Annotated in this window: 57 protein-coding genes (1 of these 57 running past the window's edge); 37 read left to right on the top strand and 20 right to left on the bottom strand. The window is 72.1% G+C overall.

What is annotated here, in order from left to right:
* The 3 genes from ACWDYJ_RS16240 to ACWDYJ_RS16230 form a co-directional block, all read left to right on the top strand.
* On the top strand, window positions 1–494 hold the 3' portion of the coding sequence (locus tag ACWDYJ_RS16240) for a cell division protein SepF (protein WP_451566186.1). The gene continues 118 nt to the left of window position 1, outside the view; 494 of the gene's 612 nt are visible here — the last part of the coding sequence; its start codon lies beyond the left edge, outside the window; it ends in the stop codon at window positions 492–494.
* A gap of 60 nt (window positions 495–554) precedes the next feature.
* On the top strand, window positions 555–851 hold the full coding sequence (locus tag ACWDYJ_RS16235; protein WP_030155988.1) for a YggT family protein: 297 nt from the start codon (window positions 555–557) through the stop codon (window positions 849–851).
* 82 nt (window positions 852–933) lie between these two features.
* Window positions 934–2,139 (top strand): DivIVA domain-containing protein, encoded by a 1,206-nt coding sequence (locus tag ACWDYJ_RS16230; protein WP_451566185.1) that lies wholly within the window; start codon window positions 934–936, stop codon window positions 2,137–2,139.
* 210 nt (window positions 2,140–2,349) lie between these two features.
* On the opposite strand, the gene ileS is transcribed toward ACWDYJ_RS16230, so the two are convergent.
* Together ileS and ACWDYJ_RS16220 are read right to left on the bottom strand one after the other, a co-directional pair.
* On the bottom strand, window positions 2,350–5,496 hold the full coding sequence (ileS, locus tag ACWDYJ_RS16225) for an isoleucine--tRNA ligase (RefSeq protein ID WP_451566184.1): 3,147 nt from the start codon (window positions 5,494–5,496) through the stop codon (window positions 2,350–2,352).
* A gap of 526 nt (window positions 5,497–6,022) precedes the next feature.
* A complete protein-coding gene (locus ACWDYJ_RS16220; protein ID WP_451566183.1) occupies window positions 6,023–6,496 on the bottom strand; it encodes a hypothetical protein in 474 nt (157 codons plus the stop codon).
* Between ACWDYJ_RS16220 and ACWDYJ_RS16215 the strand changes: the two genes are divergently transcribed.
* The 5 genes from ACWDYJ_RS16215 to ACWDYJ_RS16195 all read left to right on the top strand — a co-directional run bounded on the left by ACWDYJ_RS16215 (window position 6,495) and on the right by ACWDYJ_RS16195 (window position 10,796).
* On the top strand, window positions 6,495–6,908 hold the full coding sequence (locus tag ACWDYJ_RS16215) for a TraR/DksA family transcriptional regulator (RefSeq protein ID WP_451566182.1): 414 nt from the start codon (window positions 6,495–6,497) through the stop codon (window positions 6,906–6,908). The genes ACWDYJ_RS16220 and ACWDYJ_RS16215 overlap by 2 nt on opposite strands.
* An 81-nt stretch (window positions 6,909–6,989) precedes the next feature.
* Complete coding sequence (gene lspA, locus ACWDYJ_RS16210) at window positions 6,990–7,568, top strand: signal peptidase II (RefSeq protein WP_451566181.1); 579 nt, start codon at window positions 6,990–6,992, stop codon at window positions 7,566–7,568.
* Between the two features lie 41 nt (window positions 7,569–7,609).
* Window positions 7,610–8,551, top strand: a complete 942-nt coding sequence (locus ACWDYJ_RS16205; protein ID WP_451566180.1) for an RluA family pseudouridine synthase — start codon at window positions 7,610–7,612, stop codon at window positions 8,549–8,551.
* Entirely contained in the window at window positions 8,548–9,018 is a 471-nt protein-coding gene (locus tag ACWDYJ_RS16200) for a GNAT family N-acetyltransferase (RefSeq protein WP_451566179.1), read from the top strand. Before ACWDYJ_RS16205 ends, ACWDYJ_RS16200 begins: the two co-directional genes overlap by 4 nt.
* A 185-nt stretch (window positions 9,019–9,203) precedes the next feature.
* On the top strand, window positions 9,204–10,796 hold the full coding sequence (locus tag ACWDYJ_RS16195) for a Na+/H+ antiporter (protein ID WP_451566178.1): 1,593 nt from the start codon (window positions 9,204–9,206) through the stop codon (window positions 10,794–10,796).
* Between the two features lie 44 nt (window positions 10,797–10,840).
* On the opposite strand, the gene ACWDYJ_RS16190 is transcribed toward ACWDYJ_RS16195, so the two are convergent.
* Window positions 10,841–11,359, bottom strand: a complete 519-nt coding sequence (locus ACWDYJ_RS16190) for an SRPBCC family protein (protein ID WP_451566177.1) — start codon at window positions 11,357–11,359, stop codon at window positions 10,841–10,843.
* 74 nt (window positions 11,360–11,433) lie between these two features.
* Between ACWDYJ_RS16190 and ACWDYJ_RS16185 the strand changes: the two genes are divergently transcribed.
* Window positions 11,434–12,021, top strand: a complete 588-nt coding sequence (locus ACWDYJ_RS16185; protein ID WP_451566176.1) for a TetR family transcriptional regulator — start codon at window positions 11,434–11,436, stop codon at window positions 12,019–12,021.
* Here ACWDYJ_RS16185 and ACWDYJ_RS16180 read toward each other — a convergent pair.
* Window positions 12,018–13,055 carry a mechanosensitive ion channel family protein gene (locus tag ACWDYJ_RS16180; RefSeq protein WP_451566204.1) on the bottom strand — a complete coding sequence of 346 codons (1,038 nt, stop codon included), beginning with the start codon at window positions 13,053–13,055 and terminating at the stop codon, window positions 12,018–12,020. The genes ACWDYJ_RS16185 and ACWDYJ_RS16180 overlap by 4 nt on opposite strands.
* A gap of 54 nt (window positions 13,056–13,109) precedes the next feature.
* Between ACWDYJ_RS16180 and ACWDYJ_RS16175 the strand changes: the two genes are divergently transcribed.
* Window positions 13,110–13,688, top strand: a complete 579-nt coding sequence (locus ACWDYJ_RS16175; RefSeq protein WP_451566175.1) for a dienelactone hydrolase family protein — start codon at window positions 13,110–13,112, stop codon at window positions 13,686–13,688.
* 69 nt (window positions 13,689–13,757) lie between these two features.
* Here ACWDYJ_RS16175 and ACWDYJ_RS16170 read toward each other — a convergent pair whose 3' ends face one another.
* The 5 genes from ACWDYJ_RS16170 to ACWDYJ_RS16150 form a co-directional block, all read right to left on the bottom strand.
* Window positions 13,758–14,702, bottom strand: coding sequence for a zinc metalloprotease (locus ACWDYJ_RS16170; protein WP_451566203.1), 945 nt, complete (start codon window positions 14,700–14,702; stop codon window positions 13,758–13,760).
* A gap of 238 nt (window positions 14,703–14,940) precedes the next feature.
* Complete coding sequence (locus ACWDYJ_RS16165; RefSeq protein WP_451566174.1) at window positions 14,941–16,605, bottom strand: alkaline phosphatase D family protein; 1,665 nt, start codon at window positions 16,603–16,605, stop codon at window positions 14,941–14,943.
* A gap of 131 nt (window positions 16,606–16,736) precedes the next feature.
* Window positions 16,737–17,531 carry a DsbA family protein gene (locus ACWDYJ_RS16160; protein WP_451566173.1) on the bottom strand — a complete coding sequence of 265 codons (795 nt, stop codon included), beginning with the start codon at window positions 17,529–17,531 and terminating at the stop codon, window positions 16,737–16,739.
* Between the two features lie 46 nt (window positions 17,532–17,577).
* The gene (locus ACWDYJ_RS16155; protein ID WP_451566172.1) at window positions 17,578–18,267 is read right to left on the bottom strand and encodes a hypothetical protein; all 690 of its coding nucleotides are present in this window, start codon (window positions 18,265–18,267) and stop codon (window positions 17,578–17,580) included.
* 61 nt (window positions 18,268–18,328) lie between these two features.
* Window positions 18,329–19,654 carry a DUF2252 domain-containing protein gene (locus tag ACWDYJ_RS16150; RefSeq protein ID WP_451566171.1) on the bottom strand — a complete coding sequence of 442 codons (1,326 nt, stop codon included), beginning with the start codon at window positions 19,652–19,654 and terminating at the stop codon, window positions 18,329–18,331.
* Window positions 19,655–19,821: 167 nt separating this feature from the next.
* On the opposite strand from ACWDYJ_RS16150, the gene dnaE reads away from it, so the two are divergent.
* Window positions 19,822–23,364, top strand: a complete 3,543-nt coding sequence (gene dnaE, locus ACWDYJ_RS16145; protein WP_451566170.1) for a DNA polymerase III subunit alpha — start codon at window positions 19,822–19,824, stop codon at window positions 23,362–23,364.
* Between the two features lie 87 nt (window positions 23,365–23,451).
* Here the strand turns inward: dnaE and ACWDYJ_RS16140 are convergent, their stop codons facing one another.
* Window positions 23,452–23,619 carry a hypothetical protein gene (locus ACWDYJ_RS16140; protein WP_451566169.1) on the bottom strand — a complete coding sequence of 56 codons (168 nt, stop codon included), beginning with the start codon at window positions 23,617–23,619 and terminating at the stop codon, window positions 23,452–23,454.
* Window positions 23,620–23,832: 213 nt separating this feature from the next.
* On the opposite strand from ACWDYJ_RS16140, the gene ACWDYJ_RS16135 reads away from it, so the two are divergent.
* The 4 genes from ACWDYJ_RS16135 to ACWDYJ_RS16120 are packed head-to-tail and all read left to right on the top strand — an operon-like array spanning window position 23,833 to window position 27,748.
* Window positions 23,833–25,158 carry an NYN domain-containing protein gene (locus tag ACWDYJ_RS16135; protein ID WP_451566168.1) on the top strand — a complete coding sequence of 442 codons (1,326 nt, stop codon included), beginning with the start codon at window positions 23,833–23,835 and terminating at the stop codon, window positions 25,156–25,158.
* Between the two features lie 28 nt (window positions 25,159–25,186).
* Window positions 25,187–26,236 (top strand): ABC transporter ATP-binding protein, encoded by a 1,050-nt coding sequence (locus tag ACWDYJ_RS16130; protein WP_451566167.1) that lies wholly within the window; start codon window positions 25,187–25,189, stop codon window positions 26,234–26,236.
* Window positions 26,233–27,018 carry an ABC transporter permease gene (locus tag ACWDYJ_RS16125; RefSeq protein ID WP_451566166.1) on the top strand — a complete coding sequence of 262 codons (786 nt, stop codon included), beginning with the start codon at window positions 26,233–26,235 and terminating at the stop codon, window positions 27,016–27,018. The genes ACWDYJ_RS16130 and ACWDYJ_RS16125 overlap by 4 nt, the downstream gene beginning before the upstream one ends.
* Before the next feature lie 34 nt (window positions 27,019–27,052).
* Window positions 27,053–27,748: a hypothetical protein gene (locus ACWDYJ_RS16120; RefSeq protein WP_451566165.1), complete on the top strand. Its 696-nt coding sequence runs from the start codon at window positions 27,053–27,055 to the stop codon at window positions 27,746–27,748.
* 171 nt (window positions 27,749–27,919) lie between these two features.
* Here ACWDYJ_RS16120 and ybaK read toward each other — a convergent pair whose 3' ends face one another.
* The 3 genes from ybaK to ACWDYJ_RS16105 are packed head-to-tail and all read right to left on the bottom strand — an operon-like array spanning window position 27,920 to window position 30,793.
* Complete coding sequence (gene ybaK / locus ACWDYJ_RS16115; protein WP_451566164.1) at window positions 27,920–28,417, bottom strand: Cys-tRNA(Pro) deacylase; 498 nt, start codon at window positions 28,415–28,417, stop codon at window positions 27,920–27,922.
* 2 nt (window positions 28,418–28,419) lie between these two features.
* Entirely contained in the window at window positions 28,420–29,160 is a 741-nt protein-coding gene (locus tag ACWDYJ_RS16110; protein ID WP_451566163.1) for an LON peptidase substrate-binding domain-containing protein, read from the bottom strand.
* A 34-nt stretch (window positions 29,161–29,194) separates the two neighbouring features.
* A complete protein-coding gene (locus tag ACWDYJ_RS16105; protein ID WP_451566162.1) occupies window positions 29,195–30,793 on the bottom strand; it encodes an oxidoreductase in 1,599 nt (532 codons plus the stop codon).
* Window positions 30,794–30,917: 124 nt separating this feature from the next.
* Between ACWDYJ_RS16105 and hisD the strand changes: the two genes are divergently transcribed.
* The 11 genes from hisD to ACWDYJ_RS16050 all read left to right on the top strand — a co-directional run bounded on the left by hisD (window position 30,918) and on the right by ACWDYJ_RS16050 (window position 37,469).
* Complete coding sequence (gene hisD, locus ACWDYJ_RS16100) at window positions 30,918–32,240, top strand: histidinol dehydrogenase (RefSeq protein ID WP_451566161.1); 1,323 nt, start codon at window positions 30,918–30,920, stop codon at window positions 32,238–32,240.
* On the top strand, window positions 32,237–33,352 hold the full coding sequence (locus ACWDYJ_RS16095; RefSeq protein ID WP_451566160.1) for a histidinol-phosphate transaminase: 1,116 nt from the start codon (window positions 32,237–32,239) through the stop codon (window positions 33,350–33,352). The genes hisD and ACWDYJ_RS16095 overlap by 4 nt, the downstream gene beginning before the upstream one ends.
* A complete protein-coding gene (gene hisB / locus ACWDYJ_RS16090; RefSeq protein WP_243631847.1) occupies window positions 33,349–33,942 on the top strand; it encodes an imidazoleglycerol-phosphate dehydratase HisB in 594 nt (197 codons plus the stop codon). Before ACWDYJ_RS16095 ends, hisB begins: the two co-directional genes overlap by 4 nt.
* A 2-nt stretch (window positions 33,943–33,944) precedes the next feature.
* On the top strand, window positions 33,945–34,109 hold the full coding sequence (locus ACWDYJ_RS16085) for a hypothetical protein (RefSeq protein ID WP_451566159.1): 165 nt from the start codon (window positions 33,945–33,947) through the stop codon (window positions 34,107–34,109).
* Entirely contained in the window at window positions 34,109–34,750 is a 642-nt protein-coding gene (hisH, locus tag ACWDYJ_RS16080) for an imidazole glycerol phosphate synthase subunit HisH (RefSeq protein ID WP_451566158.1), read from the top strand. Before ACWDYJ_RS16085 ends, hisH begins: the two co-directional genes overlap by 1 nt.
* Window positions 34,750–35,481, top strand: coding sequence for a bifunctional 1-(5-phosphoribosyl)-5-((5-phosphoribosylamino)methylideneamino)imidazole-4-carboxamide isomerase/phosphoribosylanthranilate isomerase PriA (priA, locus tag ACWDYJ_RS16075; protein ID WP_451566157.1), 732 nt, complete (start codon window positions 34,750–34,752; stop codon window positions 35,479–35,481). The genes hisH and priA overlap by 1 nt, the downstream gene beginning before the upstream one ends.
* The gene (locus ACWDYJ_RS16070) at window positions 35,478–35,876 is read left to right on the top strand and encodes a RidA family protein (RefSeq protein WP_451566156.1); all 399 of its coding nucleotides are present in this window, start codon (window positions 35,478–35,480) and stop codon (window positions 35,874–35,876) included. Before priA ends, ACWDYJ_RS16070 begins: the two co-directional genes overlap by 4 nt.
* On the top strand, window positions 35,873–36,628 hold the full coding sequence (gene hisF / locus ACWDYJ_RS16065; RefSeq protein WP_451566155.1) for an imidazole glycerol phosphate synthase subunit HisF: 756 nt from the start codon (window positions 35,873–35,875) through the stop codon (window positions 36,626–36,628). The genes ACWDYJ_RS16070 and hisF overlap by 4 nt, the downstream gene beginning before the upstream one ends.
* A gap of 67 nt (window positions 36,629–36,695) precedes the next feature.
* A complete protein-coding gene (locus ACWDYJ_RS16060; protein WP_451566154.1) occupies window positions 36,696–36,914 on the top strand; it encodes a hypothetical protein in 219 nt (72 codons plus the stop codon).
* Window positions 36,911–37,285 carry a hypothetical protein gene (locus tag ACWDYJ_RS16055; protein ID WP_451566153.1) on the top strand — a complete coding sequence of 125 codons (375 nt, stop codon included), beginning with the start codon at window positions 36,911–36,913 and terminating at the stop codon, window positions 37,283–37,285. Before ACWDYJ_RS16060 ends, ACWDYJ_RS16055 begins: the two co-directional genes overlap by 4 nt.
* A 1-nt stretch (window position 37,286) precedes the next feature.
* On the top strand, window positions 37,287–37,469 hold the full coding sequence (locus tag ACWDYJ_RS16050; RefSeq protein WP_451566152.1) for a type II toxin-antitoxin system VapB family antitoxin: 183 nt from the start codon (window positions 37,287–37,289) through the stop codon (window positions 37,467–37,469).
* Between the two features lie 4 nt (window positions 37,470–37,473).
* On the opposite strand, the gene ACWDYJ_RS16045 is transcribed toward ACWDYJ_RS16050, so the two are convergent.
* Window positions 37,474–38,106: a TIGR03085 family metal-binding protein gene (locus tag ACWDYJ_RS16045; protein ID WP_451566151.1), complete on the bottom strand. Its 633-nt coding sequence runs from the start codon at window positions 38,104–38,106 to the stop codon at window positions 37,474–37,476.
* Window positions 38,107–38,198: 92 nt separating this feature from the next.
* Between ACWDYJ_RS16045 and hisI the strand changes: the two genes are divergently transcribed.
* From hisI to lgt, 11 genes are all read left to right on the top strand, one after another.
* Entirely contained in the window at window positions 38,199–38,597 is a 399-nt protein-coding gene (gene hisI / locus ACWDYJ_RS16040) for a phosphoribosyl-AMP cyclohydrolase (protein WP_451566150.1), read from the top strand.
* Window positions 38,598–38,612: 15 nt separating this feature from the next.
* Complete coding sequence (locus ACWDYJ_RS16035; RefSeq protein WP_451566149.1) at window positions 38,613–40,103, top strand: anthranilate synthase component I; 1,491 nt, start codon at window positions 38,613–38,615, stop codon at window positions 40,101–40,103.
* A 14-nt stretch (window positions 40,104–40,117) separates the two neighbouring features.
* Complete coding sequence (locus ACWDYJ_RS16030; protein WP_451566148.1) at window positions 40,118–40,771, top strand: TIGR02234 family membrane protein; 654 nt, start codon at window positions 40,118–40,120, stop codon at window positions 40,769–40,771.
* 96 nt (window positions 40,772–40,867) lie between these two features.
* Window positions 40,868–41,119 carry an HGxxPAAW family protein gene (locus tag ACWDYJ_RS16025; protein WP_451566147.1) on the top strand — a complete coding sequence of 84 codons (252 nt, stop codon included), beginning with the start codon at window positions 40,868–40,870 and terminating at the stop codon, window positions 41,117–41,119.
* A gap of 53 nt (window positions 41,120–41,172) precedes the next feature.
* Window positions 41,173–41,688: a DUF2752 domain-containing protein gene (locus tag ACWDYJ_RS16020; protein WP_451566146.1), complete on the top strand. Its 516-nt coding sequence runs from the start codon at window positions 41,173–41,175 to the stop codon at window positions 41,686–41,688.
* Window positions 41,689–41,858: 170 nt separating this feature from the next.
* Window positions 41,859–42,668 (top strand): indole-3-glycerol phosphate synthase TrpC, encoded by an 810-nt coding sequence (gene trpC, locus ACWDYJ_RS16015; protein ID WP_451566145.1) that lies wholly within the window; start codon window positions 41,859–41,861, stop codon window positions 42,666–42,668.
* 7 nt (window positions 42,669–42,675) lie between these two features.
* Window positions 42,676–42,885, top strand: coding sequence for a tryptophan biosynthesis modulator TrpM (gene trpM / locus ACWDYJ_RS16010; RefSeq protein WP_451566144.1), 210 nt, complete (start codon window positions 42,676–42,678; stop codon window positions 42,883–42,885).
* Window positions 42,886–43,099: 214 nt separating this feature from the next.
* Window positions 43,100–44,359: a tryptophan synthase subunit beta gene (gene trpB / locus ACWDYJ_RS16005; RefSeq protein WP_451566143.1), complete on the top strand. Its 1,260-nt coding sequence runs from the start codon at window positions 43,100–43,102 to the stop codon at window positions 44,357–44,359.
* The gene (trpA, locus tag ACWDYJ_RS16000) at window positions 44,356–45,186 is read left to right on the top strand and encodes a tryptophan synthase subunit alpha (RefSeq protein WP_451566142.1); all 831 of its coding nucleotides are present in this window, start codon (window positions 44,356–44,358) and stop codon (window positions 45,184–45,186) included. The genes trpB and trpA overlap by 4 nt, the downstream gene beginning before the upstream one ends.
* A 95-nt stretch (window positions 45,187–45,281) precedes the next feature.
* On the top strand, window positions 45,282–46,271 hold the full coding sequence (locus ACWDYJ_RS15995; protein ID WP_451566141.1) for a DsbA family protein: 990 nt from the start codon (window positions 45,282–45,284) through the stop codon (window positions 46,269–46,271).
* A 100-nt stretch (window positions 46,272–46,371) separates the two neighbouring features.
* Entirely contained in the window at window positions 46,372–47,388 is a 1,017-nt protein-coding gene (lgt, locus tag ACWDYJ_RS15990; protein WP_451566140.1) for a prolipoprotein diacylglyceryl transferase, read from the top strand.
* Between the two features lie 511 nt (window positions 47,389–47,899).
* Here lgt and ACWDYJ_RS15985 read toward each other — a convergent pair.
* The 6 genes from ACWDYJ_RS15985 to ACWDYJ_RS15960 all read right to left on the bottom strand — a co-directional run bounded on the left by ACWDYJ_RS15985 (window position 47,900) and on the right by ACWDYJ_RS15960 (window position 55,060).
* On the bottom strand, window positions 47,900–48,715 hold the full coding sequence (locus ACWDYJ_RS15985; RefSeq protein WP_451566139.1) for an HpcH/HpaI aldolase/citrate lyase family protein: 816 nt from the start codon (window positions 48,713–48,715) through the stop codon (window positions 47,900–47,902).
* The gene (locus tag ACWDYJ_RS15980) at window positions 48,712–49,938 is read right to left on the bottom strand and encodes a CaiB/BaiF CoA transferase family protein (protein WP_451566138.1); all 1,227 of its coding nucleotides are present in this window, start codon (window positions 49,936–49,938) and stop codon (window positions 48,712–48,714) included. Before ACWDYJ_RS15980 ends, ACWDYJ_RS15985 begins: the two co-directional genes overlap by 4 nt.
* Window positions 49,935–51,011 carry a ribokinase gene (gene rbsK / locus ACWDYJ_RS15975; protein WP_451566137.1) on the bottom strand — a complete coding sequence of 359 codons (1,077 nt, stop codon included), beginning with the start codon at window positions 51,009–51,011 and terminating at the stop codon, window positions 49,935–49,937. The genes ACWDYJ_RS15980 and rbsK overlap by 4 nt, the downstream gene beginning before the upstream one ends.
* Complete coding sequence (locus ACWDYJ_RS15970) at window positions 51,008–52,546, bottom strand: ADP-ribosylglycohydrolase family protein (RefSeq protein ID WP_451566136.1); 1,539 nt, start codon at window positions 52,544–52,546, stop codon at window positions 51,008–51,010. Before ACWDYJ_RS15970 ends, rbsK begins: the two co-directional genes overlap by 4 nt.
* A gap of 182 nt (window positions 52,547–52,728) precedes the next feature.
* Window positions 52,729–53,874, bottom strand: coding sequence for an ADP-ribosylglycohydrolase family protein (locus ACWDYJ_RS15965; RefSeq protein ID WP_451566135.1), 1,146 nt, complete (start codon window positions 53,872–53,874; stop codon window positions 52,729–52,731).
* Window positions 53,875–53,881: 7 nt separating this feature from the next.
* On the bottom strand, window positions 53,882–55,060 hold the full coding sequence (locus ACWDYJ_RS15960) for an ADP-ribosylglycohydrolase family protein (RefSeq protein WP_451566134.1): 1,179 nt from the start codon (window positions 55,058–55,060) through the stop codon (window positions 53,882–53,884).
* Between the last annotated feature and the right edge of the window lie 115 nt (window positions 55,061–55,175).

Below are 55,175 nucleotides of genomic sequence, written 5' to 3'. Positions count from 1 at the left end.
CCCGGGACCGCCGGCAACAGCCCGTGCACCAACCGCCCGTAACGGACGAACCGGTACGAGCCGTACAGCCCCCGGCGCAGCGGGAGCCCCTCCCAATTCCGGTTGAAAACGGACGTCCAGCGCGAATCGCCCCCGTGGCGTCCATCACACCTGACCGCACCAACCTGGAGAAGAACGCCCCCGTGATCATGCCCAAGGTCGTCTCCGAGCGGGAGCCGTACCGCATCACGACGCTGCACCCCCGGACCTACAACGAGGCCCGTACCATCGGGGAACACTTCCGTGAGGGCACTCCGGTGATCATGAATCTCACGGAGATGGACGACACGGACGCGAAGCGTCTGGTCGACTTCGCCGCCGGCCTCGTGTTCGGCCTGCACGGCAGCATTGAACGCGTGACACAGAAGGTGTTCCTGCTGTCGCCTGCTAACGTCGATGTCACGGCGGAGGACAAGGCCCGCATCGCGGAGGGCGGGTTCTTCAACCAAAGCTAGACCGATCCGTCAGATACGGGACCGGGAACAGAGCGGAAGCAGGGGAGAGGGAAGCGCGGGATGGGCGTCGCACTGCAAGTGGTCTACATCGCGCTGATGTGCTTCCTCATCGTGCTGATCTTCCGACTGGTCATGGACTACGTGTTCCAGTTCGCACGTTCATGGACGCCCGGCAAGGCGATGGTGGTCGTTCTGGAGGCCACCTACACTGTCACCGATCCACCGCTCAAGCTTCTCCGGCGATTCATTCCGCCGTTGCGTCTCGGGGGCGTGGCACTCGACCTGTCCTTCTTCGTTCTGATGATCATCGTTTACATCCTCATCAGTTTCGTGAGCACCGCTGCGAGAAGCGTGTGAACGATGTGCTTCCCCGCAGGCGCGGGGACAGTCCCGATACGGTCTTGCCGACTGCCGACGACTACGTAGAGGTGAAGAAGACATGCCGCTGACCCCTGAGGACGTGCGGAACAAGCAGTTCACGACCGTCCGCCTCCGAGAAGGCTATGACGAGGACGAGGTCGATGCCTTCCTCGACGAGGTCGAGTCGGAGCTGACGCGCCTGCTGCGCGAGAACGAGGACCTGCGCGCCAAGCTGGCTGCCGCCACGCGCGCCGCCGCGCAGAACCAGCAGCAGCAGGGCATGCGCAAGCCGGAACCCCAGGACCAGCGCGGCCCCGGCGCCCCCGTGCCCGCGGCCATATCCGGCCCGCCGCAGCAGCAGCAGCAGATGGGGCCCCCGCAGCTGCCGGGCGGCCAGCCCCAGCTGCCGCCGGGTCCCGGTGGACACGGACAGCAGGGTCCGGGCCAGATGGGCAACCACCCCATGCAGCAGCAGCAGTCCATGGGCGGCCAGCACCCGATGCAGCAGCAGATGGGCCAGCAGCCCATGCAGCAGCAGTCGATGGGCGGCCAGAACCAGCTCGGCCAGCCGATGGGCCAGCCGATGGGCCAGCAGATGCAGCCGATGGGGCAGCAGATGCAGCCCATGGGCCAGCAGATGCACCAGCAGCAGCAGCCTCCGCAGCTCCCGCAGCAGGGCCCCGGTGGCGACAGCGCCGCCCGTGTCCTCTCGCTCGCGCAGCAGACCGCCGACCAGGCGATCGCGGAGGCCCGCTCCGAGGCCAACAAGATCGTCGGCGAGGCCCGTTCGCGCGCCGAAGGCCTGGAGCGGGACGCCCGTGCCAAGGCCGACGCGCTGGAGCGGGACGCGCAGGAGAAGCACCGCGTCGCGATGGGCTCCCTGGAGTCCGCCCGCGCCACGCTGGAGCGCAAGGTCGAGGACCTGCGGGGCTTCGAGCGTGAGTACCGCACGCGCCTGAAGTCCTACCTGGAGTCGCAGCTGCGTCAGCTGGAGACCCAGGCCGACGACTCCCTGGCCCCGCCGCGCGGCCCGGCCGGTCCCGCGCTGCCGCCCTCGCCGTCGCCGTCCATGGCTCCGGCCGGAGCGATGGGCCACTCCATGGGCGGCCCGTCCCCCATGGGCGGTCCCTCCCCGATGAACGCCGGCCCGTCCTACGGCGGCCAGCAGCAGATGTCCCCGGCGATGACGCAGCCGATGGCTCCGGTGCGGCCGGTTGCTCCGCAGCCGATGCAGCAGGCGCCGTCTCCCATGCGGGGCTTTCTGATCGACGAGGACGACAACTAGGCGCCGCCGCCGCGCCGTCGGCAGTCGCTTCACGGGCCGGGCCCGGGTTCCTTTCGGAACCCGGGCCCGGCCCGTTCGCGTCTGCCGCTCCGGGCAGAGCCCGGCTGGGGGTCCCCCCGGACGGAGTCTGGGGGATGGGGAAAGGGCGGGGCGGGGAGAGACAGCTGTGGCCCGGACCCCTTTCGCGGGGGGCCGGGCCACAGGCCGGGGCTACGCCTTGCGGAGGCGGAAGGTCAGGGACAGGGACTCGTCCGTGAACTCGGGGCCGTACGAGGGGTCGGCCTCGCCGGACGCGAAGTCCGTGGCCAGGACCTCGTCCGCGATCAGGGCCGCGTGGTCCGTCAGGGCCGTGACCACCTCCGGGGACCCGGAGGTCCAGCGGAGGGCGATCCGGTCCGCCACGTCGAGGCCGGAGTTCTTCCGGGCCTCCTGGATCAGGCGGATCGCGTCACGGGCCAGGCCCGCGAGCCGCAGCTCCGGGGTGATCTCCAGGTCGAGGGCGACCGTGGCGCCGGAGTCGGAGGCCACCGACCAGCCCTCGCGGGGGGTCTCCGTGATGATGACCTCTTCCGGGGTGAGGGTGACCGGCTCGCCGTTCACCTCCACCGAGGCCTCACCCGAGCGCAGGGCCAGGGACAGGGCCGCCGCATCGGCCGCGGCCACGGCCTTCGCCACGTCCTGGACACCCTTGCCGAAGCGCTTGCCCAGCGCACGGAAGTTCGCCTTCGCCGTGGTGTCCACCAGGGACCCGCCGACCTCCGAGAGGGAGGCCAGGGAGGAGACGTTCAGCTCCTCCGTGATCTGGGACCGCAGCTCGGGGGAGAGGGAGTCGAAGCCGGTGACCCCGACCAGCGCGCGCGACAGCGGCTGGCGCGTCTTGACGCCCGACTCCGCGCGGGTCGCGCGGCCCAGCTCCACGAGGCGGCGTACGAGCTGCATCTGCTGGGAGAGGGTGCGGTCGATGGCGGGGGTGTCCGCGACCGGCCACGTCGAGAGGTGCACCGACTCCGGGGCCTCGGGGGTCACCGGGACGATCATGTCCTGCCAGACCCGCTCCGTGATGAAGGGGGTCAGCGGGGCCATCAGCCGGGTGACCGTTTCGACGACCTCGTGCAGGGTGCGCAGCGCCGCCTTGTCGCCCTGCCAGAAGCGGCGGCGCGAACGGCGCACGTACCAGTTGGAGAGGTCGTCCACGAAGGAGGAGAGGAGCTTGCCGGCGCGCTGGGTGTCGTACGCCTCCATCGCTTCCGTGACCTCGGAGGTCAGGGCGTGGAGTTCGGAGAGCAGCCAGCGGTCGAGGACCGTGCGGTCCGCCGGGGCCGGATCGGCCGCGGACGGCGCCCAGTTCGACGTACGGGCGTACAGCGCCTGGAAGGCGACCGTGTTCCAGTACGTGAGGAGGGTCTTGCGGACGACCTCCTGGATCGTGCCGTGGCCCACGCGGCGCGCCGCCCACGGGGAGCCGCCGGCCGCCATGAACCAGCGCACCGCGTCCGCGCCGTGCTGGTCCATCAGCGGGATCGGCTGGAGGGTGTTGCCCAGGTGCTTGGACATCTTGCGGCCGTCCTCGGCGAGGATGTGGCCCAGGCAGACCACGTTCTCGTAGGACGACTTGTCGAAGACGAGCGTGCCGACCGCCATCAGCGTGTAGAACCAGCCGCGCGTCTGGTCGATGGCCTCCGAGATGAACTGCGCCGGATAGCGCTTCTCGAAGATCTCCTTGTTCTTGTGCGGGTAGCCCCACTGCGCGAACGGCATCGAACCCGAGTCGTACCAGGCGTCGATGACCTCCGGCACGCGGACCGAGGTCAGCGAGCAGCCCTCGTGCGTGCAGGTGAAGGTGACGTCGTCGATGTACGGGCGGTGCGGGTCCAGGGCGGACTGGTCCGTGCCGGACAGCTCGCTCAGCTCGGCGCGCGAGCCGACGCACGTGAGGTGGTTCTCCTCGCAGCGCCAGATGGGCAGCGGGGTGCCCCAGTAGCGGTTGCGCGACAGCGCCCAGTCGATGTTGTTGTTCAGCCAGTCGCCGAAGCGGCCCTGCTTGACCGACTCCGGGAACCAGTTGGTCTTCTCGTTCTCCCGCAGCATCGCGTCCTTGACGGCGGTGGTGCGGATGTACCAGGACGGCTGCGCGTAGTAGAGCAGCGCGGTGTGGCAGCGCCAGCAGTGCGGGTAGCTGTGCTCGTAGGCGATGTGCTTGAAGAGCAGGCCGCGCGCGTCGAGGTCGGCGGTCAGCTTCTCGTCGGCCTTCTTGAAGAAGACGCCGCCGACCAGCGGGACCTCCTCCTCGAAGGTGCCGTCGGGGCGGACCGGGTTCACGACCGGCAGGCCGTACGCGCGGCAGACCGCGAGGTCGTCGGCACCGAAGGCGGGGGACTGGTGGACCAGACCGGTGCCGTCCTCGGTCGTGACGTACTCGGCGTTGACGACGTAGTGGGCCTCGGCCGGGAATTCCACCAGGGAGAACGGGCGCTCGTACGTCCAGCGCTCCATGTCCTTGCCCGTGAAGGACTCGCCGGTGGCCTCCCAGCCCTCGCCCAGGGCCTTCGCCAGGAGGGGTTCGGCGACGACCAGCTGCTCGCTGCCGTTCGTCGCGACGACGTACGTGACGTCCGGGTGCGCGGCGACGGCGGTGTTGGAGACCAGGGTCCAGGGGGTGGTCGTCCAGACCAGCAGCGCGGCCTGGCCGGCGAGGGGGCCGGAGGTCAGCGGGAAGCGGACGAAGACCGAGGGGTCGACGACCGTCTCGTAGCCCTGCGCCAGCTCGTGGTCCGACAGGCCGGTGCCGCAGCGCGGGCACCAGGGGGCGACGCGGTGGTCCTGGGTGAGCAGACCCTTGTTGAAGATCTCCTTCAGCGACCACCACACGGACTCGACGTACTCGGGGTCCATGGTCCGGTAGGCGTCGTCCAGGTCGACCCAGTAGCCCATCCGGGTCGTGAGGTCGGCGAACGCGTCGGTGTGGCGGGTCACGGACTCGCGGCACTTGGCGTTGAACTCGGCGATGCCGTACGCCTCGATGTCCTGCTTGCCGTTGAAGCCGAGTTCCTTCTCGACGGCGAGCTCGACGGGCAGGCCGTGGCAGTCCCAGCCGGCCTTGCGGGCCACGTGGTAGCCGCGCATGGTGCGGAACCGCGGGAAGACGTCCTTGAAGACGCGGGCCTCGATGTGGTGCGCGCCGGGCATGCCGTTCGCGGTGGGCGGGCCCTCGTAGAAGACCCACTCGGGGCGGCCCTCGGACTGCTCCAGGGTCTTGGCGAAGGTCTTGCTCTCGCGCCAGAAGTCGAGGACCGCGTGCTCGAGGGCAGGCAGGTCGACCTGGGCGGGTACCGGGCGGTACTGCGGCGGTGTGGTCATGAGGCTGAACTCTTCCTCCGGCGGGGTGTCACTTCCGTCCGGAGGGACGAGAACCTGCGGCTCCCGCGGTACCACCCTCCTTGGCCTCCGGACAGGTCCGGTGGCCCCCTCATTGGGGTGCGAAGCCGGTTCTACTCGCCGTACGGGGACCCGTACGCGCTTTCTTCCGGCGGCTCCGGGGTGATCCTTCGCATCGCGCTCGCCCCCGGGCTCTCACCGTCCCCGGGTCGCTCCTGGCTGCGTCCGACGCTACTCGTCCCCATCCATGCCTCTCGCTGGGCCCCAGTGTACGGGCCGGGGTCGCGGTCGGCAGACCGGTTTACGCCGCCCGGCGGCGGGGCGCGGAGCGGGTGGCGGTATGACCCGAATGGGCCGACGGGCGGCTCCGGGGTCCACTGGGGCGCGAGTGGCGGATTACCGGGCTTCCCGCTGGGCACAACGGATGCAGGTTGACCTCGCTGGACGCGTGCCCCGTTGCCGCGGGGACGGCGCCGATTTATCGTTCCGGCACGGTTCACGAACAAGATCACAGTATGTGAAAAGGGGCCGCGGCCATGGTGGCGAAGAAGACGGCGACGCGGGAGGTGGACGCTGTGAAAGGCTCCCCGCCCGCCGCCGAGCGGGCTGCTCCGGCCAAGAAGGCGGCTGCGAAGAAGACCCCTGCGAAGAAGACCCCTGCGGAGACGGCCCGGACTCCGGCGAAAAAGGCGACACCGGCGAAGACGACCACCGCGAAGAAGGCCACGGCCACCGACGCACCGGCCAAGAAGACCGCGCCCGCCGCGAAACGGGCCGCGCCGGCGAAGAAGACGGCCGGGACGGCGAAGGCGGCGGGGAAGAGCACCACGAGCAAGGTCACGGCCAAGGCGGCCGCGGTCGAGGGGGCGGCCCCGGCCGCACAGAAGACGGGAGCTCGGAAAGTGGTTGCGAAGAAGACTGCGGGTACGGCCAGGAAGACGGCCGCGGCCGCCACCAGCGGGCTGCCCAAGGCCAGGGTCATGGCCGCCACCGCGCCCGGAGAACTCGCCGTACGCCCCGGGGAGGACCCGTGGACCCCCGAGGAGGCCGAGGAGGCCCGTAAGGAGCTGACGTCGGAGATCCAGAGGCTGCGCAGCGAGCTGGACGCCTCCGAGGTGGCCATCTCCGACCTGATGCGGGACTCGGGCGACGGCGCGGGCGACGACCAGGCCGACACCGGCACCAAGAACATCACCCGGGAGTCCGAACTGGCGCTCGCCGCGAACGCCAGCTCGATGCTGGAGCAGACCGAGCGGGCCCTCGAACGGCTGGAGGCGGGCACGTACGGCCTCTGCGAGAACTGCGGGCAGCCGATCGGCAAGGCACGGATGCAGGCCTTCCCGAGGGCCACGCTGTGCGTGGACTGCAAGCAGAAGCAGGAGCGACGGCACTAGCCAGACGGCACTAGTCAGGACGGGCGTACCCTGACGTACCCTCGTGTCACGTCAGGGTTGGAGCTAGTTCGAGGGACTCACGTGGCAGAGGCGGAGCGCATCATCGGTACGCCGGAGGTCGGGGACGACGCGGAGTCACAGCCGGTGTCGGAGCCGGATCCGGCCGCGACCAAGGGGCACCGGCGGATCACCGCGCTGATCGTCGTGGCGGTGCTGGCGTACCTGCTCGACCTCGGCAGCAAGATGCTGGTCGTGGCGAAGCTGGAGCACCAGCCGCCGATCGAGATCATCGGTGAAGTGCTGCGGTTCGAGGCGATCCGCAATCCGGGGGCCGCGTTCGGCTTCGGCGAGGCCTTCACGATCATCTTCACCTGCATCGCGGCCACCGTGATCGTGGTGATCGCGCGGCTGGCCCGCAAGCTGTACAGCCTGCCGTGGGCGATCGCCCTGGGCCTGCTGCTGGGCGGTGCGCTGGGCAATCTCACCGACCGGATCTTCCGTTCGCCGGGCGTGTTCCGGGGCGCTGTCGTCGACTTCATCGCACCCGCCCATTTCGCCGTGTTCAACCTGGCGGACTCGGCGATCGTGTGCGGCGGGATCCTGATCGTGCTGCTGTCGTTCAAGGGTCTGGACCCGGACGGCACCGTCCACAAGGACTGATCGCGGGACTGCTCGTCTGCTGAGTCCTGCATACTCGACAGGTGAGTACGATTCCCGAGATCCGAACCCTGCCCGTTCCCGATGGCCTCGAGGGCGAGCGCGTCGACGCCGCCATCGCCCGTATGTTCGGTTTTTCCCGGACGAAGGCGGCCGATCTGGCCGCCGAGGGGAAGGTGTCGGTCGACGGCAGCGTCGTCGGGAAGTCCGAGCGCGTGCACGGCGGCGCCTGGCTCGAAGTCGAGATGCCCGCCCCGCCCCGGCCGGTCGAGATCGTCGCCGAGCCCGTCCCCGGCATGGAGATCGTCCATGACGACGACGACATCGTCGTCATCATGAAGCCGGTCGGTGTCGCCGCCCACCCGAGCCCCGGCTGGACCGGTACCACCGTCATCGGCGGCCTCGCCGCCGCCGGCTACCGGATCTCCACCTCCGGAGCGTCCGAGCGCCAGGGCATCGTGCACCGCCTCGACGTCGGCACGTCCGGCCTGATGGCCGTGGCCAAGTCCGAGCGCGCGTACACCTCGCTCAAGAACCAGTTCCGCGAGCGGATCGTGGACAAGCGCTACCACGCGCTCGTGCAGGGTCACCCCGACCCGATGAGCGGCACGATCGACGCGCCGATCGGCCGCCACCCGAGCGCGGACTACAAGTGGGCCGTGACCCAGGAGGGCAAGCCCTCCGTCACCCACTACGACCTGATCGAGGCCTTCCGCTCCGCCTCGCTGCTGGACATCAAGCTGGAGACCGGCCGTACGCACCAGATCCGCGTGCACATGGCCGCGCACCGGCACCCCTGCGTCGGCGACCTCACCTACGGCGCCGACCCGACCGTGGCCAAGCGCCTGGGCCTGGCCCGGCAGTGGCTGCACGCGGTCCGGCTCGGTTTCGAGCACCCGTCCGACGGGCAGTGGGTCGAGTTCGAGAGCGGCTACCCGGCGGACCTGCAGAACGCGCTGGATGTGATCCGGGCCGAGAGCCAGTGACCGGGGCCGTCGCCACGGTCCGGGTCGCGGCCACGGAAGCCGACCTGGCGGCGTGCTACGCCGTACGGCGCGAGGTCTTCGTCGTCGAGCAGTCCGTGCCCGAGTCGATCGAGTACGACACGTACGACGCGATCGCGGTGCACCTGCTGGCCACCGGGCCGGACGGGGAGCCGCTGGGCACCGGACGGCTGCTGCACGGGGCCGAGGCCCTGGGCAAGACCGGATCGCTGGAGGTCGGCTCGCTCGGGCGGCTGGCCGTACGCAAGACCGCGCGGGGGCTCGGGGTCGGCGTGGCCCTGGTCCGTGCCGTTGAGGCGGAGGCGGGGCGGTTGGGGCTGGCCGCCGTTGATCTGGGAGCGCAGACCCATGCGCTCCGCTTCTATGAGCGGCTGGGGTACGTGGCTTACGGGCCGGAGTTCGAGGACGCGGGCATCCCGCACCGGGCGATGCGGCGTCCCCTGCCGTAGCCCTGGCCGGGCGGGGGCGGTACCGGGCCGCGCCGTTGCCGGGCGGGGGGCGGTAACGTGCCGCGCCGTTGCCGGGGGCGCTGCCCCCGGACCCCCGCGCCTCAATCGCCGGCGGGGCTGAAAAGACCCTGGGCGGCGGGGCGGGGCGGGGTGGTTGGGGGGCAGGGGGCTGCGAGGGTAGGCGAGTGGATCAGCTTGCTCTGCTGTTCGTGCTGCTGCTCGGGGCCGTCGTCAGCGTGCCGCTCGGGGACCGGCTCGGGTTGCCCTCGCCCGTGCTGATGACCCTCGGCGGGATCGTGCTGGCGTTGGTGCCGGCCGTGCCCAATGTGGACATCCCGCCCGAGTACATCCTGCCGCTCGTGCTGCCGCCGTTGCTCTACGCCTCCGTGCAGCGCACCTCCTGGCGGCAGTTCGCCGCCAATGTGCGGCCGATCCTGCTGCTGGCCGTGGCGCTGGTCTTCGTGACCACCGCCGCCGTGGCCGCCGTCGCGCACGCCGTCGTGCCCGGTGTGCCCATCGCCGCCGCCGTCGCGCTCGGCGCGCTCGTCGCCCCGCCCGACCCCGTCGCGGCCACCGCTGTCGCCGGGTCGCTCGGCCTGCCGCGCAGGATGGTGTCGATCCTGGAGGGCGAGGGGCTGTTCAACGACGTCACCGCCATCGTGCTGTACCACGTGGCCGTGGCCGCCGCCGTGAGCGGCACCTTCTCCTGGCCGGACGCGCTCGGGGAGTTCATCCTGTCCGCCGTGGTCGCGCTGGCCGTCGGCCTGGCGCTGGGATGGGCCACGAACCGGCTGATGGGCCGGCTCGGCGATGCCACGCTGCAGATCGGGCTGACGCTGCTCGTGCCGTTCGTGGCGTACGTGGCGGCGGAGGAGCTGTCGGGCTCGGGGGTGCTGGCCGTGCTGACCACGGCCCTGTTCCTCGCCGAGTACGCGACGGACGCGGACGACGTGCTGGGGCGGCTGGCCGGGCACACGTTCTGGGAAGTCGTCGACATGCTGGTCACGGGGGTGGCGTTCGGGCTGATCGGGCTCGAGCTGCACAACGTCTTCGGCGTCGCGCGGGGCCGGGAGGCGGAGATGGCCGGCTGGGCGGCGGCCGTGATCGCGGTGGTGGTCGGCGTACGGCTGCTCTGGCTGCTGCCCGCGGGCTGGCTGGCGAAACGGCTGCACGGCCGGCGCGACTACGACGAGGAGATCCCGCTGAGCTGGCGGGAGAGCGTGGTGATGTGGTGGGCCGGGATGCGGGGGGTCGCCTCGGTGGCGCTTGCTCTGGCGATCCCGCTGCGGACGGATGCCGGTGAGCCCTTTCCGGGGCGGGACGAGATCGTCTTCATCGCCTTCGCGGTGATCATGGCGACCCTGGTGTGCCAGGGGCTCACGCTGCCGTGGCTGGTGCGCAGGCTGGGGGTGGAGGCGGATCCGGACGCCGGCCGGGAGACCGAGCGGCGCCTCGCGATCCGCGCCGCCAAGGCCGCGAAGCGGCGGCTGAAGGAGATCGAGGAGGTCGAGGACCTGCCGGAGGATCTGGTGGAGACCTTGTACCGGCGCGCTTACGACGTGGGAGCCCGCATCAGCCCCGACATGGTCGACGAGGAACGGCGCGAGGCGTACACGCAGCGGATCCAGCGGATCCGGGACGTCCAGCGGATCCAGCGGGAGATGATGTCCGCCGCCCGCCACGAGGTACTGGCCGCCCGCAGCGAACCGGGCGCGGATCCGGAGATCGTGGACCGCGTACTGCGCCACCTGGACGTCCGCAGCCTGCGCAACCCGTAGGCCGGACGGAGTCCGTGGGGGAGGGACCGCGCAACCCGTAGGCGTCAGGTCGTACGTGCCCGGCGGGACTCGGCCCGGCGGGCGAAGGCGCGGAGCAGGCGGACGTACGGGGACCAGCGGGCCGGGGGGCGGGGCGGGGCGGACGCGCAGGCGAGGGCGGCGCGGTCGAGGCTGTCCTCCAGCAGGGCGTCGTGCAGGGGGCGCCAGAGCAGCGGCCAGGTCAGGCGGGCGAGGCCGCCGGTCCGCATGGCCAGGGTGTGCCGCAGTACGGTCTGTTCCTCGCCCACGGGCAGCACGGCGAACTCGTGGAAGCCGTCGAAGCCGCGCGGCCCGGTGAAGGCCAGGCGGACCCAGGTGCCCGGCACGTACGCGGCGACCGTGTAGCGGACCGGGCCGTGGCCGCCCACCGCGCCCGTCGTCAGGGGGCGGTCGAAGGTCATCGCCGGCCAGGCCGGGTGCGGCCACAGCCGGTCGGCCGCTCCGTCGGACAGGCTGTCGACGAGGGCGCCCACCGCGCTCGCCTCGGCGGCCAGCAGGCGTTCGTGCACGTTGTAGACCGGCATGGGTCCCTCCCGGAGGTGTCGGAGACCAGTATTGGAGACTGCTCTCTACTCATCTGGAGGGTACTCTCTGATTCATGGCGCGACCACCCCGCTTCGACACCGGCCGGATCCTCGACGCCGCCGTCCTCCTCGCCGCCGCCGGAGGGCCGGCCGCGGTGAGCATGTCCGCCGTCGCGCAGGCCGTCGGCGCGCCGAGCGGGTCCATGTACCACCGTTTTTCCGGCCGTCCGGCGCTGCTCGCCGAGGTGTGGCTGCGGACCGTCGAGGGCTTTCAGGAGGGGTACTTCGCCGCGCTCGACAGCGACCCCGACCCCCGCCGCGCCGCGCGCGCGGCCGCCCGGCACGTCGTGTCCTGGAGCCGGGCCCATCCGCGGGAGGCAGCGCTCCTGCTCTACGGAGCCGAGGAGTTCCGCCGCGCCGACTGGTCCGAGGAGCACCGGGAGCGGGCGGATCTGGGCAACCGGCGGCTGTACGAGGCGCTCGGCGCTCTCGGGGAAATCCTCGGCGCGACCGGGCCCGAAGGCCGGGACCGCATCACCCTGGCCCTGATCGACCTGCCGCTCTCGGTGGTCCGCCGCCCGCTGCGGGCCGGCCGGCAGCTGCCCCCGTACGCCGAGGACCTCGCCGAGGAGTCGGCCGCCACGCTGCTGAGCACCCCTTAGGCCCGCGGGGCGGCCTCGGCCGTGATGATGTGGGGGAGGGCGTACGGGTGGTGGGCGGTCAGCCAGGTGATCAGCTGTTCGCGGACCGCGCAGCGCAGGTTCCACACGTCGTCGGCGTCCTTCGCCGTGACCACCGCGCGGACCTGGATGGTGTGCGGGGTGGTGTCGGTGACGGCGAGGCCGCTCGCCCGGCCGTCCCACTCGGGGAGGTCCTTGAGGATCTCCGCCAGCTTCTCCCGCATCAGGGCGACCGGCGCCGAGTGGTCCAGGTGCCAGAAGACCGTGCCCGTCATCTCGGCGCCCCCGCGCGACCAGTTCTCGTAGGGCTTGCTCGTGAAGTACGAGACCGGCATCGTGATCCGGCGTTCGTCCCAGGTGCGGACGGTCAGGAAGGTGAGGGTGATCTCCTCGACCTTGCCCCACTCCTTGTCCACGACCACGGTGTCCCCGATGCGCACGGTGTCACCGAAGGCGATCTGCAGTCCGGCGAAGAGGTTGCCGAGGGCGGCCTGCGCGGCGATGCCCGCCACGATGCCGAGGATTCCGGCCGAGGCCAGCATCGAGGTGCCGACCGTCCGCATCGCGGGGAACGTGAGCAGCATGGCGGCGACGGCGACCACCACGACCACGGCCGTGACCACCCGCTGGATCAGCGTGACCTGGGTGCGGACCCGGCGGACCCGGGCGTCGTCCGGCGAGCCGGCCGCGTAGCGCGCGTACGTCGTATCGACGATCGCGGTCGCGACGGCGACCAGGAGCCAGGCGGCCGAGGCGATCAGCACCAGCGTCAGGGCGCGGCCCACGCCGACGGTGTGGTCGGGCAGGATGCGCGCCGGCCGGTACGAGCTCTGGAGCAGGGCCGTGCCCAGGACGAGCCGGAAGGGCAGGCCGCAGCGGCGCAGCAGACCCCACAGCGGGGTCTCGGTGTGGCGGGCGTCCGCCTGGCGCAGCAGCAGGTCGAGCAGCCATCCGGCGAGCAGGGTCAGGACCAGTACGGCGCCGACGACCACGACGGGACGTAGGACGTTCTCCATTTCCATGCCTGTGAACGTAACCGCGGGGCGCCTTCGGAAACGGGCACTGGCACGATGGGAGTCATGAACATCATGCTCTTCCATTCGACGTACGGGCTGAGGCCCGCAGTGCACGCGGCGGCCGACCGGCTGCGCGCGGCCGGGCACGAGGTCCACGTGCCGGACCTCTTCGAGGGCCGTACGTTCGCGACGGTGGAGGAGGGGCTGGCCCACCAGGGCGAGACCGGTCGGGACGAGCTGCTCAAGCGTGCGGTGCTGGCCTCGGCGCCCTACTCCGACCAGGGTCTGGTCTACGCCGGCTTCTCCTTCGGCGGTTCCCTCGCCCAGCACCTGGCGCTGGCCGACGACAAGGCGCGCGGGCTGCTGCTCCTGCACGGTACGGCGGACCTGGAGGAGGACGCCACGGCCGACGGGCTGCCGGTGCAGCTGCACGTCGCGGACCCGGACCCCTTCGAGCCGCATGACTGGCTGACCGCCTGGTACCTGCGGATGCGGCGGGCGGGGGCGGACGTCGAAGTCCACACCTACCCGGGTGCCGGGCACCTGTTCACGGACCCAGACCTCGACGACTACGACGCGCAGGCCGCCGAGGAGGCCTGGACGGCCGCCATCGGCTTCCTCGACACCCTGTAGGCCTCAGGGGTACGTGTACGGGTACGGGCCCGGTCCGGCGCACGCGCGCCGGACCGGGCCCGTCGGGGTTCAGCCCGCCCGGTAGGCGGTCCAGCTGCTGGTCATGCGCGTCACCTGGCCGGCGGTGAACTGGTACATGCAGGAGTCGTACGTGTAGTCCATGAAGTTGCGGATCGGGTCCACGCCGGTCTTGCTGGCGCAGCTGTCACGGCCGACCGGGCATTCGTACGCGGCGCTCTTCTCGGCCGGGGTGTCGGCGACGTAGTCGCCGCTGCCGTTGCAGCCGCCCTGGAAGGTGTGGTAGAGCCCGAGCCAGTGGCCGACCTCGTGGGTCGCGGTGTCGCCCTCGTTGTAGTTGGCCGCGGAACCGCCGGGCAGCGAGGTGTCGAGCAGGACCACGCCGTCCATCGTCGGGTTGGAGGCGTAGGAGGTCGGGAAGGTCGCCCAGCCGAGCAGGCCGCCGGAGAGGTTGGCGGTGTAGACGTTCAGCGCACCCGGGCCGCCCTGGCGCAGGGAGGTCTTCATGGCCTTCTCGGCGGTGGAGCCGGAAGCCAGGTTGTACCAGCTCGCGTTGTCCGTGTAGTCGGTAGCGGCAAGGGTGAACTGGAAGTTGGTGTTCACGTTGCCGGTGCCCTGGCCGCCGTAGGCCGAGTTCAGAACCGCCAGCTGGTTGTTGACGTCGGTCGCCGTCAGCTTGCCGGTGGTGCCGGAGTGCACGACGTGGAAGTACACCGGGATGTTCACGACGGCCTCGGCGACGCGCAGGCTGCGCGGCTCCTTCGAGGACTTGGCCAGCTTCGCCTTGAGGTCGGCGTCCATGGCCTTGGCCTGGGCCTCGGTGACCTCGTTGGGCTCGTCCGCGTGCTCCTCGTGGGGGCGGGCGACGCGGGCGTTGGCCGCTCCGGTCGCGGCCTCCTCGGCGCAGATCTCCGCGGGGGTCTGGGCGGCGGCGAGGGTGGTGGGAGCCGCCAGGGGGGTGAAGGCCAGGGTTCCGGCCAGGACTGCCGTGCCCATGAGGCGGCGGCGGAGAAGGGGGGATATGCGGGCAACAGCGCGCACGTTGACTCCTCGCGAAGCGTGGTGGGGGGTGAGGGATTTCCTCACGCTGGCGCGCAGCTTACGTGTGCATGTCATTCAACTGGCAAGTAGCTGGATGTAAAAGATTTGTTGCGTGTGATGCCAATGGGGCGCCTGGTATGGACCAGGCGCCCCATCGGACAGTAAATTTGACGGTCAGTCAGTAAATGATCAGTCAGCGGACCGGCTGGTCGGCCCGTTCCACCCGCTGAGTGCCGTTCAGCGTGCGGTACGAGCGGGCCCACGAGGAACTCGCGTCCTGCCGCCGCTTGTCCGAGACGACGTAGTAGTCCATCTGCGAACGCTCGGCCGTCACGTCGAGCACGCCGTAGCCGTGTGCGTCCATGTCCAGCCACTTGACGTGCCAGTTCGCGGCCTTGATGGTCGACTCGGCGACGAGCGAGGCCGTGTCCGCCGGCACGTGCAGGATGTCGTCGATGTTGTCGGAGGTCACCGACGTCACCACGAACTCGGTCGCCGCCGTCCCCGAGCCCGGGTACGTCGCCATGTTCACCGGAACGTCGTTCGCCCACGCCATGTGGATGTCGCCGGTCAGGAACACGGTGTTCTTGATGTTCCGGTCCTTCAAGTGGCCCAGGAGCTCCTTGCGATCGTCCGTGTAGCCGTCCCACTGGTCCACATTGACCGCGATACCGCCCTCGGGCAGGCCGAGCAGCTTCGCGAGCGGCTTCATCAGGTGCGCGGGCAGCGAGGCGAAGGCCACCGGGGAGATCATCACCGAGGTGCCGACCAGCTTCCAGGTCGCGTTCGAGCTCGCCAGCCCCGCCTTGAGCCAGTCCAGCTGGGCGCGCCCGGTGAGGGTGCGCTCGGGGTCGTCCACCCCGCCGCTGCCGGTCTTGGCCTGCTCCGAGCGGAAGGAGCGCAGGTCCAGCAGGTGCAGGTCGGCGAGGGTGCCGAAACGCAGCCGCCGGTAGACGGTACCCGAGATGGAGGCGCGTACGGGCATCCACTCGAAGTAGGCCTGCTTGGCGGCGGCCGCGCGGGCCGCCCAGTCCCCCTCGGCGGCGGGAGTGTGGTTCCCGGCGCCGCCCGACCAGGTGTCGTCGGCGAACTCGTGGTCGTCCCAGATGGCGATGACCGGGTGCGCGGCGTGCAGCGCCTGGAGGTCGGTGTCCGTCTTGTACGTGCCGTGCCGGGTGCGGTAGTCGGCGAGCGAGACGATCTCGTGCTTCGGTTCGTGCCCGCGTACGACGTACTTCGCCTCCGGGTAACCCCCGGTCTGGTACTCGTAGATGTAGTCGCCCAGGTGCAGGACGGCGTCCAGGTCGGTGCGGGCGGCCAGGTGCCGGTACGCGGAGAAGTACCCGGCCTCCCAGTTGGCGCACGAGACCACGCCGAACCGCACGCCCGGGGTGGTCACGTCGGCGCCCGGAGCGGTCCGCGTGCGCCCCGCCGGGGAGACGGTGGCGCCGGCGGTGAACCGGTACCAGTACGGGGTCTGCGGACGCAGCCCGCGCACGTCCACCTTGACCGTGTGGTCGAAGGCGGCGCTCGCGGTGACGGAGCCGCTCGCGACGACGCGGGAGAAGGCCTTGTCCTCGGCCACCTCCCAGCCGACGGCGGTGGCCGGACCGAGGCCGGAGCCGGGCACGGCCTCCGCGGTCGGGGTGACGCGGGTCCACAGCAGGACCCCGTCGGGCAGCGGGTCGCCGGAGGCGACGCCGTGCAGGAAGGCGGGGGCGGCCGCGGCCGCGTGGGCGGCCGTGGCGCCGCCCAGGGCGGCGAGGGGTGTCAGCGCGGCTGTGGCCGCGGCGGCGAGAACGACCGTACGGCGACGGGGAGTCGACGAGGTCGAGGGAGAGCGGAGATGACTGGTCACGGATGATCATATTACTGGCGGGTATGCGTGCAGCGCAGCCCGCGGGAACGCAAAGGGCGGGCGAACTCCCGTGGTTCGCCCGCCCGTTGGCGTCAGCTGGCCGGAAAGCGGCCTCCGTCAATGGCCGGGGCTCAGCCCTGGAGGGCCTTGTCGATCGCCGCCGTGAACGCCTCCGGCGTCCGGGGGGTGTCGATCTTCTTGCCGTCCATCTTCAGCGTCGGGGTGCCCGTCACCCCGGACTTGCCGAAGGCCTTCGACATCTCCATGGCCCACCGGTCGTACGTACCGTCCTCGACGGCCTTCTTGAACTCGGCGTTGCCCTTCAGCGCCGGCACGGTGTCCGCGACCTTCACCAGGTAGTCGTCCTTGGCGAAGCTGTCGACGGTCTCCTCGGGGTGCAGCTCCTTCGAGTAGAGCGCGGCCTTGTAGTCGAGGAAGGCCTGCGGGCTGACGTTCAGCGCCGCGCCGAGCGCGCTCAGCGCGTTCTTCGAACCCTCGCCCTTGACCCCGTTGTCGATGAACGTGGCGCCGAAGTACTGGAGCTTGTACTTGCCCGCGTCCACGTCCTTCTTGACCTGCTCGCCGACCGACTGCTCGAAGGTGGCGCACGCCGGGCAGCGCGAGTCCTCGTACAGCTCCAGGGTCTTCTTCGCCTCGGCCTTGCCGATGACGACGGTGGTGCCGTTCTCGCCCTCGGTGTTCTTGGGCTTGACCAGCTCGGCGGTGGCGGCCTTCTCCCAGTAGTCGGGCTGGCTCGCCTGGACGATCAGGTATCCGACGCCTCCGGCCAGCGCCAGGACGCCGACGACCGCGCCGGCCACGACCAGCTGACGGCGCGCCCTGGCCTTCTTGGCCTGCTTCTCGCGCTCGATGCGCAGCTTCTCGCGGGCCGCCGCCTTGTTGGCCTGGCTGTTGCGTGCACTCATGGTGATCTCCGTGGGATGTGAGAAGAGGGGGACTGCCGTACGTGCGTCAGGCGCTCGCGAGCGCCGTGCGTACGGGAGGTCCCCTCCGTCCCACGGAATGCGCGGGGAACCGGGTACGGGTCCCCGTGCCCGCGATCAGCGGGCGCAGCGCCCGCCCGGCCGGTCCGGCGGCCACCGCCACCGAGGCCACCGCCAGCAGCAGCGGCCGGAACGCGAAGGCGCCCACCGCCCGCAGTATCCGGGCCAGCGCCCGCTCGCCGCGGCGCAGCCAGGCGGCGGCCAACAGCCCGAGGGCGACATGCGTGCCCAGCAGCAGCCACGGCGTCCACGGACCGGGGGAGGCCAGCAGCGCGGCCGGATCGGCGGCGGTCCCGGCCACCTCGGTCAGTGGCCCGCCCACCGGGGTCCCGCCGCACAGCCCGTCCAGGCCCATCGCGCGCAGCGGCCCGGAGACCGGACCGCCCGCCGGGCCGTAACACATGTGCTGGCCGGCGGTGAAGACGGTGTCGGCCGCCAGCTCCAGCGGCACGAGCAGCCCGGCGATCGGGCCGAAGCCCCGCTCCCGGCCCGCCAACGCGAAGGCGATCACGAAGACGCCGGCGAAGGCCCCGCCGATCAGCGCGGGCGGCAGCGGCACCTGGGACAGGAGCACGTGGGAGCCCGCCGAGAGCAGCACGACGAGCGCGCTGAACAGCGCGGCCCGCAGCCCTCGGAGACCTGTCCCGGATATGTCCATCGTCGCGAGTGTGCCATGTGACCCTGTGAAACCAGAGCGCTGGGTCACGGGGCTGAGGGACCTACGCCGTGATCCGGCCGTTGCGGAAGAGGTCCACGAAGATCTGGTGGTCGGCGCGGGCGCGGGCCCCGTAGGCGTGCGCGAAGTCGACCAGCAGCTCCGCGAAGCCCTCCTCGTCGGCGGCGATCGCCGCGTCGATGGCGCGCTCGGTGGAGAAGGGGACCAGGGACTGACCGCTCTCCGCCGCGTCGGCCGCCGCGTGCATGGTGGCCGTCGCCCGTCCCAGGTCCGCGACCACGGCCGCGATCTCCCGCGGGTCGTCCAGGTCCGACCAGTCCAGGTCCACCGCGTACGGGGAGACCTCGGCGACCAGCTGCCCGGAGCCGTCCAGCTCCGTCCAGCCCAGCCACGGGTCGGCGTGCGCCTGGAGCGCCCGCTGGGAGATGACCGTACGGTGCCCCTCGTGCCGGAAGTACTCGCGCACCGTCCGGTCGGTGATGTGCCGGGCCACGGCCGGAGTCTGTGCCTGCTTGAGGTAGATCACGACGTCGTTCTCCAGGGCGTCGCTGAGCCCCTCCAGCAGGATGTTGTACGAGGGCAGGCCCGCCGAGCCGATGCCGACGCCCCGGCGGCCCACCACGTCCTTGACCCGGTAGGAGTCGGGGCGCACGAGGGACTCCTCGGGCAGGCTCTCCAGGTACCCGTCGAAGGCGGCCAGCACCTTGTACCGGGTGGCCGCGTCCAGCTCGATCGTGCCCGGACCGTCGGTGAAGCGGCGCTCGTGGTCGCGGATCTCGGTCATCGAGTCCAGCAGGGAGAAGCGGGTACGGGCGCGGGCCGAGCGCAGCGCCGCCAGCAGCGGGCCCTCGGCGGTGTCGAGGGTGAAGGAGGGGACCTCTTCGTGCTTCGCGCCGGCGGCCAGGCGGTGGATCCGCTCGCGGTAGGCGCCCGCGTAGGTCCGTACCAGCTCGCTGATCTGCTCGTCGCTGAGCGCCTTGGTGTATCCGATCAGGGCGATGGAGGCGGCGAACCGCTTCAGGTCCCAGGTGAAGGGGCCGACGTAGGCCTCGTCGAAGTCGTTGCAATTGAAGATCAGCCGGCCGTGGGAGTTCATGTAGGTGCCGAAGTTCTCGGCGTGCAGATCGCCGTGGATCCACACCCGGCCCGTCCGCTCGTCCAGGTACGGCCCGCCGTGGCGTTCCCGCTCCAGGTCGGCGTAGAAGAGGCAGGCCGTGCCCCGGTAGAAGGCGAAGGCCGAGGCCGCCATCTTGCGGAATTTGACCTGGAAGGCAGCGGGGTCGGCGGAGAGCAGCTCACCGAACGCGGTGTCGAACACGTCGAGTATCTGCTCGGCGCGCTGCTCGTCGGTCGTCTCGGGAACCGCCATGGCGGATGCCTCCTGGTGGCGCGGTGGATCGCGGTTTCGATCGTGCGTGCGGGACGGATGTCCTCGGTTCTGCAACGGACGACCGTACCTGTCGGTGCCCGGGAACTGTCACTCGGCCGACGTAGGATTCAAAGCTGCCACCCTCTCTCCCTCCGGAGGCTCACACCGTGACCAAGCAGCCGTTCACGCACCTGCACGTCCACACCCAGTACTCGCTGCTGGACGGTGCCGCGCGGCTGAAGGACATGTTCAACGCGTGCAACGAGATGGGCATGAGCCACATCGCCATGTCCGACCACGGCAACCTCCACGGGGCCTACGACTTCTTCCACACCGCCCAGAAGGCCGGGATCACGCCGATCATCGGCATCGAGGCGTACGTCGCCCCCGAGTCCCGGCGCAACAAGCGCCGCATCCAGTGGGGCCAGCCGCACCAGAAGCGGGACGACGTCTCCGGTTCCGGCGGTTACACGCACAAGACGATCTGGGCGGCGAACGCCACCGGCCTGCACAACCTCTTCCGGCTGTCCTCCGACGCGTACGCCGAGGGCTGGCTCACGAAGTGGCCGCGCATGGACAAGGAGACCATCAGCAAGTGGTCCGAGGGGCTGATCGCCTCCACCGGCTGCCCCTCCGGCGAGCTCCAGACCCGGCTGCGCCTCGGCCAGTTCGACGAGGCCCTCAAGGCCGCCTCCGAGTACCAGGACATCTTCGGCAAGGAGCGGTACTTCCTGGAGCTGATGGACCACGGCATCGAGATCGAGCGCCGGGTGCGCGACGGGCTGCTGGAGATCGGCAAGAAGCTCGGCATCCCGCCGCTGGTGACGAACGACTCGCACTACACCTACGCCAGCGAGGCCGGCGCCCACGACGCCCTGCTGTGCATCCAGACCGGCAAGAACCTCTCGGACCCGGACCGCTTCCGCTTCGACGGCACCGGCTACTACCTGAAGTCCACGGAGGAGATGTACGCCATCGACTCCTCGGACGCCTGGCAGGAGGGCTGCGCCAACACGCGGCTGGTCGCGGACCAGGTCGAGACCGAGGGCATGTTCCAGTTCCGGAACCTGATGCCGAAGTTCGACATCCCGGACGGCTACACCGAGGTCACCTGGTTCCGCGAGGAGACCATGCGCGGCATGCACCGCCGCTACCCCGGGGGCATCCCCGAGGACCGGATGAAGCAGGCCGAGTACGAGATGGACACGATCATCTCGATGGGCTTCCCGGGCTACTTCCTCGTCGTCGCCGACTTCATCATGTGGGCCAAGAACCAGGGCATCGCGGTCGGCCCCGGCCGCGGCTCCGCGGCCGGCTCGATCGTCGCGTACGCCATGGGCATCACCGACCTCGACCCGCTCACCCACGGTCTGATCTTCGAGCGCTTCCTGAACCCCGAGCGCGTCTCCATGCCCGATGTCGACATCGACTTCGACGAGCGCAGGCGCGTCGAGGTGATCAGGTACGTCACCGAGAAGTACGGCCAGGACAAGGTCGCCATGATCGGCACCTACGGCACGATCAAGGCCAAGAACGCGATCAAGGACTCCGCGCGCGTGCTGGGCTACCCGTACGCCATGGGCGACCGGCTCACCAAGGCCATGCCCGCCGACGTCCTCGGCAAGGGCATCCCGCTCTCCGGCATCCTCGACCCGAAGCACCCGCGCTACGGCGAGGCCGGCGAGATCCGCGGGATGTACGAGAACGAGCCGGACGTGAAGAAGGTCATCGACACCGCCCGCGGTGTGGAGGGCCTGGTCCGCCAGATGGGCGTGCACGCGGCCGGCGTGATCATGTCCAGCGAGACGATCACCGACCACGTACCCGTCTGGGTGCGGCACACCGACGGCGTCACCATCACCCAGTGGGACTACCCGAGCTGCGAGTCGCTCGGCCTGCTGAAGATGGACTTCCTCGGCCTGCGCAACCTCACGATCATGGACGACGCCGTCAAGATGGTGAAGGCCAACAAGGGGATCGACATCGATCTCCTGGCCCTGCCGCTCGACGATCCCAAGACCTTCGAACTGCTCGGCCGCGGTGACACCCTCGGCGTCTTCCAGTTCGACGGCGGCCCCATGCGGTCCCTGCTGCGGCTGATGAAGCCCGACAACTTCGAGGACATCTCCGCCGTCTCGGCCCTGTACCGGCCGGGCCCGATGGGCATGAACTCGCACACGAACTACGCCCTGCGCAAGAACAAGCAGCAGGAGATCACCCCGATCCACCCGGAGCTGGAGAAGCCCCTCGAAGAGGTGCTCGCGGTCACCTACGGCCTGATCGTCTACCAGGAGCAGGTGCAGAAGGCCGCCCAGATCATCGCCGGGTACTCGCTCGGCGAGGCCGACATCCTGCGCCGCGTGATGGGCAAGAAGAAGCCCGAGGAGCTGGCGAAGAACTTCACCATCTTCCAGGAGGGCGCCCGGAAGAACGGCTACACCGACCAGGCGATCCAGGCCCTGTGGGACGTCCTGGTGCCCTTCGCCGGCTACGCCTTCAACAAGGCCCACTCGGCCGCGTACGGCCTGGTCTCCTACTGGACCGCCTACCTCAAGGCGAACTTCCCGGCCGAGTACATGGCCGGTCTGCTCACCTCGGTCAAGGACGACAAGGACAAGTCCGCGATCTATCTGAACGAGTGCCGCAGGATGGGCATCAAGGTCCTGCCGCCGAACGTGAACGAGTCGGAGCCGAACTTCGCCGCCCAGGGCGACGACGTGATCCTCTTCGGCCTCACCGCGGTGCGCAACGTCGGGCAGAACGTCGTCGAGTCGATCATCAAGACCAGGAAGGCCAAGGGGAAGTTCTCCGCCTTCCCCGATTTCCTGGACAAGGTCGAGGCCGTGGTCTGCAACAAGCGGACCGTCGAGTCGCTGATCAAGGCCGGGGCCTTCGACGAGATGGGCCACACCCGCAAGGGGCTCGTCGCCCACCACGAATCGATGATCGACAACGTGGTCGCGGTCAAGCGCAAGGAGGCCGAGGGACAGTTCGACCTCTTCGGCGGCATGGGCGAGGAGGGCGCCGGCGACGAGCCGGGCTTCGGGCTCGACGTGGAGTTCTCCGACGTGGAGTGGGAGAAGTCCTACCTGCTCGCCCAGGAGCGCGAGATGCTCGGCCTCTACGTCTCCGACCACCCGCTCTTCGGCCTGGAGCACGTCCTGTCCGACAAGACGGACGCGGGCATCTCCCAGCTGACGGGCGGCGAGCACGGCGACGGCGCGGTCGTCACCATCGGCGGCATCATCTCCGGCCTCCAGCGCAAGATGACCAAGCAGGGCAACGCCTGGGCCATCGCCACCGTCGAGGACCTGGCCGGGTCCATCGAATGCATGTTCTTCCCCGCGACCTACCAGCTCGTCTCCACCCAGCTGGTCGAGGACACGGTCGTCTTCGTCAAGGGACGCCTGGACAAGCGCGAGGACGTCCCCCGGCTGGTCGCCATGGAGATGATGGTCCCCGACCTGTCCTCCGCCGGAACCAACGCCCCCGTCGTCCTCACCATCCCCACCGTCAAGGTCACGCCGCCGATGGTGACCCGACTGGGGGAGATCCTGCGCCACCACAAGGGCAACACCGAGGTGCGCATCAAGCTCCAGGGACCGCGGACCACCACCGTGCTGCGCCTCGACAAGCACCGCGTACAGCCCGACCCGGCGCTCTTCGGCGACCTCAAGGTGCTGCTGGGGCCGTCCTGCCTGGCCGGATAGCGGCGGGCCGCGCAGCCCGTCTTCAGACGTGCGGAAGGGCTCGACCGGCACTGCCGGTCGAGCCCTTCCGTCACCGTCGCGGAGGCGTCAGTTGTGGCCGAACTTCTTCTGCTTGCTCTTGTGCGCCAGGTCCAGCGGGGTGGGGGGATGCGCCTGCGACTCGCTCTGGGACTGCGCCGAACTCTTGCCCTGATTCTGGGCCGAGGTGCGCTCCTGGGACTTCGCCGGCTGCTTCTGGTTCTTGTTCTTGGCCATGGGATGCCTCCGTGAGGGGTGTAGGGGCCAGGGCCGCCTTCACACTCACACAAGGGTACAACCCGCGCATTTTGGATCATTACTGCGCGTAGCGATGACCTGTTTCCCCGCGCGCCGTGAGATCCGCCACGCCGATGATCGAGTTCCGGCCTTCAACACCCTTGCGGTCGGGCAGACTCGGGGAAAACGTATCGAGGACCCCCAGGGAAGAGGGTGGAACGCGTGGACCGCTGCGTCGTCCTGGTGGACGCCGGATACCTGCTGGGCGCCGCCGCGAGCCTCCTCGCAGGGGAGCCCTCCCGCTCCCGCATCACCGTCGACCACGCCGCCCTCATCCAGGGCCTGCGCGAGCGGGCCGAGGCCGACACCCAACAGCCCCTGCTGCGGATCTACTGGTTCGACGGCGCGCCCGACCGGGTGCCGCAGCCCGAACACCGGCGGCTGCGCGTGATGCCCCGCGTCACCGTCCGCCTCGGCGCCCTGACCCGCAGCGACGGCCGCTGGGCGCAGAAGGGCGTGGACGCCGCCATGCACGCCGAGCTGACCGAGCTGGCCCGCAACCGGGCCTGCTCCGACGTGGTCCTGGTCACCGGCGACGGCGACCTGCTGCCCGGACTGATGTCCGCCAAGGAACACGGGGTCGCCGTCCACCTGTGGGCCGTCCAGGCCGCCGACGGCGACTACAACCAGTCCGAGGACCTCGTCGCCGAGGCCGACGAGCGCCGCGTCCTGGACCGCGCCTGGATCACCCGGGCCGTCCGGGCCCGCGACCTCGCCGGACTGTGCGCCCCGGCGCCCGCGCCGCGCCCCGAGATCGCCGCGATCCTCTCCGCGCCGCTGCCCGAGGCGGCCCTCGCCGAAGCCGCGCGCAACGGCTCCCCCGCCACCGCGGAGAACCCCGGGACCGGAGCCCCCGTACCGGCGCCCGCCACCGAGGGGGCCAAGCCCGTCCCCACGCCCAAGGACCTCGCCTCGCTGCGCGCCCCGGGCCAGGCCTCCGCCCCGTCCCCGTCGGGCTCCGCCTCCGTCGGCGTGCAGCACGGGCAGTCCCCGGCCGGCAGCGCCCTGCGCTGGTCCTCCGACAAGGGCTGGATCGACCGGGCGGGACCGCTCGGCGAACCCGCCGAGACCGCCTCGCTGCCCACCCTCGCCCAGCTCACCAGCGCCGAACAGCGCTGGGCGGACCGCGAGGAGGACATCACCACCGTCGGCGGTGACCCGTTCGAGGTCGGCCAGGTGTTCGCCCGGCGCTGGATGGAACGGCTCCCGGAGACCGTGCACCTGCAGAAGCTGGCCACGATGTACCCGCGCGTCCCGCACCGCATCGACGGAGAGCTGCTGCGCTACGCCGCCCGGTTCGGGCTGCTCGCGCACAAGGACGACCAGATCGACGAGCACGACCGCTACGCCATCCGGGCCGGGTTCTGGCGGGAGATCGACGTCCGCGCGGCCGCCGAGCACGTGGCCGGCGCACCCGGCGCCACACCCGTCGCCGCCTCCGCGGGCCCCGGAGTCGGCACCACCCCGGCGGCCGAGTAGGGGCGGACGCCGCGTAGGCTGCTCCCTCGTGAGTACGGGCGCAGCACAAGCGAGGCCACCGGGCGGATCCGTCCCGGCAGAGGCCGCGGGAGCGGCCACCGACGTGGTCTGCGCGGTGCGTGACCTGGTCAAGACCTATCCCGCGATCCGAGGCCGGCGCGGAGCTCCCGCCCTGCCCGAGACCCGGGCGACCGACGGCATCTCCCTCGACGTCCGGCGCGGCGAGATCTTCGGACTGCTCGGCCCCAACGGCGCCGGCAAGTCCACCCTGGTGCGCCAGCTCACCGGGCTCATGCGCCCCGACGCGGGCGCGATCAGCCTCCTCGGCCACGACCTCGTACGCCACCCGGAGCGGGCCGCCCGGCTGCTCGCCTACCTGGGGCAGGAGTCCACCGCCCTCGACGAGCTCACGGTCGCGCTGGCCGCCGAGACCACGGGCCGGCTGCGCGGGCTCCCCGCGCGGGAAGCCCGCGCGGCGCGGGACGACGTACTGGAGGAACTCGGGCTGACCGGGATCGCCGGACGGCCCCTGAAGAAGCTTTCCGGCGGACAGCGGCGCCTCGCGTGCTTCGCCGCCGCGCTCGTGGGGGAGCGGCCGGTGCTCGTCCTCGACGAGCCGACGACGGGCATGGACCCGCTGGCCCGGCGGGCCGTGTGGGCCGCCGTGGACCGGCGGCGCGCCCGGCACGGAGCCACGGTCCTGCTGGTCACCCACAACGTCATCGAGGCCGAGACCGTCCTCGACCGGGTCGCGGTCATCGACCACGGCAAGGTCATCGCCTGCGACACCCCGGCCGGGCTCAAGTCCAGATTCTCCGACGAGGTCCGCCTCGAGCTCGTGTGGCGCACCGCCCCGCCGCTGGAGGTGCCCGAAGTCGCGGCGCTCGCCCCGGCGGCCACCGAGACCGGGCGCCGCTGGGTCCTGCGGCTGCCGCAGGACGAGGCACGCGCCGCCGTCGCCGCGGTGACCGGCGGCCCCGCCTTCGCCGCCCTCGACGATTTCACGCTGGCCACGCCCAGCCTGGAGGACGTCTACCTCGCGCTGGGCGGACGGATGAAGGGACTGGTGAGGGCGTGACCGCCGTCGTGGTCGGTGCTGCCGGCGCTGAGCCGCTCGCGCCGCGGGCACGGCTGTTCCCCGCGCTCGCCGCCGTCTACCGGGCCCAGCTGTCCCGGGCGCGGGTGGCGCGGATCCCGCTGCTGTTCGTGGCCACCTTCCAGTCCGTCGGCATCATGATCCTGATGCGCGGCGTGGTCGACGGGGGCTCCGAGGCACGCGCCGTCGTCGCCGGGTCCTCCGTCCTCGTCGTCGCCTTCGTCGCCCTGAACCTGCTCGCCCAGTACTTCGGGCAGCTGCGGGCCGGCGGCGGGCTCGACCACTACGCCACGCTGCCGGTGCCGCCCGCCTCGGTGGTGCTCGGCACGGCCGCCGCGTACGCCTCCTTCACCCTGCCGGGCACGCTCGTCACGGCCGTCTTCGGATGCGTGCTGTTCGGGCTGCCGATGGGAGGCCTGTGGATCCTGGTGGCGGTCGTACCGCTCGCCGGAGCCGCTCTCGCCGGACTGGGCGCGGCGCTCGGGCTGCTCGCGCCGCGCCAGGAGCTGGCCACCCTGGCCGGGCAGCTGGGCATGTCGGCCGCGCTGCTCCTCGGCGTGCTGCCGCCCGAGCGGATGCCGGACGTCATCGTCTGGGCGCGGGACCTGCTGCCGTCCACGTACGGGGTGGAGGCCTTCGCCGAGACCTTCGCGCCGGACCCGGACTGGGCGGCCGTCGCCCTCGACCTCGGGGTGTGCGGGGCCGTCGGGGTGCTGTCCCTCGCCGTCGCGACATGGGCGTACCGGCGGGCGGCGGTCCGCTGACGCCGGTGGCGGCCGGACCTGGCACGATGTGGGGGTGACCGAAGCCGTGACCCCGCCGCCTTCCCCGTTCGACCCGCCGCCGCTCCCGCCGTCGAAGGGGACCGGGAAGTCTGCCGACGCCGACGCCGCTGCCGCCGCCGTCGCCGTCGAGGAGAACACCGCGGCCGATATCCGTGACGGGGCGGCCGTCGCCCTGGTGGTGGCGGTGGCCGGCGTCCTCCTCGGAGTGCTGTGGGCGTGGCTCGCGCCCCGGGTGCAGTACGTCTCCAACGGGGAAGCCGTCTTCCTGCGGAACACCGAGAGCGAGGCGCGGATAGGGGGGGACGGCACCTACTTCCTGCTGGCGGTCGGGTTCGGCGTGCTCAGCGCGGTGGCCGTCTTCCTGTGGCGGCGGCGCGGGGGTGTTCCGCTGGTGATCGGGCTGGCCGTCGGAGCCGTCTTCGCCTCGCTCGTGGGCTGGCGGCTGGGGCTGTGGCTCGGCACGGACTCCGACCTGCCGACGGCTGCCGCCGAGGCGGGCAAGGGGGTGCCGTTCGACGCGCCGTTGCAGTTGCTCGCGCACGGGATGCTGCTCGTGTGGCCGATGGTGGCCGTCGCGGTGCACCTGGGCCTGACGGCCCTGTGGACGCCGCGGGATCCGGTCCCCTCGGCGGGGTGGTACGGAGCCGCCGCCTATCCGTCGCCGCATGTGCATGCCGACGCCGCCGGCACGGAGCCCCCCCGCGCCTGATCCGGCGGTGCCGCTGCCGGGTGCGGGTCCGTTTCCCGGGCTCTGCCCGGGCCCGCGCCTCAATCGCCGGCGAGGCTGGATTTGGCTGAGCTGTGCTCGCACCTGCCGCTCGGCGGAGCCCCAGGAGCGCGGCCGCGGCGCACACGGACACCGGGGTTCCGGCCGGCCAGGCTACGGGCGGGCGATGGGGGACAGGGTGGCGGCCGTCAGGGTGCACAGGGCCGACGGGGGGAGTTCGACCTCCAGGCCGCGGCGGCCCGCCGAGACGCAGATGGTGGGGTGGACGGCAGCCGAGGCGTCCAGGACCGTGCGCAGGCGCTTGCGCTGGCCCAGGGGCGAGATGCCGCCCAGGACGTAGCCCGTGGTGCGTTCCGCCAGGGCCGGGTCGGCCATCGACGCGCGCTTGCCGCCGACGGCCGTGGCCAGGGCCTTCAGGTCCAGGGCGCCCGAGACCGGGACCACCGCCACCGTGAGGACCCCGTCCACGTCCGCGACCAGGGTCTTGAAGACCCGGTCCGCGGACATCCCGAGGGCCTGCGCCGCCTCCTCGCCGTACGAGGGATGGGCCGGGTCGTGCTCGTAGGCGTGGGTGGTGAAGGCGATCCCGGCCGCCGTGAGGGCCACGATCGCCGGGGTGCCGGCCGCCTGCTGCGGCTTCTTCTTCGCCATGGTCAGTTGGGGCTCGTCGGCGCGCGGGTCAGGTCCACCGCCGGGAGCGACGGCAGGTGGCGGATCACCGCGGTCTCCGCCCGCAGGAGCTTGAGCTCCTCCGCGAGGCGCGTCGCGGTGTCCGGGGCCTGGAGGAGGCGCTGCTTCGCCGGGATGTCCAGGACGGCGGCGGCCGCCACCAGGTAGGAGACCACCGAAGGCTCGTCCGGCAGGTCGGCCGGCGAGGTCAGCGTGCGCTCGCGGGCTCCGGCCAGCCTCTTCTGGTAGCTGCGGAAGGCCCGCAGGACCCCTTCGGACAGGGCGCCCGCGCCGTCGCCCGGGTCCTCCGGGAGTTCTTCCAGCTCCGCGACGAGGAACGGGCCCGAGGCGTCGACGGAGAGCAGCCGGACCCGGGTGGTGCCGGTGGCGAGGACTTCGAAGCTGCCGTCCTCCCGTTCCCGGATCGTCGCCGCGTCCGCGATGCAGCCGACCCGGTGGAAGGCCTGGATCGGGTCCGCGCCGAAGCCCGCGGCCGGGCCGCGCTCGGGCACGGCCGTCTGGTCGGGCAGGCCGGGCGCGGTCGGTGCGACTTCCCGGCCGTCGCGGATCGCGACGACGGCCAAGCGGCGCGGCTCCTCCTCACCGCTCTTCAGTAGTTCGCGCATCATGGCGCGATAACGCTCCTCGAAGATGTTCAGCGGCAGCACGAGGCCGGGGAACAGCACCGAGTTCAGCGGGAAGAGGGGCAGGCGAACGGTCGTCACGAGGCACAGGGTAGTGGCCGGACGGCTCGGGCCGTCACCCCCGCCTCAGCAGCCGGGACGCTCCCGCCGCCACCGTCGTGGCCAGGATCCAGCCCAGGATGACGAGGGCCGCCGCGCCCCACTGCCAGCCTCCCGTCATCTTCCAGTGGCCCTCCTGGCCGAGATTGATCACCGGGAGCAGAAGGTCCAGGGCGTACAGGGCAGGGTTCCACTCCGGGTGCTCGCCCGCCTTGATCGGGGCCGGTTCGTGCCGGGAGAACAGCAGCGCGCCCGCCGCCCACAGGACCGCCATCCACAGCGCCGCCCGGCCCGGCCGGTAGCCGTAGGCCACCGTCCAGTCCTGGAGGTGGCCCCAGGCCCTGGCCGCCGGTGACAGGCCGGTCCGGCGCCTGCGCTGCTTGGCCAGCAGCACCTCGCGGGCGTCCGCGTCCTCGCCGCCCGCCCGCAGTACGGCGGCCAGCCGCTCGTAGGGCTCGGGGGAGTACTCCGGTGTCGCCGCCCCGACCCAGGCGAGGCGGCGGGAGAGCGGGAAGTGACCCCGGGGCGCGAGGTTCTCGTAGACGAATCCGTCCATGGCCAGCCGGCCGGGGCCGGGCCAGCTCGTGGACCGGTCGACCAGCTTGCCCACCTTCGCGCCGGAGACCACTACCCTGCCCTCCTCCGGGGCCTCCCCGACGAAGCGGAACTCGGGGGTCTGGACGCGCCGCAGCGAGAGCTCCTGGTCCGGCCGGAGGCGGAAGCGGGCGCCGTAGAAGTCGACGGAGTCACCGAAGCGGCCGTCGTCCAGCCGCAGGCCGCCCTGGCACTCGAAGTGCCGCATGGGGCCGCCACTGGTCGGGGTCCGGCTCCACTCGTACGCGTTGGCAGGTCCCCCGGCCCGGGAGGGCAGGGCGATGGAGGTCAGGTGGAGCGTCCGCTCCACGGTCAGGGCCGGGGCGTTCAGGGCGCGGCTGCCGTACGGGTTGCGCAGTCGCGCGCCGCGCAGGCTCATCGAGGCGCCGACCTTCACCCCGCGCAGGCTGACCTCGCCGTGCGTCTCGATCATGTCGGCGTGGAAGTCCTGCGCCACGGACATCCCGGCGGCGACGATCGCCCGCCCCCGGCCGTCCCGCCGGACGACCGCATGGCTGATCAGCAGGTCCGTGCCGATCTGCGCGTCGACCAGCCGGATCCCGTGCGCCACCCGGGAGGACACCAGGTGCAGATCACCCTCGGTGCGCAGCCGGGCCGCCACGATCCGGGGTATCGCGCAGTTGTCCAGCCGGAAGGTGCCGCACCGGGCCTCGGAGAGCTGGATCTCCTCGTCGAAGCGGCACGAGCGGATCTCGACGTACGGGGCGACCGTGCCACCGGACAGATCCAGCCGCCCGGTGATCCGGGCGCCGCGCAGTTTCAGGCAGCCGACCCGGCCCGGGACGGGCGGGGGACCGGCCAGCAGCAGCAGCGCCACGACCTCGGCCCGGACCGTGCGCTCGGGGCCCCAGGCCCGGTCCGTGTGCGGATCGTCCTGGTCCGGGGCATGGGTCCGCAGATCGCAGACGCCGCCCGCGCGGAACGCCTGCCACATGCGGTGCTCGGCGTCGCTGAGATCCGCCGGCCCCACCACTGCCTCGTCCGTCCGTGTCTCGGTCATGGCGGCTCCCCCCGCTGTCACCTGTCCGTGACAGAACGCTAAGGGGAGGGTGTGACATCCGGGATGTGTATCAGCCAGTGATACGGGCGAACGGTGGCGCGAGGCGGTCTGAGAGAATTGGGACGTGATCTCTCGTATCGACCTGCGCGGTGACGCCCTCCCCGAGGGCGGCGCCCTGCGCGATCTGCTGCCCCGTGCCGAGTTCGACGTAGAAGCCGCCCTGGAGAAAGTGCGGCCCATCTGCGAGGACGTCCATCATCGTGGCACGGCGGCGCTGATCGAGTACGCGCGGAAGTTCGACGGGGTCGAGCTCACGCAGGCCAGGGTGCCCGCCGAGGCGATCAAGGCCGCCCTGGAGCAGCTGGATCCGGCCGTCCGCGCGGCGCTCGAGGAGTCGATCCGGCGTGCCCGGATCGTGCACCGCAACCAGCGCCGCACCGAGCACACCACCCAGGTGGTCCCCGGCGGAACGGTGACCGAGAAGTGGGTTCCGGTCGAGCGCGTGGGGCTGTACGCCCCGGGCGGCCGCTCCGTGTACCCGTCCTCCGTCGTCATGAACGTCGTCCCCGCCCAGGAGGCGGGCGTCGAGTCGATCGCGCTCGCGTCCCCGCCGCAGGTGGAGTTCGACGGCCTGCCGCACCCGACGATCCTCGCCGCCTGCGCGCTGCTCGGCATCGACGAGGTGTACGCCGCGGGCGGCGCGGTCGCCGTCGCGATGTTCGCGTACGGCACCGAGGAGTGCCCGCCGGTCAACATGGTGACCGGCCCCGGCAACATCTGGGTCGCCGCCGCCAAGCGCTTCTTCACCGGCAAGATCGGCATCGACACCGAGGCCGGCCCGACCGAGATCGCGGTCCTCGCGGACTCCACGGCCGACCCGGTGCACGTCGCCGCCGACCTGATCAGCCAGGCCGAGCACGACCCGCTGGCCGCGGCCGTCCTGGTCACCGACTCCGCGGAGCTCGCCGAGGCCGTCGAGCGGGAGCTGGAGCCGCAGGTCGCGGCCTCCAAGCACGTCGAGGACCGGATCAAGCCCGCCCTCGCGGGCCGGCAGTCCGCGATCGTGCTGGTCGACAGCCTGGAGGACGGCCTCAAGGTCGTCGACGCGTACGGCGCCGAGCACCTGGAGATCCAGACCGCCGACGCGGCCGCCTGGGCCGCCCGGGTCCGCAACGCGGGCGCGATCTTCGTCGGCCCGTGGGCGCCCGTCTCGCTCGGCGACTACTGCGCCGGGTCGAACCACGTGCTGCCCACCGGCGGCTGCGCCTGCCACTCCTCCGGCCTGTCCGTGCAGTCCTTCCTGCGCGGCATCCACATCGTCGACTACACGCGCGACGCCCTCGCCGAGGTCACCCACCACGTGGTGACGCTCGCCGAGGCCGAGGACCTGCCGGCGCACGGCGCCGCCCTGAAGGCGCGGTTCGGGTGGAAGGTTCCCCAGGCATGACCGGGATCATCGGCATCGACGACCTCCCCATCCGGGACGAGCTGCGCGGCAAGACCCCGTACGGCGCCCCGCAGCTCGACGTACCCGTCCAGCTGAACACCAACGAGAACCCGTACGAGCTGCCCGAGGAGCTGGTCCGGCGCATCGCCGAGCGCGTCGCGGACGCCGCCCGCACCCTCAACCGCTACCCCGACCGGGACGCGGTCGAGCTGCGGACCGAGCTGGCCGCCTACCTCACCCGTACCGGCAAGCACCCGGTGGCGCGGGAGAACGTATGGGCCGCCAACGGCTCCAACGAGGTCCTCCAGCAGCTGCTCCAGACCTTCGGCGGACCCGGCCGCACCGCGATCGGCTTCGAGCCCTCGTACTCGATGCACGCGCTGATCGCCCGCGGCACCGGGACCGGCTGGATCTCCGGCCCGCGCGGCGAGGACTTCAGCCTCGACGTGGAGGCCGCCGAGCGGGCGATCGCCGAGCACCGGCCCGACGTCGTCTTCATCACCTCGCCCAACAACCCCACGGGTACCGCGGTCGAGGCGGAGACGGTCCTCGCCCTGTACGAGGCCGCCCAGGCGGCCAAGCCGTCCCTCGTGGTGGTCGACGAGGCGTACGTGGAGTTCAGTCACCGGGACTCGCTGCTGCCCCTCATCGAGGGCCGCCCGAACCTGGTGATCTCCCGGACCATGTCCAAGGCCTTCGGGGCCGCCGGTCTGCGCCTGGGCTACCTGGCCGCGCACCCCGCCGTCGTCGACGCCGTCCAGCTGGTGCGCCTGCCGTACCACCTGTCGGCCGTCACCCAGGCGACCGCGCTGGCCGCCCTGGAGCACACCGACACCCTGCTCGGCTACGTCGAGCAGCTCAAGGCCGAGCGGGACCGCCTGGTCATCGAACTGCGGGCGATCGGCTACGAGGTCACCGAGTCCGACGCGAACTTCATCCAGTTCGGGAAGTTCGACGACGCGCACACCGCCTGGCAGAAGATCCTCGACCAGGGCGTCCTGGTACGGGACAACGGCGTACCGGGCCGGCTGCGGGTCACCGCGGGCACACCGGCCGAGAACGACGCGTTCCTGGAAGCGGTTCGCGCACTGAAGAAGGAGCAGCACGCATGAGCCGCATCGGACGGGTCGAGCGCACCACGAAGGAGACCTCGGTCGTCGTCGAGATAAACCTCGACGGCACCGGCAAGGTCGACGTCTCGACGGGTGTGGGCTTCTACGACCACATGCTCGACCAGCTCGGCCGCCACGGCCTCTTCGACCTCACGGTCAAGACCGACGGCGACCTGCACATCGACACCCACCACACCATCGAGGACACCGCCCTCGCGCTCGGCGCCGCCTTCAAGCAGGCCCTCGGCGACAAGGTGGGCATCTACCGCTTCGGCAACTGCACCGTGCCGCTCGACGAGTCCCTCGCCCAGGTGACCGTCGACCTGTCCGGCCGCCCCTACCTCGTGCACACCGAGCCCGAGAACATGGCGCCGATGATCGGCTCGTACGACACGACGATGACCCGGCACATCTTCGAGTCCTTCGTCGCGCAGGCCCAGATCGCGCTGCACATCCACGTCCCGTACGGGCGCAACGCCCACCACATCGTGGAGTGCCAGTTCAAGGCCCTGGCCCGCGCCCTGCGCTACGCCGCCGAGTTCGACCCGCGCGCCGCCGGAATCCTGCCCTCCACGAAGGGCGCCCTCTAGCCGTGAACGGGCTCAACACCATCCTCATCGTCCTCGGCCTCTTCCTGGCCGGCGGCGTCTACTCCTTCCAGAAGCAGGAGATGCCCAAGTCGGTCATCGTCCTGCTCGCCATCGGCTCCGCGATGTGTCTGCTCGCCGGAGTCCTGCGGATCCAAGGAATCTGGTAATGAGCGCAGCCAAGACCGTCGTGGTCTTCGACTACGGCTTCGGCAACGTCCGCTCGGCCGAGCGCGCCCTCGCGCGCGTCGGCGCGGACGTCGAGATCACCCGCGACTACGACAAGGCGATGGACGCCGACGGCCTCCTCGTCCCCGGCGTCGGCGCCTTCTCCGCCTGCATGAAGGGCCTCAAGGACGTCCGCGGCGACTGGATCATCGGCCGCCGGCTGTCCGGCGGGCGCCCCGTCATGGGCATCTGCGTCGGCATGCAGATCCTCTTCGAGCGCGGCATCGAGCACGGCGTCGAGACTTCAGGTCTCGACGAGTGGCCCGGCACCGTCGGCCCGCTGAGGGCCCCCGTCGTCCCCCACATGGGCTGGAACACCGTCGACGCCCCGGCCGACAGCCAGGCCTTCGCCGGCCTCGACGCCGACGCCCGGTTCTACTTCGTGCACTCCTACGCGGCGCACGAGTGGAACCTGGAAGTCACCAACCCGCTGATCCGCGCCCCCAAGGTCACCTGGGCCACCCACGGCCGGCCCTTCGTCGCGGCCGTGGAGAACGGCGCCCTGTGGGCCACCCAGTTCCACCCGGAGAAGTCCGGCGACACCGGCGCCCAGCTCCTCACCAACTGGATCGAGACCCTGTGATGACCGCACCCGTACTTGAGCTCCTCCCCGCGGTCGACGTCCGCGACGGCCAGGCCGTACGTCTCGTGCACGGCGTGTCGGGCAGCGAGACCTCCTACGGCTCCCCGCTGGAGGCCGCCCTCGCCTGGCAGCGCTCCGGCGCCCAGTGGCTGCACCTGGTCGACCTGGACGCCGCCTTCGGCACCGGCGACAACCGTGCCCTCGTCGCCGAGATCACCCGGGCCATGGACATCAAGGTCGAGCTGTCCGGCGGCATCCGCGACGACGCCTCGCTCGCCGCGGCCCTCGCCACCGGCTGCACCCGCGTCAACCTCGGCACCGCCGCCCTGGAGACCCCCGAGTGGGCCGCCAAGGCCATCGCCGAGCACGGCGACCGGATCGCGGTCGGCCTCGACGTACGCGGCACCACCCTCAAGGGCCGCGGCTGGACCAGCGAGGGCGGCGACCTGTACGAGACCCTCGCCCGCCTGGACTCCGAGGGCTGCGCCCGCTACGTCGTCACCGACATCGGCAAGGACGGCACGCTGACGGGCCCCAACCTGGAGCTGCTGCGGGGCGTCTGCGCCGCCACCGACCGGCCCGTCGTGGCCTCCGGCGGCATCTCCTGCCTGGACGACCTGCGCGCGCTGTCCGAGCTGGTGCCGCTGGGCGTCGAGGGCGCGATCGTGGGCAAGGCCCTGTACGCCAAGGCCTTCACCCTGGAAGAGGCCCTGGAGGTGGTGTCCGCGTGAGCGCCTCGGACGAAGTGCGTCGGATTTCCTCGGGCGGCCCCTACGAGGACGTCATCGGCTACTCCCGCGCCGTTCAGCTCCCCAACGGCCTCGTCCTCGTTTCCGGCTGCACCGCGGCCGACGGCGGCGGCCCGTACGACCAGACCATCGGTGCCTTCGGCGTCGCCTTCAAGGCGCTGGCGCAGGCCGGGATGGGCCCCGAGCACGTGGTCCGCACCCGGATGTACCTCACCCACGCCCGCGACGTGGACGACGTGGGCCGCGCCCACAAGGAGCTGTTCGACGCGGTCCGCCCCGCCGCATCCATGATCATCGTCTCCGGCTTCGTCGACCCCGGCATGGTCGTCGAGGTCGAGGTCGAAGCCTTCCGAGCCGAACCGGGAGAAAGCGCATGACCCTCGCCGTACGGGTGATCCCCTGCCTGGACGTGGACAACGGCCGGGTCGTCAAGGGCGTCAACTTCCAGAACCTGCGCGACGCCGGAGACCCGGTGGAGATGGCCAAGCTCTACGACGCCGAGGGCGCCGACGAGCTGACCTTCCTCGACATCACCGCCTCCTCCGGCAACCGCGAGACCACGTACGACGTGGTACGGCGCACCGCCGAGCAGGTCTTCATCCCGCTGACCGTCGGCGGCGGCGTCCGCACCGCGGACGACGTGGACAAGCTCCTGCGGGCCGGCGCGGACAAGGTGGGCGTCAACACCGCCGCCATCGCCCGCCCCGAGCTCATCCAGGAGATCGCCGAGCGCTTCGGCCGCCAGGTCCTCGTCCTGTCCGTGGACGCGCGCCGCACGGCCACCGGCTCCTTCGAGGTCACCACGCACGGCGGCCGTGTCGGCACCGGCATCGACGCCGTCGAATGGGCCCACCGGGCGGCCGAACTCGGCGCCGGGGAAATCCTGCTGAACTCGATGGACGCCGACGGGACGAAGGACGGCTACGACACCGAGATGATCGCGGCCGTTCGGAGGCACGTCACGGTCCCGGTGATCGCCTCGGGCGGTGCGGGCAAGCTCGCGCACTTCGCGCCGGCGATCGAGGCGGGCGCCGACGCGGTGCTCGCGGCGTCGGTGTTCCACTTCGGCGACCTGCGGATCTCCGAGGTCAAGGCGGCCCTCCGCGAGGCGGGCCACCCCGTTCGGTAGTTCGAGACGTCCCTCGGGGTAGTGAAGTCGGTAGCTGTCCAGGTAGCGGCGGTCGTACGCTGACCGCATGCCTGGAATCACGATCGACTTCACCGAAGAGGAACTGGCCGAGCTGCGTGCCGAGGCCAAAGAGAAAGGCGTCGCGATCAAGCGGCTGGCGCACGACATACTGACCGAGGATGTCGTGCGCCGTCGCCAGCGGCAGAGGTTCATCGAAGGGGCGAGCGCGAAATTCGCGCTCCTCGCCCCCGAGTTCCTGGAGGCTTTCCCGGAAGGCGACCGGTGAATCTCCGCATCGACGCCGGCTGGATCCTGGGCATCCAGTACAGCCATGTGCCATCCGATCCCGCGCTACGGGACTGGGGAGCGCTGCACGCGGCCGTCGAGCGGCACGCGTTCGAACGCTTCGCGGGTGAGCCGTACTACGAGGAGGCGCCGACCCGGGCGGCAGCGCTGCTGGAGACCATCGTGCGCCTCAGGCCGTTCGAGGACTACAACGGCCTCATCGGCGCGATGTGTGCCTGGGAGTACATGGAGCTGTCGGGCGCCCCGCTCACTCCGCCGCCCGGCGCCATGGTGCAACTGGTGCGGGACATCCGCACCGAGAAGGCCACCTTGCAGGTGGCCGCCCGGCTCCTGCGTGACTGGGCGGCCTGACGTGTCCACCGAGCAGCAGCCGGCCGGTTCCACGACCAGCCGGGCCGTGATCGACCAGGCCATGGCGGAAGCAGCCACGCTCACTGCCGACGACCGTGCGGGGGCACTCCGCTGGATGCATGAGTACGCGGAGATCTTCCTGGATTTCGAGGTACTGGCCGACCGTGAACGGTCCGGCCGGTGAGCCTTTAAATGCCCAGCTTGGCCGCCGTCAGCTGAGCCACGGCGTCCTTCTCCCCGTCCAGGGACACCGCCGCCGCATCCTGCCGGCCGAAGCAGAACATCGTCAGCTCACCCGGTTCGCCCGTCACCGTCACCACCGGGGTGCCCTTGTGCGCCACCGCCGTGCGGCCGTCCGGGCGGCGCAGGACCAGGCCCACCGGCGAGCGGCGGCCGGTCAGGCGGGCCAGCTTCTCCAGGCGGGACCACAGCGCGTCCGCGAACACCGGGTCCAGTTCCCGCGGCGACCAGTCCGGCTGCGCGCGCCGGACGTCCTCCGCGTGGACGTAGAACTCCACCGCGTTCGCCGCCTCGTCGATCTGCTTGAGCGCGTACACGGAGAGCTTCGGCGGGCCGGTCCGGATCAGCTGGATCAGTTCCTCGTACGGCTTGGCGGTGTACTCCTCCATCGCCTTGTCCAGGCGGGCCTTGAGCACGTTCAGCAGCAGGCCCCCCGCCGCGTCCGGCCGGCGCTCCCGGACGACCAGGTGCGCGGCCAGTACCCGGCACGTCCAGTCGTCGCACAGCGTCGGCGCATCCGGTCCCGCCGCCTCCAACAGGTCCGCCAGCAGCAGTCGTTCACGCTTCGCATGGGTAGACATGCGGGCCAGCCTACGGCCGGAACCCGCCGCGCGCCCGTTCATCAGGCGGACAGGGATCCGTGCCCGCCTTCACCGCCCGGCACAATGGCCGCATGAGTACGTCCCCCCTCCCCGGCAACCTCGACCCCGCCGTCGCCGCGCGCCTCAAGCGCTCCGCGGACGGCCTGGTACCGGCCATCGCCCAGCAGTACGACACCGGTGAGGTGCTGATGCTCGGCTGGATGGACGACGAGGCCCTGCACCGCACCCTGACCACGGGCCGCTGTACGTACTGGTCGCGCAGCCGCCAGGAGTACTGGGTGAAGGGGGACACTTCCGGCCACTTCCAGCACGTGAAGTCCGTCGCCCTCGACTGCGACGCCGACACCGTGCTCGTCAAGGTCGACCAGGTCGGGGCCGCCTGCCACACCGGAGCCCGCACCTGCTTCGACGACGATGTCCTCCTCGATGTCCTCCCCCCGGACGACGTCCTCCCCGCCGACGCCGACTAGGTAGGGTCCCACGCCATGGATCTTGAGACGTTCCGCAAGCTCGCGGCCGACCGCCGCGTCATCCCCGTGAGCCGCAAGTTGCTGGCCGACGGGGACACCCCCGTGGGCCTCTACCGGAAGCTCGCCGCCGAGCGCCGCGGCACCTTCCTGCTGGAGTCGGCCGAGAACGGCCGCTCGTGGTCCCGGTACTCCTTCATCGGCGTACGCAGCGACGCGACCCTGACCGTCAAGGACGGCCAGGCCCACTGGATCGGCACCCCGCCCGTCGGCGTACCCACCGACGGCGACCCGCTCGACGCCCTGCGCGCGACCGTCGAGGCCCTGCACACGCCCCGTGACCTGGCGCCCGGCATGCCGCCCTTCACCGGCGGCATGGTCGGCTACCTCGGCTACGACATCGTGCGCCGCCTGGAGCGCATCGGCGAGCACGGCACGGACGACCTGCGACTGCCCGAGCTGACGATGCTGCTCACCTCCGACCTGGCGGTCATGGACCACTGGGACGGCACGGTCCAGCTCATCGCCAACGCGATCAACCAGAACGACCTCGCATCGGGCGTGGACGAGGCGTACGCCGACGCCGTCGCCCGACTCGACGCGATGGAGGCCGACCTCGCACGGCCGGCCCCCTACGTACCGGCCCCGCTGCCGGACTCCGTGCTGCCGCCGTTCGACGCCCTGTGGGGCGGCGAGAAGTACCAGGCGGCCGTCGAGGACATCAAGGAGCGCATCCGGGCCGGCGAGGCCTTCCAGGTGGTGCCCTCGCAGCGGTTCGAGACCCCCTGCCACGCCTCCGCCCTGGACGTCTACCGGGTGCTGCGGGCCACCAACCCGTCCCCGTACATGTACCTCTTCCGCTTCGAGAACGGCTTCGACGTGGTCGGCTCCAGCCCCGAGGCGCTGGTCAAGGTCGAGGACGGGCGGGCCATGGTCCACCCCATCGCCGGCACCCGGCACCGGGGCGCCACCCCGCAGGAGGACCACGACCTCGCCGAGGAGCTGCTGGCCGACCCCAAGGAGCGCGCCGAGCACCTGATGCTCGTCGACCTCGGCCGCAACGACCTGGGGCGGGTCTGCGAGCCGGGCTCCGTCGAGGTCGTCGACTTCATGAACATCGAGCGCTACTCGCACGTCATGCACATCGTGTCCACCGTCACCGGGCGGATCGCCGAGGGCAAGACCGCCTTCGACGTGCTCACCGCCTGCTTCCCGGCCGGCACCCTCTCCGGCGCGCCCAAGCCCCGCGCCATGCAGATCATCGAGGAGCTGGAGCCCTCCCGCCGAGGCCTCTACGGCGGCTGCGTCGGCTACCTGGACTTCGCGGGGGACTCCGACACGGCCATCGCCATCCGTACCGCACTGCTGCGCGACGGGACGGCGTACGTGCAGGCCGGCGCCGGGGTCGTCGCGGATTCGGTGCCCGAGCTGGAGGACAACGAGTGCCGCAACAAGGCGGCCGCCGTGCTCCGCGCCGTGGGAGCGGCGAACCGCCTCCACCGCGCCTGAGGCCGTAGGGGATAGTGGGGTACGTGAGCGCCGTACCCCCGCCCCAGCCCCCCACCCCGACCGATGACGCCGAGGCCCCCGAGAGTGGCGGCGGCCGCCGCAGCGTGGCCGTCGCCCTGCTGCTCGGCGCGCTCGGCGCCACCGTCGTCCTGCTCGCCTCCGGCCGTGTGTGGGCCCGGGGCAGCGCCGCCGTCGGCGACGGCTCCCTCGCGCTGACCGCGGACGGGCGGGCCGTCACCGGCCTGCCCGCGGCCCTGGCCATCGTGGGCCTGGCGGCCCTGGTCGCGGTGTTCGCCGTACGCGGTCGCGGCCGGCTGCTGGTGTCCGGGTTGCTCGCGCTGAGCGGCCTCGGCGCGGCGCTGGCCTCCGTGGCCGCCGCCGACGACCGCCGGGCGCTGGACGAGCGGGCCGCCACCGCGACGGCGGACACCGCGGCGCGCGTGGCCGGGCTCACCCATACGGCGTGGCCGTACATCGCCGCCGCCGGAGCCGTCCTGATCCTGCTCGCGGGACTCCTGGCGTTGCGCTACGGCCGGAGCTGGCCGGCGATGGGCGGTCGCTACGAGCGCGACGGCAGTCCCCGTACGCGTACGCCCGCGGCGGTGGACCCGGACCGCCCGGAGGACGTGTGGAAGGCCCTGGACCGCGGCGAGGACCCGACCCGCTGAAGAATCTTCCCGCCCGGTGCGGGACAATGACACCGAACGTGCGGCGCGGACCGCACGTTCGACAAAGCAGCGCGACAGAGCAACGAGGAGCAACTCATGGCGGGCACGAGCCACGGACACACCCCGGCCGCCTGGACCGGTGTCATCATCGCCTTCATCGGTTTCTGCGTCTCCGGCGCGTTCATGGTGGTGGCGAATCCGCTCGGGTTCTGGGCGGGCCTCGTCGTCGTCGCGCTCGGCGGTGTCGTCGGCATGGCCATGAAGGCCGCGGGCATGGGTGCCCCCAAGACCACCCACCGCGACCTCGCCGAGGTCATCGCCGCCAACCGGACGCCGGCCAAGGCCTGAGCGCGACTCCTGCGGATCGAAAGGCGCGGCCCTGTCGGGCTGCGCCTTTTGTCATGACCGGAGAGAATCAGCGGGTGGACGCCTTCCGTACTCCCGCAGCGCCTTCCGAGCCACCGCCACCGCCACCGCTGCCGCCGTTCGCGCCGCACACGGCGGGGCCGGTACGGGTCTCCCGGGCCCGGCGGTTGGCCGCCCCGGCGCTCACCCTGGCCGGGGCCGCGGCCGCCTTCGCGTACGTGGGCGCCGTGGACCCCAACGAACCCGGGCACTACCCGCTCTGCCCGCTGCTGCGGCTGACCGGCATCCTCTGCCCCGGCTGCGGCGGGCTGCGCAGCGCGCACGCCTTCGCCCACGGGGATCTGGTCACCGCCCTCGGGGCCAACGCCGTGGCCGTCGCCGGGTATCTCGTCTTCGCCGGTTTCATCGCCCTGTGGCTGGTGCGGGCCTTCCGCGGCCGGCCGGCGCCCCGGCTCACCCTGAGACCGGCCTATTGGTGGGGCATCGGCGGGCTCGTATTCGTTTTCTCGATTGTTCGCAATTTTCCCTTCGGTTCCGCTCTGGCGCCCTGAGGCCGGGCAGGATCCATAGGAAGGACATATTCCGACTGTCCAGTCAATGGGATACGGCGAAGTCCGTGCGGAGCCGCAGCGACCTGCGGATACCATTTGAGTGCTGACCTTGCAGTGGTACGTGTCCGCAAGGCGGCCGACCGTCATCAACCCGGAAGGGGGCCGCTCGCGTGAGTGTGCTCGACGAGATCATCGAAGGGGTCCGCGAAGACCTTGCCGAACGGCAGGCACGCGTGAGCCTCGACGAGCTCAAGGAGCGTGCCGCCAAGGCGCCCCAGGCCAAGGACGGTGTCGCCGCCCTGCGTGGCGACAGCGTCAAGGTGATCTGCGAGGTCAAGCGCTCCAGCCCCTCCAAGGGCGCGCTGGCCGCGATCGCCGATCCGGCCGGGCTCGCCGCCGACTACGAGGCGGGCGGTGCGGCGGTCATCTCCGTCCTCACCGAACAGCGTCGTTTCGGCGGCTCGCTGGCCGACCTGGAAGCCGTCCGCGCCCGCGTGGACATCCCGATCCTGCGCAAGGACTTCATCGTCACGGCCTACCAGCTGTGGGAGGCGCGCGCCTACGGCGCCGACCTCGTGCTGCTGATCGTGGCGGCCCTCGACGACGAGGCCCTCGTCTCCCTCATCGAGCGGGCCGAGTCCATCGGCCTGACCCCGCTCGTCGAGGTCCACGACGAGGAGGAGGTCGAGCGCGCGGTCGCAGCGGGCGCCAAGATCATCGGCGTCAACGCCCGCAACCTCAAGGACCTCAAGGTCGACCGCTCCACCTTCGAGCGCGTCGTCCAGGAGATCCCCGACCACATCGTGAAGGTCGCCGAGTCCGGCATCCGCGGACCGCACGACCTGATCGCGTACGCCAACGAGGGCGCCGACGCCGTCCTCGTCGGAGAGTCCCTGGTCACCGGCCGGGACCCGAAGGCGGCCGTCGCCGACCTCGTCGCCGCCGGCGCCCACCCCGCCCTGCGCCACGGCCGGAGCTGACCCTCCCGTGCCCCCCTCCCGCCCCTGCGTCCGCACCCGACCGGGCCCCGGCCCGGCCGGCGCGACGACGAAGCACGCGCCCCTGGCGCGCGGCTGCCGCCCTCGCGGCTGCCGCGCCCCGGCCCGGCGTGTGCACGGACGGCGGGTGCGCTACGTGATCGGCTCCGAGCCCGGCCAGGTCAACGGCATGCGATGGCGCGGCGGAGCCGCGCTGTAACGACGGCTGCCCGAGCCCGGTACGCGAGACGTACCGGCCCGGGGGGCCGCGTGCGGCCACGCCCTGGAGCCACGGTTCCCGGGCGCGGGCCGATCCGTCCGTACGGCGCCACCCCTTCCTCAGCGGGGTGCGCGAACCTCGGACCGACGGCGCCATACGGTGAAACGCACCCGCCGCCCAGCAACCCGTTCCGCATCCCGTAGGAGTAGTGGCCATGTCCACCAGCTCGTTCTTCATTCCGGACCCGGAGGGTCACGTCCCGAACGCCGAGGGCTACTTCGGCGACTTCGGCGGCAAGTTCATCCCCGAGGCGCTCGTCGCCGCGGTGGACGAGGTCGCGGTCGAGTACGAGAAGGCCAAGGGCGACCCGGCCTTCGCCGCCGAGCTCAACGAGCTCATGGTGAACTACACGGGCCGCCCCAGCGCCCTCACCGAGGTGCCCCGCTTCGCCGAGCACGCCGGCGGCGCCCGGATCTTCCTCAAGCGCGAGGACCTGAACCACACCGGCTCGCACAAGATCAACAACGTGCTGGGCCAGGCGCTGCTCACCAAGCGCATGGGCAAGACCCGCGTCATCGCCGAGACCGGAGCCGGCCAGCACGGCGTGGCCACCGCCACCGCCTGCGCCCTCTTCGGCCTCGACTGCACCATCTACATGGGCGAGATCGACACCCAGCGCCAGGCCCTCAACGTGGCCCGCATGCGCATGCTCGGCGCCGAGGTCATCGCCGTGAAGTCCGGCTCCCGGACCCTCAAGGACGCCATCAACGAGGCGTTCCGCGACTGGGTCGCCAACGTCGAGCGGACCCACTACCTCTTCGGCACGGTCGCGGGCCCGCACCCCTTCCCGGCCATGGTCCGCGACTTCCACCGCGTCATCGGGGTCGAGGCCCGCCGCCAGATCCTGGAGCGCACCGGCCGGCTGCCGGACGCCGTCGCGGCCTGCGTCGGCGGCGGCTCCAACGCCATCGGCCTCTTCCACGCCTTCATCCCCGACGCCGGCGTCCGCCTGGTCGGCTTCGAGCCCGCCGGGCACGGCGTGGAGACCGGCGAGCACGCGGCCACGCTGACCGCGGGCGAGCCCGGGATCCTGCACGGCTCCCGTTCGTACGTCCTTCAGGACGAGGAGGGCCAGATCACCGAGCCCTACTCGATCTCCGCCGGTCTGGACTACCCGGGCATCGGCCCCGAGCACTCCTACCTCAAGGACACCGGCCGCGGCGAGTACCGCGCGGTCACCGACGACGACGCCATGCAGGCCCTGCGCCTGCTCTGCCGTACGGAGGGCATCATCCCGGCGATCGAGTCGGCGCACGCCCTCGCCGGGGCGCTCGACCTCGGCAAGGAACTGGGCAAGGACGGCCTGATCGTGGTCAACCTGTCCGGGCGCGGCGACAAGGACATGGACACGGCGGCGCGCTACTTCGACCTGTACGACCGGGCCGAGAACGCGGCTGAGGGGGAGAGCAAGTGAGTACGGCACACGAGAAGACCGGCCGCCTGGAACTGCTGAGCAGCACCCTCGCCAAGGCCAAGTCCGAGGACCGCGCGGCCCTCGTCGCCTACCTGCCCGCCGGATTCCCGACCGTGGACGGCGCCATCGAGGCGGTCAAGGCCGTCATCGCGGGCGGCGCGGACGTGGTCGAGATCGGCCTGCCGCACAGCGACCCGGTCCTGGACGGCGCGATCATCCAGACCGCCGACGACATCGCCCTGCGCGGCGGCGTGAAGATCGCCGACGTCATGCGCACCGTGCGCGAGGCGTTCGAGGCCACCGGGGTCCCGATCCTGGTCATGACGTACTGGAACCCCATCGACCGCTACGGCGTCGAGCGGTTCACCGCCGAGCTGGCGGCCGCGGGCGGCGCCGGCTGCATCCTGCCCGACCTGCCGGTCCAGGAGTCCGCGCTGTGGCGCGAGCACGCGGCCAGGCACGGTCTGGCGACCGTCTTCGTCGTGGCCCCCAGCAGCCAGGACGCGCGCCTGGCGACCATCACCGCAGCCGGTTCCGGCTTCGTCTACGCCGCCTCCCTCATGGGCGTCACGGGCACCCGCGAGTCGGTCGGCACCGAGGCCCAGGAGCTGGTGCGCCGCACCCGCGCCACCACCGATCTGCCGGTCTGCGTGGGCCTGGGCGTCTCCAACGCAGCCCAGGCCAAGCAGGTCGCGGGCTTCGCGGACGGGGTGATCGTCGGCTCGGCCTTCGTGAAGCTGCTGCTGGACGCGCCGGACCTGCCCACCGGGCTGGCCGCCGTGGAGGCACTGGCGGGCGAGCTTGCGGAAGGCGTACGCAGGTCCTGACGCGGGACGGGCCCAGGACGGGGTTCTGTAGTCCGATCGGGTGGAAACAGGGGCGGGGAGGCACGCGAGTGCCTCCCCGCTTCGTTTGGCCGAACGTGAGCGAGAAGAACGACGGTGCGAACCGCGATGCGACGAAACGATCGGCCCGCGAGCGACTCCTCGTGGAGCGCGAGCGGCAGAAGGCCCGGGACAAGCGCCGGCGGACCCTGATCGTGTCGGCGGCGGTGGTCGGCGTACTCGGCCTGGCGGCCGTCGTCGGCCTGATCGCCGCCAATGCCGGGTCCGACAAGCCGGACAAGGCGGGTCCGGTGGTAGCGCCGTCGGGGGCCACCGGCAAGGACGCGCTCGCCATCCAGACCGGCAAGAGCGACGCCAAGTCCCAGCTGACCATCTGGGAGGACTTCCGCTGCCCCGCCTGCAAGTCCTTCGAGATCAACTACAAGGACACCATCCACGAGCTGGAGGCCAAGGGGCTGCTCAAGACCGAGTACCACCTGGTCACCCTGATCGACGGGAACATGGGCGGCACCGGATCGCTGAAGTCCGCGAACGCCGCCGCCTGCGCGCAGGACGCGGGCAAGTTCACCGCGTACCACGACGTGCTCTTCCTGAACCAGCCGGAGGAGGTCGACGACGCCTACGGGAAGAACGCCAAGCTGTTCGAACTGGCCGCCAAGGTCGACGGACTCGACACCCCCGAGTTCCGCTCGTGCGTGGAGGACGGGACGCACAACAGCTGGGTCGCCAAGTCCCACGAGGCCTTCCGGGCCGGGAAGTTCCGCGGCACGCCGACCGTGCTGCTCGACGGCAAGGACATCTTCGCCGACCAGGCCGATCCGCTGACCCCGGCGAAGCTGAAGGCGAGGGTGGAGGCAGCGGCGAAGGGCGCCGGCGGCGGCGCGAGCGGATCCGATTCCGCGAAGGGGGCGGGGAAGGGCTCCCCGTCCGCCTCGGCCTCCGGCCCGGCCTCGCGCTCGGCCTCCGGCTCGGCCTCCGGCTCGGCCTCCGGCTCGGCCTCGGCCTCCCCGAGGACCTCGTCCACGACCGGGTCGAAAGCGGTGTCAAAGGGGACCGCGCAGGACTGAGCGGTGCCAGGACAGGGCGCCTGGGCATGTGTGGGTTTGGTTTCAGCTTGCCGGGCGGGTTGCGGTCAGCACCGCCCGGCAGGGTAGCGTCAGGTCTGCCATGACCCTTGCCTATATCCCCAGTCCGTCGACCGGCGTGATCCATCTCGGACCGATCCCGCTCCGCGGCTACGCGTTCTGCATCATCATCGGCGTCTTCGTCGCCATCTGGCTCGGCAACAAGCGCTGGATCGCGCGCGGTGGAAAGCCGGGCACGGTCGCGGACATCGCCGTCTGGGCGGTGCCGTTCGGCCTTGTCGGCGGTCGCCTCTACCACGTGATCACCGACTACCAGCTCTACTTCGGCGAAGGCCGCAACTGGGTCGACGCCTTCAAGATCTGGGAAGGCGGCCTCGGTATCTGGGGCGCGATCGCGCTCGGCGCGGTCGGCGCCTGGATCGGCTGCCGGCTGCGCGGTATCCCGCTGCCCGCCTGGGCCGACGCCCTGGCTCCCGGAATCGCGCTGGCCCAGGCCTTCGGGCGCTGGGGCAACTGGTTCAACCAGGAGCTGTACGGCCGGGCCACCGACCTGCCGTGGGCGGTGAAGATCACCGAGGGTCCCAACCGGGACGCCGGGACCTACCACCCCACCTTCCTCTACGAATCGCTGTGGTGCGTCGGCGTCGCCGCCCTGGTCATCTGGGCCGACCGCCGCTTCAAGCTCGGGCACGGGCGGGCGTTCGCCCTGTACGTCGCCTCGTACTGCGCGGGCCGCGGCTGGATCGAGTACATGCGGGTCGACGAGGCCCACCACATCCTGGGCCTGCGGCTGAACGTCTGGACCTCGATCGTCGTCTTCGTGCTGGCCGTGACCTACTTCGTGCTGTCGGCGAAGCTGCGTCCGGGCCGCGAGGAGATCGTGGAACCGGTCGCCTCCGGCGGTAAGGGCGGGGACGGCGTGGCCGATGCCGATGCCGATGCCCTGGCCGGGCCGGAACCGAAGGACGCGGACGCCGTGACCGGTGCCCGGGCGAAGCCGGCCGACCTCACGAAGGCCACTGCCGAGCCGGAGGACGGCGTCAAGGCCGACCTGCGCGAGGCGGACGGCGACACGGCCGCGGAGGCCGGAAAGAGCTGAACGGATTCTTTCCGAAGGGGGCGCCGCGCGGTCCGCGGCGCCCCCTTCGCCATGCCCGGGGCTGTCAGAAGCGGCCGGCGTGATCATCCCTCGTTGACCGTCGTCACCGGGGGGAGAGAGATCGTGCCTCGTCATCGACGGCCGGCACCCCGGCCCCGGCCCGCGACATCATCGGTTGGGCAGCGGGCTCCAGCGCGCTGGAGAACGTGGTCATCGCCAGCCGGGACAAGGCCACGGTCAACGGGGGCGTGCTCGTCCACTCGGGTACCGGCTCCACGGCCGTGCTGCGCAACGTCGTCGGCCTGTACGGCACCCACATCCACTACGAGCAGTCGTCCACCGCGACCCGGCACGATCCCGGTCGAGAACGTCCCGGACCTGCCGCTCGGCTCGTCCCCGGGCCGGTCACCGACGCCCCCTTCACCCGCCCGCCGGTGGACGGCACGACGGCCGTGGACTCCGCCGACAAGCGGCTCCATACGGGTCGGCGGCACATGGCGCCGGTCGGCGCTCAACGCGCAGGCACCCGTTCCGCCAGGGCCAGCGTGCGGTGGGCCGCCGCGACCACGGCCGGGTCGACGAAGCGGCCGTCGGGCAGGGCCAGGGCGCCCGGCATCGCGCGGGCCGCCGTGACGATCTCCTCGGCGGCGGTGACCTCGTCGGGCCCGGGGAGGTAGGCCCGTTCGATCACCGGGAGCTGGCGCGGGTGGATCGCCGCCCGGCCCATGAATCCGAGCGAGCGGCCCCGGGCGCAGGAGACGGCCAGCGCCTCCAGGTCCCGGATGTCGGGGAACACCGACTGGGCCGGGGCCGCCAGGCCCGCCGCCCGGGCGGCGACCACCACACGGGAGCGCGGCCAGTCCAGGCCCGCCTCCGCGCTGACTCCCAGGTCGGCCCGGAGATCGGCCTCCCCGAGGCCGAGCCCGTGCAGGCAGGGGTGGGCGCGGGCGATCTCGTAGGCCCGTTCGACACCCAGCGCGGACTCCAGCAGGGCGTACAGGGCCACCCCTCCGGTGCGGTCGGCGACCCGGGTGATCTGCGCCGGATCGTCGATCTTGGGGAGCCGGAGCCCGGCGAGCCCGCGCAGGCGGGCCAGCGCGGTGAGGTCGGCGCCCGCCCAGGGCGAGCCCAGGGCGTTGATACGGACGTGCACGGGGACCGCGGGCCGCTCGGTGAGAAGCTCGGCGGTGGCCGCGCGGGCGTACTCCTTGCGGGAGACCGATACGGAGTCCTCCAGGTCCACGATGACGGCGTCGGCCCCGCAGCCCAGGGCCTTGGCCACCACCTCGGGGCGGTCGCCGGGCGCGTAGAGCCAGGTGAGGATCACAGGGCGCCTTCCGTACGGAGCGCGGCGATCTCGGCCGGTCCGAGGCCGAGTTCGGTCAGGATCTCGACGGTGTCCGCGCCGTGCGGGCGGCCGGCCCAGCGGATGCCGCCGGGGGTCTCGGACAGGCGGAAGAGGACGTTCTGCATGCGGAGCGGGCCGAGTTCGGGGTCCTCGATCTCCGTGAGCGTGCCGAGGGCCGCGTACTGCGGATCGGCCATCACGTCCCGGACGTCGTAGACCTGGGCCACCGCCGCGTCGGCCTCCTCGAAGGCCGCCACCACCTCCTCGGCCTTGTGCCGGGCGATCCAGCCGCCGACGGCCTCGTCCAGGACGGGCGCGTGCGCGGCCCGGCCGGAGCCGCTCGCGAACCAGGGCTCGCCGATCAGCTCCGGCCGTCCGACCAGCCGCATCACCCGCTCCGCGATCGACTGGGCCGAAGTCGACACCGCCAGCCAGCGGCCGTCCGCGCTGCGGTAGGTGTTGCGGGGGGCGTTGTTGGTGGAGCGGTTGCCGGTGCGGGGCTGGACGTAGCCGAGCTGGTCGTACCAGAGCGGGTGCGGGCCGAGCACGGTCAGGATCGGCTCGATGATGGCCAGGTCCACGACCTGCCCGTGCCCGGTGCGGTCGCGTCCGGCGAGCGCCGCCATCACGGCGTACGCGGTGGTCAGCGCGGCGATCGAGTCCGCCAGGCCGAAGGGCGGCAGCGTCGGCGGCCCGTCCGGCTCGCCGGTGATCGCCGCGAACCCGCTCATCGCCTCGGCGAGGGTGCCGAAGCCGGGGCGGCGGGCGTACGGGCCCTGCTGGCCGAAGGCCGTGACGCGGGTCAGGACCAGGCGCGGGTTAGCCGCCGAGAGCTCGGGCCAGCCCAGGCCCCACCGTTCCAGGGTGCCGGGGCGGAAGTTCTCGACGACCACGTCGGCGGTGGCGGCCAGGCGCAGGAGGGTGTCCCGGCCGCCGGGGGTGGACAGGTCGAGGGTCATCGTCCGCTTGTTCCGGCCGAGCAGCTTCCACCACAGGCCGACGCCGTCCTTGGCCGGGCCGTGGCCGCGCGAGGGGTCGGGCCGGCCGGGGTGCTCCACCTTCACCACCTCGGCGCCGAAGTCGCCGAGCAGGGTGGCCGCGAGGGGCCCGGCGAAGAGGGTGGCGAGATCGAGGACGCGCAGCCCTTCCAGTGGCCCTGGTCCGCCCCGGTCGGACGCGCCGCCCGCGCCGCCGGGCATCATGACGCGGCTCCGGGCCCGGGGCGGGGGGCGGGGGCGCCGGGGGCGGGCGTCGGCTCGGGCGGGGACCCGTGCGTGGGTGTGGGGGGTGTGGGTGTGGGGCCGGATTCCGGCGAGGGCCGGGGGTCGGGCCGGGCGGGGTCGGGCTCCGGGAAAGGCCCGGCCAGGGCACGGGTGAGCTCGGCGCGGGTCGGCATCGAGGCCTGTGCGCCCGGGCGTTGGACGGACAGGGCGGCCGCCGACGAGGCCCAGGTCAGCGCCTCCGGCATCGGGCGGCCCTCCCCGAGGGCCACCGCGAGGGCGCCGACGAAGGTGTCCCCGGCGGCGGTGGTGTCCACGGCCCGCACCCGGGGCGCGGGCACGGTCAGCGGCTCGCGCCCCCGGGCGGCGTACAGGGACCCGGCCGCGCCCAGCGTGATCACCACCTCCGGCACGTCCTGGAGCAGCGCCTCGGCGGCCTGGCGCGCGTCGGTGAGGCCGGTCAGGGCGGCCGCCTCGTGCTCGTTCGGGACCAGCAGGTCGGTGGCCGCCAGGAGTTCGGCGGGCAGCGTCCCCCAGCTACCGCTGGGAGGTGCCCCCGGGGCTGGGGCCGGGGTGAGGATCGTACGGACCCCGTGGGCGCGGGCGGCGAGGGCGCCGGCGAGGACGGCGTCCAGGGGGAGTTCGAGCTGGAGGAGGAGGCAGTCGGCGGCGCCGATCCGCGCGTCGTCGCCCGCCTCCAGGGCGGTGACGCGGGCGTTCGCGCCCGGGATGACGATGATGCTGTTCGCGCCGTCGTCGTCGACCGTGATGTGGGCGGTGCCGCTGGCGCCCTCGACGGTGCGCAGGGCGGTCGTCTCGACCCCGGCCGCCGCGAGCGCGGCCCGCAGCCGTACGCCGAACTCGTCGGCCCCCACCGCGCCGATCATCACCACCTCCCCGCCGAGGCGGGCGGCGGCGACCGCCTGGTTGGCGCCCTTGCCGCCGGGGAGGGTGCGCAACTCCCGGCCGGTGACGGTCTCCCCCAGGCGGGGGGCCTTGGGCACGTAGGCGACGAGGTCCATGTTCGTACTGCCGAGCACGGCGATGGCCGTCATGAGCGGGCTGCCTCCTGGGCGGTGAGACGGGCGAGGGTGTCGAAGCCGATGCCGTCGAATCCGGCGACGGTGGTGGCGAGGCGGTTCCCCAGCGGCGCGGTCCAGCGGTGCGGGATCCGGTCGGGCGACCCGGCCAGGAGCCCGGCCAGGGAACCGGCGGTGGCGCCGTTGGAGTCGGTGTCCCAGCCGCCGGACACGGCGCGGCAGATGGAGTGGGTGAAGTCGCCGTCGGCGTGGGTGAGGGCGGCGGCGATCAGGGCGGTGTTGGGCAGGGCGTGCACCCAGTGATAGTGGCCGTAGCAGGCGTGCAGCCGGTCCACGACCCGGTCGAAGTCGGCCTCGGCGGTGGCGGTACGGATCCCGAAGCGGACGGCGTCGGCGAGGCGCGAGCGGGGCGGTACGACGGCCAGCCCGGCCCGGAGCGCGGTGTGGACGTCGGCCCGGCCGGTGGCCGCCTCGGCGATCGCGGCGGCGACGAAGAGGGCCGCGTAGACGCCGTTGGCGGTGTGGGAGAGGGCGGCGTCCCGGTACGCCTGGGCCGCGGCGGCGGCCGGGTCGCCGGGGTTGGTCCAGCCGTGGACGTCGGCGCGGATCAGGGCGCCGATCCACTCGCGGAAGGGGTTGTGGTGGCCGGCAGTGAGCGGGGGCTCCAGACCCTGGAGGAGGTTGCGGTACGCGATCCGCTCGGCGGTGAAGGTCCGGCCGGCGGGGAGCTCGTCGAGCCAGAGCCGGCCGACGTCGGCGGTCGTGAAACCCTTGCCGGTGCGCTGGAGCAGGAGCAGGCCGAGGAGGGGGTAGTTGAGGTCGTCGTCCTCGGGCGTGCCGTTGATGTTCTCGGCGAGGGAGGTGGGTGCCGAGCGACGGTTCCACGGGTACGCGGCCAGGAGCTCCGCCGGGACGCGGCGGGCGGTGAACCAGTCCGCCAGCGGCCAGTTGCCGGTGGCACGGGCGAGGGCCCGGATGCCGTTCAGCGGCAGCTTCTCGACGGGCTTACCGAGCACGCACCCGGCGGCGCGGCCCAGCCATGCGGCCTCCAGCCTGCGGCGCAGGGCGGGGTCGGGCTCCGGTGACCGGAACGGCCCCCCGGGCCCGGGGCCTGGCGCACCGTCGGTTTCGGGGGTGGGGCGGCGGCCCGGTGTGGCTGAGGCTTGGCCTGTCGGCTGCCGGACCGGCCTGGGGGCGCCCGTCGTGCCGGCCGGGGGCCAGGTGGCGCGGATGGCCGGCCAGGCCGTGGGTTCGGTGGTGGCCGACGGGGTCGGGAGAGCGGCGAGGTCGGTCAGCAGGCGGGTGGCGAGGGCCCGGAGTTCGGGCGGGGCCGGGGTGCGGGAGGCCCCGGCCCGGTCGGGGGCCTGGTGGCCGCCCGCCGCGAGCCAGACGCGTAGCGCGGGTCCGGCATCGCGTCCGTCCTCCGCCGCCTGGCGCAGTTCGTGTCCGATCAGGTCCTCCGGCTGGGCCCAGGTGAGCCGCACCAGGTCCTCGGAGGCCGGGGCGCCGTGGTCGTACGGGGCCGGGCTCCTTGGCCGGGTCGCGGCCATGGGTGAGGCTCCGGGCGGGGCGGCGTCCGTGGGCCGGGCGTCGGGGTTCGGCGGGGTGTGGGGCAGGGGTGTTCGGGCCGGCGGGCCGGGCGGAGTATGGGTCAGGCGTGCGTGGGGCGGTGGGTCCGGGCGGGTTTGGTTCAGGGCCGCCGGAGGCGGTGGGTCGTCCGGGGGTGGCGGCGTCATCGGGGGGACGCGATCGTGGTGAAGGCGGTTTCGTGCGTGCGGCGGCGGGTGCGGTCCAGGGTGAAGATCTCCCGGGTGACAGCGGCCAGCGTCGCGGCCGGGGCGTGCAGGTCCAGGCGGCTGGCCTCGGCGACCTGTTTGGCCCAGGCGGCCGGCACCGCGGCCTCGCCGCCCAGGGCCCCCGCGATGGCCCCCGCCATGGTCGCGATGGAGTCGCAGTCCCGCCCGTAGTTGACCGCGCCGAGCACGGCGGTCTCGTACGCCCCGTCCGCGACCAGCAGCATCCCGAGGGCGATCGGGAGTTCCTCGATGGAGTGGAGGCGGGATGGGCGGCGGGCGCCCAGCGACGGGGCGCGGTAGTCCGGGCCCACCGAGTCGTAGGGGGACACCGCCGTGCGGAGGGGGGTCAGCGCCGACTCGAAGTCACGGTGGCGGACGGCTACTTCACAGACCGCCTCGATGGCCGATCGGGTGCCGTCCTTGGCCAGGGACAGCGCGGTGTCCACCACCGAGGCGGCCGTCGCGCCCGGCACGCACGCCGCCGCCACGGCCGCCGCGAAGACGCCCGCCGCCTCCCGCCCGTACGAGGACTGGTGCGCGCCGGTGACGTCCAGCGCCTCGGCGTACGCGCCCGCCGGGTTGCCCGCGTTGACCAGTCCGACCGGCGCCATGTACATCGCCGCGCCGCAGTTGACGATGTTGCCGGTGCCGGCCTCGCGCGGGTCGGCGTGCGCGTAGTGCAGTCGGTGCACGATCCACTTCTCGGCGAGGAAGATCCTCTGGAGGGGGAGGGCCTCGGCCTCCAGTTCCGGGATCCAGCGGGGAGTGGACATGAGGTCGGGGACGAGGTGTTCGGCGACGGCGTAGGCGTCGAGATGGTCGCGTACGGCCGCGTAGACCCGTACCAGCGCATGGGTCATGAGGGTGTCGTCCGTGACGTGTCCGTCGCCCTTGTGGTACGGGGCGATGGGGCGGGCGGTGCGCCAGTCCTCGTACCAGGGGCCGACGATGCCGTGCACACGGCCGCCGTGCCGTTCGACGATCTGGTCCGGGGACCAGCCCTCGACCGGGCCGCCGAGGGCGTCGCCCACGGCGGCGCCGACGAGCGAGCCGGCGATCCGGTCCTCCAACGTGAGCGTCATGTCCGAATCATCCCTTGGGTGAGGTGAGTTCCGTACGGGTGAGGAGTGCGGCGAGTTCGACGAGGTCGGTCCCGGCGAGGCGGGGCAGGGCGCAGCCGGACAGGATGCGGCAGGCCTCGCGCCAGGCGTCGGGGAGGGAGTCGCCGCCGCCCAGGGCGCCGGTGAGGGCGCCCGCGAGGGCGGGGGCGGAGTCCGCGACGCGGGAGAGACAGGCGGCGGCCGGTACGGCTTCGGAGACCTTGCCGCGGGCGGCGGTGGCGAGGGCGAGGGCGACGGGGACGGTTTCGGCGGCGGCGATCCCGTAGCTGTAGACGTGGTCCACGATCTGGTGTTCCAGCAGGGGGACGAGGGCGAAGGCGCCGCCGTCCGCGTCGGCGCGGGCGAGCTTGACGGCGTGCCGGGCGTTGCGGCCGATCTCGGTCGCGGCGGGGAGCTGTTCGAGGGCGGCCTCGACGGCGGCGTCGGTGTCCGCGCCGGCGAGGGCGGTGGCGATGGCGGCGGCCATGGCGCGGGCGCCGTGGACCCCGTCGCCGTCCTGCGTGTAGCGGGCGTCGAACTCGGCCAGGTCGGCTGCCGCGATGGGGTCGCCGGGGTGGACGACGGCGAGGACGCAGGCGCGGACGCAGGCGGCGTCGTCGAAGTAGTGCGGGTTGTCGTGGCCGGTGGCGGGCGGGCGCAGGCCGGCGGCGAGGTTGCCGAGGCCGGCGCGTACGGAGATCCGGGCGCGCAGGGGCAGTACGGCGGACTCGACCTCGGGCGCGCGTTCCGCTGCCGCGGCGATCTCGGAGGCCAGGGCGTTCCAGGCCAGGTCGATGGCGGCGCGCATGCGGCGCGACCGGGAGAGGTCGCTGAGCAGCACCCCGGCGGCGGTGAGTACGGACTCGGCGGCGAAGGCGGCCCACTCGGCGTCGTCGGACGGGCCGAGGCGCAGGGGTTCGGGGGGCTGGTTGAGGGCGATGGGGACGGGGAGGGTGGTGGTGGCGTTCTGCTCGGCGAAGGTGTCGAGCTCGCGGGTGAGGCGGCGGGTCCACTCGGGCATCCGGCTGGCGCGGTGGCGGGCGGCGGGCCACCCGGCCGCGTCGCCTGCGGCGAGGCCGAGGAGGAGGCCTTCGATCCGGCGCGGTGCCGCTGCCTCCGGCGGAGGTGCGGGGGTACGGGGCTCCGTGGGCCGGGTGCTGTTCCCCACCCCGCCCCTTCCCGAAACCGGGGGCGAGCCCCCGGACCCCGGAGCCGGGGCGCCCCCCGGCCGCTCCGCTTATCCCACCTCTGTACTCCCGTCACCTAACAAGTAAACTGGTTTT

Source organism: Streptomyces sp. NPDC003042 (assembly GCF_053591315.1).
The sequence above is the reverse complement of the archived record's forward strand: the minus strand, read 5'-3'. Positions and strand labels throughout refer to the sequence as shown.

Bases quoted from the DNA above. Each gene is read 5' to 3' on its own strand.
- ACWDYJ_RS16235 (WP_030155988.1), top strand. From the start codon at position 555: ATGGGCGTCGCACTGCAAGTGGTCTACATCGCGCTGATGTGCTTCCTC.
- ACWDYJ_RS16230 (WP_451566185.1), top strand. From the start codon at position 934: ATGCCGCTGACCCCTGAGGACGTGCGGAACAAGCAGTTCACGACCGTC.
- ileS (WP_451566184.1), bottom strand. From the start codon at position 5,496: ATGACCACACCGCCGCAGTACCGCCCGGTACCCGCCCAGGTCGACCTG.
- ACWDYJ_RS16215 (WP_451566182.1), top strand. From the start codon at position 6,495: ATGGCCGCCACCGCGCCCGGAGAACTCGCCGTACGCCCCGGGGAGGAC.
- ACWDYJ_RS16220 (WP_451566183.1), bottom strand. From the start codon at position 6,496: ATGACCCTGGCCTTGGGCAGCCCGCTGGTGGCGGCCGCGGCCGTCTTC.
- ACWDYJ_RS16190 (WP_451566177.1), bottom strand. From the start codon at position 11,359: ATGCCGGTCTACAACGTGCACGAACGCCTGCTGGCCGCCGAGGCGAGC.
- ACWDYJ_RS16185 (WP_451566176.1), top strand. From the start codon at position 11,434: ATGGCGCGACCACCCCGCTTCGACACCGGCCGGATCCTCGACGCCGCC.
- ACWDYJ_RS16180 (WP_451566204.1), bottom strand. From the start codon at position 13,055: ATGGAGAACGTCCTACGTCCCGTCGTGGTCGTCGGCGCCGTACTGGTC.
- ACWDYJ_RS16175 (WP_451566175.1), top strand. From the start codon at position 13,110: ATGGGAGTCATGAACATCATGCTCTTCCATTCGACGTACGGGCTGAGG.
- ACWDYJ_RS16170 (WP_451566203.1), bottom strand. From the start codon at position 14,702: ATGGGCACGGCAGTCCTGGCCGGAACCCTGGCCTTCACCCCCCTGGCG.
- ACWDYJ_RS16160 (WP_451566173.1), bottom strand. From the start codon at position 17,531: ATGAGTGCACGCAACAGCCAGGCCAACAAGGCGGCGGCCCGCGAGAAG.
- ACWDYJ_RS16155 (WP_451566172.1), bottom strand. From the start codon at position 18,267: ATGGACATATCCGGGACAGGTCTCCGAGGGCTGCGGGCCGCGCTGTTC.
- ACWDYJ_RS16150 (WP_451566171.1), bottom strand. From the start codon at position 19,654: ATGGCGGTTCCCGAGACGACCGACGAGCAGCGCGCCGAGCAGATACTC.
- ACWDYJ_RS16140 (WP_451566169.1), bottom strand. From the start codon at position 23,619: ATGGCCAAGAACAAGAACCAGAAGCAGCCGGCGAAGTCCCAGGAGCGC.
- ybaK (WP_451566164.1), bottom strand. From the start codon at position 28,417: ATGGCGAAGAAGAAGCCGCAGCAGGCGGCCGGCACCCCGGCGATCGTG.
- ACWDYJ_RS16105 (WP_451566162.1), bottom strand. From the start codon at position 30,793: ATGACCGAGACACGGACGGACGAGGCAGTGGTGGGGCCGGCGGATCTC.
- ACWDYJ_RS16095 (WP_451566160.1), top strand. From the start codon at position 32,237: ATGACCGGGATCATCGGCATCGACGACCTCCCCATCCGGGACGAGCTG.
- hisB (WP_243631847.1), top strand. From the start codon at position 33,349: ATGAGCCGCATCGGACGGGTCGAGCGCACCACGAAGGAGACCTCGGTC.
- hisH (WP_451566158.1), top strand. From the start codon at position 34,109: ATGAGCGCAGCCAAGACCGTCGTGGTCTTCGACTACGGCTTCGGCAAC.
- priA (WP_451566157.1), top strand. From the start codon at position 34,750: ATGACCGCACCCGTACTTGAGCTCCTCCCCGCGGTCGACGTCCGCGAC.
- hisF (WP_451566155.1), top strand. From the start codon at position 35,873: ATGACCCTCGCCGTACGGGTGATCCCCTGCCTGGACGTGGACAACGGC.
- ACWDYJ_RS16060 (WP_451566154.1), top strand. From the start codon at position 36,696: ATGCCTGGAATCACGATCGACTTCACCGAAGAGGAACTGGCCGAGCTG.
- ACWDYJ_RS16045 (WP_451566151.1), bottom strand. From the start codon at position 38,106: ATGTCTACCCATGCGAAGCGTGAACGACTGCTGCTGGCGGACCTGTTG.
- hisI (WP_451566150.1), top strand. From the start codon at position 38,199: ATGAGTACGTCCCCCCTCCCCGGCAACCTCGACCCCGCCGTCGCCGCG.
- ACWDYJ_RS16035 (WP_451566149.1), top strand. From the start codon at position 38,613: ATGGATCTTGAGACGTTCCGCAAGCTCGCGGCCGACCGCCGCGTCATC.
- ACWDYJ_RS16025 (WP_451566147.1), top strand. From the start codon at position 40,868: ATGGCGGGCACGAGCCACGGACACACCCCGGCCGCCTGGACCGGTGTC.
- ACWDYJ_RS16020 (WP_451566146.1), top strand. From the start codon at position 41,173: ATGACCGGAGAGAATCAGCGGGTGGACGCCTTCCGTACTCCCGCAGCG.
- trpB (WP_451566143.1), top strand. From the start codon at position 43,100: ATGTCCACCAGCTCGTTCTTCATTCCGGACCCGGAGGGTCACGTCCCG.
- lgt (WP_451566140.1), top strand. From the start codon at position 46,372: ATGACCCTTGCCTATATCCCCAGTCCGTCGACCGGCGTGATCCATCTC.
- ACWDYJ_RS15980 (WP_451566138.1), bottom strand. From the start codon at position 49,938: ATGATGCCCGGCGGCGCGGGCGGCGCGTCCGACCGGGGCGGACCAGGG.
- rbsK (WP_451566137.1), bottom strand. From the start codon at position 51,011: ATGACGGCCATCGCCGTGCTCGGCAGTACGAACATGGACCTCGTCGCC.
- ACWDYJ_RS15970 (WP_451566136.1), bottom strand. From the start codon at position 52,546: ATGGCCGCGACCCGGCCAAGGAGCCCGGCCCCGTACGACCACGGCGCC.
- ACWDYJ_RS15965 (WP_451566135.1), bottom strand. From the start codon at position 53,874: ATGACGCTCACGTTGGAGGACCGGATCGCCGGCTCGCTCGTCGGCGCC.